Source organism: Pseudomonas sp. S3E12 (genome assembly GCF_001702295.1).
Taxonomy (GTDB): domain Bacteria; phylum Pseudomonadota; class Gammaproteobacteria; order Pseudomonadales; family Pseudomonadaceae; genus Aquipseudomonas; species Aquipseudomonas marginalis.
The window spans coordinates 1-57,165 of the sequence record NZ_MBDT01000018.1; the positions used below are offsets into that span (position 1 = coordinate 1).

At 60.6% G+C, this 57,165-nt stretch carries 53 protein-coding genes (1 of these 53 only partly in view); 22 read left to right on the forward strand and 31 right to left on the reverse strand.

The window, feature by feature from the left end; all coding sequences use genetic code 11:
* A partial coding sequence (locus tag BB029_RS14855; RefSeq protein ID WP_065939762.1) for a non-ribosomal peptide synthetase occupies positions 1-10,439 on the reverse strand: 10,439 nt, incomplete at its 3' end.
* Positions 10,440-10,649: 210 nt separating this feature from the next.
* Between BB029_RS14855 and BB029_RS14860 the strand changes: the two genes are divergently transcribed.
* Complete coding sequence (locus BB029_RS14860) at positions 10,650-10,901, forward strand: type II toxin-antitoxin system HicA family toxin (RefSeq protein ID WP_027607491.1); 252 nt, start codon at positions 10,650-10,652, stop codon at positions 10,899-10,901.
* Entirely contained in the window at positions 10,898-11,263 is a 366-nt protein-coding gene (locus tag BB029_RS14865; RefSeq protein ID WP_065939763.1) for a type II toxin-antitoxin system HicB family antitoxin, read from the forward strand. Before BB029_RS14860 ends, BB029_RS14865 begins: the two co-directional genes overlap by 4 nt.
* A gap of 22 nt (positions 11,264-11,285) precedes the next feature.
* Here BB029_RS14865 and BB029_RS14870 read toward each other — a convergent pair whose 3' ends face one another.
* Positions 11,286-12,458, reverse strand: coding sequence for an MFS transporter (locus BB029_RS14870; RefSeq protein ID WP_065939764.1), 1,173 nt, complete (start codon positions 12,456-12,458; stop codon positions 11,286-11,288).
* A 141-nt stretch (positions 12,459-12,599) separates the two neighbouring features.
* Between BB029_RS14870 and BB029_RS14875 the strand changes: the two genes are divergently transcribed.
* Entirely contained in the window at positions 12,600-13,187 is a 588-nt protein-coding gene (locus BB029_RS14875; RefSeq protein WP_065939765.1) for a TetR/AcrR family transcriptional regulator, read from the forward strand.
* Here the strand turns inward: BB029_RS14875 and BB029_RS14880 are convergent.
* From BB029_RS14880 to BB029_RS14890, 3 genes are all read right to left on the reverse strand, one after another.
* Positions 13,171-14,526 (reverse strand): MATE family efflux transporter, encoded by a 1,356-nt coding sequence (locus BB029_RS14880; protein ID WP_065939766.1) that lies wholly within the window; start codon positions 14,524-14,526, stop codon positions 13,171-13,173. The two genes, BB029_RS14875 and BB029_RS14880, sit on opposite strands and share 17 nt — an antisense overlap.
* A gap of 254 nt (positions 14,527-14,780) precedes the next feature.
* Positions 14,781-15,869: a hypothetical protein gene (locus tag BB029_RS33485; RefSeq protein WP_174557001.1), complete on the reverse strand. Its 1,089-nt coding sequence runs from the start codon at positions 15,867-15,869 to the stop codon at positions 14,781-14,783.
* Between the two features lie 267 nt (positions 15,870-16,136).
* Positions 16,137-16,967, reverse strand: a complete 831-nt coding sequence (locus BB029_RS14890; protein ID WP_065939767.1) for an IclR family transcriptional regulator — start codon at positions 16,965-16,967, stop codon at positions 16,137-16,139.
* 240 nt (positions 16,968-17,207) lie between these two features.
* On the opposite strand from BB029_RS14890, the gene BB029_RS14895 reads away from it, so the two are divergent.
* The 7 genes from BB029_RS14895 to BB029_RS14925 are packed head-to-tail and all read left to right on the forward strand — an operon-like array spanning position 17,208 to position 23,647.
* A complete protein-coding gene (locus BB029_RS14895; RefSeq protein WP_065939768.1) occupies positions 17,208-18,236 on the forward strand; it encodes an ABC transporter ATP-binding protein in 1,029 nt (342 codons plus the stop codon).
* A complete protein-coding gene (locus BB029_RS14900) occupies positions 18,233-19,078 on the forward strand; it encodes an ABC transporter permease (protein ID WP_065939769.1) in 846 nt (281 codons plus the stop codon). Before BB029_RS14895 ends, BB029_RS14900 begins: the two co-directional genes overlap by 4 nt.
* 4 nt (positions 19,079-19,082) lie before the next feature.
* A complete protein-coding gene (locus BB029_RS14905) occupies positions 19,083-19,877 on the forward strand; it encodes an ABC transporter permease (RefSeq protein ID WP_065939770.1) in 795 nt (264 codons plus the stop codon).
* The gene (locus BB029_RS14910) at positions 19,877-20,167 is read left to right on the forward strand and encodes a (2Fe-2S)-binding protein (protein WP_065939771.1); all 291 of its coding nucleotides are present in this window, start codon (positions 19,877-19,879) and stop codon (positions 20,165-20,167) included. The genes BB029_RS14905 and BB029_RS14910 overlap by 1 nt, the downstream gene beginning before the upstream one ends.
* A complete protein-coding gene (locus BB029_RS14915) occupies positions 20,164-21,507 on the forward strand; it encodes an NAD(P)/FAD-dependent oxidoreductase (protein WP_065939772.1) in 1,344 nt (447 codons plus the stop codon). The genes BB029_RS14910 and BB029_RS14915 overlap by 4 nt, the downstream gene beginning before the upstream one ends.
* Positions 21,504-22,601, forward strand: coding sequence for an FAD-binding oxidoreductase (locus BB029_RS14920; protein WP_065939773.1), 1,098 nt, complete (start codon positions 21,504-21,506; stop codon positions 22,599-22,601). Before BB029_RS14915 ends, BB029_RS14920 begins: the two co-directional genes overlap by 4 nt.
* 14 nt (positions 22,602-22,615) lie before the next feature.
* Complete coding sequence (locus BB029_RS14925; RefSeq protein WP_065939774.1) at positions 22,616-23,647, forward strand: ABC transporter substrate-binding protein; 1,032 nt, start codon at positions 22,616-22,618, stop codon at positions 23,645-23,647.
* Between the two features lie 12 nt (positions 23,648-23,659).
* Here the strand turns inward: BB029_RS14925 and nadE are convergent, their stop codons facing one another.
* Genes nadE through BB029_RS14940 form a run of 3 tightly spaced genes read right to left on the reverse strand, consistent with a single transcriptional unit; the run spans position 23,660 to position 26,344 of the window.
* Positions 23,660-24,466 carry an ammonia-dependent NAD(+) synthetase gene (nadE, locus tag BB029_RS14930; RefSeq protein WP_065939775.1) on the reverse strand — a complete coding sequence of 269 codons (807 nt, stop codon included), beginning with the start codon at positions 24,464-24,466 and terminating at the stop codon, positions 23,660-23,662.
* Position 24,467: 1 nt separating this feature from the next.
* Positions 24,468-25,685, reverse strand: coding sequence for a nicotinate phosphoribosyltransferase (pncB, locus tag BB029_RS14935; protein WP_065939776.1), 1,218 nt, complete (start codon positions 25,683-25,685; stop codon positions 24,468-24,470).
* A gap of 11 nt (positions 25,686-25,696) precedes the next feature.
* On the reverse strand, positions 25,697-26,344 hold the full coding sequence (locus BB029_RS14940) for a nicotinamidase (RefSeq protein ID WP_065939777.1): 648 nt from the start codon (positions 26,342-26,344) through the stop codon (positions 25,697-25,699).
* 146 nt (positions 26,345-26,490) lie between these two features.
* On the opposite strand from BB029_RS14940, the gene BB029_RS14945 reads away from it, so the two are divergent.
* The gene (locus BB029_RS14945; protein ID WP_065939778.1) at positions 26,491-27,183 is read left to right on the forward strand and encodes an NUDIX hydrolase; all 693 of its coding nucleotides are present in this window, start codon (positions 26,491-26,493) and stop codon (positions 27,181-27,183) included.
* Between the two features lie 138 nt (positions 27,184-27,321).
* Here the strand turns inward: BB029_RS14945 and BB029_RS14950 are convergent, their stop codons facing one another.
* Both BB029_RS14950 and BB029_RS14955 read right to left on the reverse strand, forming a co-directional pair.
* Positions 27,322-28,095: an L-iditol 2-dehydrogenase gene (locus BB029_RS14950; protein WP_065939779.1), complete on the reverse strand. Its 774-nt coding sequence runs from the start codon at positions 28,093-28,095 to the stop codon at positions 27,322-27,324.
* A gap of 21 nt (positions 28,096-28,116) precedes the next feature.
* Positions 28,117-29,427, reverse strand: coding sequence for a sugar ABC transporter substrate-binding protein (locus BB029_RS14955; protein WP_065939780.1), 1,311 nt, complete (start codon positions 29,425-29,427; stop codon positions 28,117-28,119).
* Positions 29,428-29,637: 210 nt separating this feature from the next.
* Between BB029_RS14955 and BB029_RS14960 the strand changes: the two genes are divergently transcribed.
* The 3 genes from BB029_RS14960 (at position 29,638) to BB029_RS14970 (ending at position 32,722) form a co-directional block, all read left to right on the forward strand.
* Positions 29,638-30,576 (forward strand): AraC family transcriptional regulator, encoded by a 939-nt coding sequence (locus BB029_RS14960; protein ID WP_065939781.1) that lies wholly within the window; start codon positions 29,638-29,640, stop codon positions 30,574-30,576.
* Between the two features lie 155 nt (positions 30,577-30,731).
* Positions 30,732-31,679 (forward strand): nucleoside-specific channel-forming protein Tsx, encoded by a 948-nt coding sequence (locus BB029_RS14965; RefSeq protein ID WP_027607506.1) that lies wholly within the window; start codon positions 30,732-30,734, stop codon positions 31,677-31,679.
* 14 nt (positions 31,680-31,693) lie between these two features.
* The gene (locus BB029_RS14970) at positions 31,694-32,722 is read left to right on the forward strand and encodes a purine nucleoside permease (RefSeq protein ID WP_065939782.1); all 1,029 of its coding nucleotides are present in this window, start codon (positions 31,694-31,696) and stop codon (positions 32,720-32,722) included.
* 16 nt (positions 32,723-32,738) lie between these two features.
* Here the strand turns inward: BB029_RS14970 and BB029_RS14975 are convergent, their stop codons facing one another.
* The 3 genes from BB029_RS14975 to BB029_RS14980 all read right to left on the reverse strand — a co-directional run bounded on the left by BB029_RS14975 (position 32,739) and on the right by BB029_RS14980 (position 34,748).
* The gene (locus tag BB029_RS14975) at positions 32,739-33,698 is read right to left on the reverse strand and encodes a zinc-binding alcohol dehydrogenase family protein (protein ID WP_065939783.1); all 960 of its coding nucleotides are present in this window, start codon (positions 33,696-33,698) and stop codon (positions 32,739-32,741) included.
* 30 nt (positions 33,699-33,728) lie between these two features.
* On the reverse strand, positions 33,729-33,902 hold the full coding sequence (locus tag BB029_RS32200; protein WP_081744482.1) for a DUF1427 family protein: 174 nt from the start codon (positions 33,900-33,902) through the stop codon (positions 33,729-33,731).
* Positions 33,903-33,971: 69 nt separating this feature from the next.
* The gene (locus BB029_RS14980) at positions 33,972-34,748 is read right to left on the reverse strand and encodes a helix-turn-helix domain-containing protein (RefSeq protein ID WP_065939784.1); all 777 of its coding nucleotides are present in this window, start codon (positions 34,746-34,748) and stop codon (positions 33,972-33,974) included.
* A 116-nt stretch (positions 34,749-34,864) separates the two neighbouring features.
* On the opposite strand from BB029_RS14980, the gene BB029_RS14985 reads away from it, so the two are divergent.
* Positions 34,865-35,107 (forward strand): DUF6555 family protein, encoded by a 243-nt coding sequence (locus BB029_RS14985; protein WP_065939785.1) that lies wholly within the window; start codon positions 34,865-34,867, stop codon positions 35,105-35,107.
* Positions 35,108-35,123: 16 nt separating this feature from the next.
* Complete coding sequence (locus tag BB029_RS14990) at positions 35,124-35,387, forward strand: hypothetical protein (RefSeq protein ID WP_065939786.1); 264 nt, start codon at positions 35,124-35,126, stop codon at positions 35,385-35,387.
* Positions 35,388-35,431: 44 nt separating this feature from the next.
* On the opposite strand, the gene BB029_RS32205 is transcribed toward BB029_RS14990, so the two are convergent.
* The 3 genes from BB029_RS32205 to BB029_RS15000 all read right to left on the reverse strand — a co-directional run bounded on the left by BB029_RS32205 (position 35,432) and on the right by BB029_RS15000 (position 36,636).
* Positions 35,432-35,602, reverse strand: coding sequence for a metallothionein (locus BB029_RS32205; RefSeq protein WP_074846300.1), 171 nt, complete (start codon positions 35,600-35,602; stop codon positions 35,432-35,434).
* 88 nt (positions 35,603-35,690) lie between these two features.
* On the reverse strand, positions 35,691-36,143 hold the full coding sequence (locus BB029_RS14995; RefSeq protein WP_027607512.1) for a DMT family transporter: 453 nt from the start codon (positions 36,141-36,143) through the stop codon (positions 35,691-35,693).
* Positions 36,144-36,147: 4 nt separating this feature from the next.
* The gene (locus BB029_RS15000) at positions 36,148-36,636 is read right to left on the reverse strand and encodes a DMT family transporter (RefSeq protein WP_065939787.1); all 489 of its coding nucleotides are present in this window, start codon (positions 36,634-36,636) and stop codon (positions 36,148-36,150) included.
* Between the two features lie 118 nt (positions 36,637-36,754).
* On the opposite strand from BB029_RS15000, the gene BB029_RS15005 reads away from it, so the two are divergent.
* The 3 genes from BB029_RS15005 to BB029_RS15015 all read left to right on the forward strand — a co-directional run bounded on the left by BB029_RS15005 (position 36,755) and on the right by BB029_RS15015 (position 38,537).
* Positions 36,755-37,687, forward strand: coding sequence for a LysR family transcriptional regulator (locus tag BB029_RS15005; protein WP_065939868.1), 933 nt, complete (start codon positions 36,755-36,757; stop codon positions 37,685-37,687).
* Between the two features lie 116 nt (positions 37,688-37,803).
* Complete coding sequence (locus tag BB029_RS15010) at positions 37,804-38,163, forward strand: type II toxin-antitoxin system Phd/YefM family antitoxin (protein ID WP_174557002.1); 360 nt, start codon at positions 37,804-37,806, stop codon at positions 38,161-38,163.
* Complete coding sequence (locus BB029_RS15015; RefSeq protein WP_065939788.1) at positions 38,160-38,537, forward strand: type II toxin-antitoxin system VapC family toxin; 378 nt, start codon at positions 38,160-38,162, stop codon at positions 38,535-38,537. Before BB029_RS15010 ends, BB029_RS15015 begins: the two co-directional genes overlap by 4 nt.
* Before the next feature lie 21 nt (positions 38,538-38,558).
* Here the strand turns inward: BB029_RS15015 and BB029_RS15020 are convergent, their stop codons facing one another.
* From BB029_RS15020 to BB029_RS15030, 3 genes are all read right to left on the reverse strand, one after another.
* The gene (locus BB029_RS15020; RefSeq protein WP_065939789.1) at positions 38,559-39,878 is read right to left on the reverse strand and encodes an Nramp family divalent metal transporter; all 1,320 of its coding nucleotides are present in this window, start codon (positions 39,876-39,878) and stop codon (positions 38,559-38,561) included.
* Between the two features lie 41 nt (positions 39,879-39,919).
* The gene (locus tag BB029_RS15025; protein WP_065939790.1) at positions 39,920-41,473 is read right to left on the reverse strand and encodes a DUF726 domain-containing protein; all 1,554 of its coding nucleotides are present in this window, start codon (positions 41,471-41,473) and stop codon (positions 39,920-39,922) included.
* Positions 41,474-41,566: 93 nt separating this feature from the next.
* Positions 41,567-42,349: a helix-turn-helix domain-containing protein gene (locus BB029_RS15030; RefSeq protein WP_065939791.1), complete on the reverse strand. Its 783-nt coding sequence runs from the start codon at positions 42,347-42,349 to the stop codon at positions 41,567-41,569.
* Positions 42,350-42,452: 103 nt separating this feature from the next.
* On the opposite strand from BB029_RS15030, the gene BB029_RS15035 reads away from it, so the two are divergent.
* Positions 42,453-43,334 (forward strand): EamA family transporter, encoded by an 882-nt coding sequence (locus BB029_RS15035; protein WP_065939792.1) that lies wholly within the window; start codon positions 42,453-42,455, stop codon positions 43,332-43,334.
* A 22-nt stretch (positions 43,335-43,356) separates the two neighbouring features.
* Here the strand turns inward: BB029_RS15035 and cysC are convergent, their stop codons facing one another.
* The 12 genes from cysC to BB029_RS15095 form a co-directional block, all read right to left on the reverse strand.
* A complete protein-coding gene (gene cysC / locus BB029_RS15040; RefSeq protein ID WP_065939793.1) occupies positions 43,357-43,977 on the reverse strand; it encodes an adenylyl-sulfate kinase in 621 nt (206 codons plus the stop codon).
* A 118-nt stretch (positions 43,978-44,095) separates the two neighbouring features.
* Positions 44,096-45,052, reverse strand: a complete 957-nt coding sequence (locus BB029_RS15045) for a hypothetical protein (protein WP_065939794.1) — start codon at positions 45,050-45,052, stop codon at positions 44,096-44,098.
* A 93-nt stretch (positions 45,053-45,145) separates the two neighbouring features.
* Positions 45,146-46,228: an acyltransferase gene (locus BB029_RS15050; protein WP_065939795.1), complete on the reverse strand. Its 1,083-nt coding sequence runs from the start codon at positions 46,226-46,228 to the stop codon at positions 45,146-45,148.
* 214 nt (positions 46,229-46,442) lie between these two features.
* Positions 46,443-47,135 carry a cytidylyltransferase domain-containing protein gene (locus BB029_RS15055; RefSeq protein WP_065939796.1) on the reverse strand — a complete coding sequence of 231 codons (693 nt, stop codon included), beginning with the start codon at positions 47,133-47,135 and terminating at the stop codon, positions 46,443-46,445.
* On the reverse strand, positions 47,132-47,782 hold the full coding sequence (hisH, locus tag BB029_RS15060) for an imidazole glycerol phosphate synthase subunit HisH (RefSeq protein WP_065939797.1): 651 nt from the start codon (positions 47,780-47,782) through the stop codon (positions 47,132-47,134). Before hisH ends, BB029_RS15055 begins: the two co-directional genes overlap by 4 nt.
* Positions 47,775-48,536 carry an imidazole glycerol phosphate synthase subunit HisF gene (hisF, locus tag BB029_RS15065; RefSeq protein WP_065939798.1) on the reverse strand — a complete coding sequence of 254 codons (762 nt, stop codon included), beginning with the start codon at positions 48,534-48,536 and terminating at the stop codon, positions 47,775-47,777. The genes hisH and hisF overlap by 8 nt, the downstream gene beginning before the upstream one ends.
* Positions 48,533-49,852: an N-acetyl sugar amidotransferase gene (locus BB029_RS15070; RefSeq protein ID WP_371914623.1), complete on the reverse strand. Its 1,320-nt coding sequence runs from the start codon at positions 49,850-49,852 to the stop codon at positions 48,533-48,535. The genes hisF and BB029_RS15070 overlap by 4 nt, the downstream gene beginning before the upstream one ends.
* A gap of 392 nt (positions 49,853-50,244) precedes the next feature.
* Complete coding sequence (locus BB029_RS15075; protein WP_065939800.1) at positions 50,245-50,937, reverse strand: acetyltransferase; 693 nt, start codon at positions 50,935-50,937, stop codon at positions 50,245-50,247.
* A complete protein-coding gene (neuB, locus tag BB029_RS15080; RefSeq protein WP_065939801.1) occupies positions 50,934-52,019 on the reverse strand; it encodes an N-acetylneuraminate synthase in 1,086 nt (361 codons plus the stop codon). Before neuB ends, BB029_RS15075 begins: the two co-directional genes overlap by 4 nt.
* A gap of 3 nt (positions 52,020-52,022) precedes the next feature.
* A complete protein-coding gene (gene neuC, locus BB029_RS15085) occupies positions 52,023-53,177 on the reverse strand; it encodes a UDP-N-acetylglucosamine 2-epimerase (protein WP_065939802.1) in 1,155 nt (384 codons plus the stop codon).
* On the reverse strand, positions 53,174-54,325 hold the full coding sequence (locus tag BB029_RS15090; RefSeq protein ID WP_065939803.1) for a LegC family aminotransferase: 1,152 nt from the start codon (positions 54,323-54,325) through the stop codon (positions 53,174-53,176). Before BB029_RS15090 ends, neuC begins: the two co-directional genes overlap by 4 nt.
* Positions 54,326-54,333: 8 nt before the next feature.
* Positions 54,334-55,314, reverse strand: coding sequence for an NAD-dependent 4,6-dehydratase LegB (locus tag BB029_RS15095; RefSeq protein WP_065939804.1), 981 nt, complete (start codon positions 55,312-55,314; stop codon positions 54,334-54,336).
* A gap of 701 nt (positions 55,315-56,015) precedes the next feature.
* Here BB029_RS15095 and BB029_RS15100 point away from each other — a divergent pair.
* Entirely contained in the window at positions 56,016-57,083 is a 1,068-nt protein-coding gene (locus BB029_RS15100) for a nucleotidyltransferase family protein (protein WP_065939805.1), read from the forward strand.
* Positions 57,040-57,165 carry the 5' portion of a hypothetical protein gene (locus tag BB029_RS15105; protein ID WP_141157445.1) on the forward strand. Its footprint extends 360 nt past the window's final position, so 126 of the gene's 486 nt are visible here — the first part of the coding sequence; it begins with the start codon at positions 57,040-57,042; the stop codon falls past the right edge of the window. The genes BB029_RS15100 and BB029_RS15105 overlap by 44 nt, the downstream gene beginning before the upstream one ends.

Below are 57,165 nucleotides of genomic sequence, written 5' to 3' on the forward strand. Positions count from 1 at the left end.
TCACGCAGGCGCGCTTCGATCTCCCCCAGTTCGATACGGAAACCACGGATCTTCACCTGGTGGTCGACACGCCCGAGGTAATCCACCACGCCATCCGGGCGGCCACGGGTCAGGTCGCCGCTGCGATATATGCGACTGCCCGGTTTGCCGAACGGGTCCGGCACGAAGCGTTCGGCGGTCAGCGCCGGGCGTTCCAGGTAACCACGCGCCACGCCCTCGCCGCCCAGGTACAGCTCACCGGCGACGCCGATGGGTTGCAGGTTGAGCTGAGCATCGAGTACATAGCCACTGCGGTTGCCCAGCAGCGTGCCGATTGGCGCGTAGACGGCGCCGCAGGGGTCGCCTTTGCGCGCCTTCCACAGCAACGGCGTGACCACGGTTTCGGTCGGGCCGTAGCCGTTGAACAGGTAGGTCGGTTTGAGCGCGCGCCAGGCCAGGTCGTAGCTGGCCTGGGCCACGGCATCACCACCGAAGCAGTAGACCCGCACTTTCGGTGGATTACCGTCGCGCTCGGCATGCTCAGCCAGTTGTTGCAGGTACACCGGCGGGAACACCGCCATGGTCACGTTGTGACGGTGCATCTGCGCGTAGGTGTACTCGGGCAGCCACAGGCTGTCATCACGGACCAGCACGCTGGCGCCGTTGATCAGCGGGTGCATCCAGCCTTCGTGGGAGCCGTCGAAGGCGAACGACATGAAGTGCAGTTCGCAATCGGCCGGCGATGTTTCATAACGCTCGCCGGTGGCGATGATGTGCGCCACCAACGGCCCGTGGGACACCGCTACGCCCTTGGGCAGGCCGGTGGAGCCGGAGGTGTAGATCACGTAGGCGAGGTTGTCGCCGTGCAGTTTTACCGCCGGCGCGGTGTCGCTGTAGTCGGCCCACGCCTCGGTGCGATCGATAGCCAGCGTCTGCATGCCGTCGGGAATCGGCAGTTGCTGCAAGGCACTGGAATGGGTCAGCAGCAGTTGCGCACGGCTGTCCTGCATCATGTACAGCAGGCGATCACGCGGGTATTCGATATCCAGCGGCACATACACACCGCCGGCTTTCATCACCGCGAGGAACGCCACCAGGCTCTCGGCACTGCGCGGCATGGCAATCGCCACCCGCACTTCGGGGCCGATGCCACGGGCGATCAAGGCATGGGCCAGGCGGTTGGCCTGGCGGTCCAGCTCGCCATAGCTCAGGGTTTGCGCATCGAACTTGACTGCTACCGCAGCGGGGTTTTCCCGCGCACGGTCGGCCACCAACTCATGCACCAGGCGCTCGGCGCTGAAGCCGGCGTCGGTCTGGTTCCACAGTTGAAGGATGTGCCGTTGCTCATCCTGGTCCAGCAGGTTCAGTTGGCTGACGAGCTGCTGCTGATCGGCAACCATCGCCTGCAACAGGTTCTGCCAGTGGCAGGCCATGCGCTCGATGGTGGTGGTGTCGAACAGGTCGGTGGCATAGCTCAGCGACGCGCGCAATTGCGCCTGGGTCTCCTCGATATCGAGGGTCAAATCGAACTGCGCAACCGTCTCATCCCAACTGACCGGGCTGAGTTGCAAGTGCTCGAGGCGCTGGAGATGCCCGCCTGCCAGGCTGACATGGTGGTTGAATGCGACCTGGAACAACGGGCTCAGGCTCAGGCTGCGCTCGGGCTGCAACGCCTCGACCAATTGCTCGAAAGGCAGGTCCTGATGGGCCTGGGCCTCCAGGGCACGCTGTTTGACCTGGGCCAGTAACGCGCGCACGGTGGTGTGCCCGTCAATCTCCGCCTTGAGTACCTGGGTGTTGACGAAAAAGCCGATCAGGCACTCGGTCTCGATCCGGTTGCGGTTGGCGATGGGCACGCCGACGCGAATGTCCTGCTGCCCGCTGTAGCGGTGCAACAACACCTGGTAAGACGCCAGCAACAGCATGAACAACGTCACGCCCTCACGCTGGGCGAGCGTCTTGAGTTCATCCAGCAACGGCGCCGCCAGTGGGATGTTCAAACGCGCCCCTCGATGGGTCGGTACCGCCGGGCGCTGGTGATCGAACGGCAGTTCCAGCACCGGTTGCTCGCCGCCAAGCTGACCGCGCCAGTAATCCAGCTGCCGCGCCTTCTCCCCCGCTTCCATCCAGCTGCGCTGCCAGAGGGCGTAGTCCACGTATTGGATGGGCAGGTCAGGCAATTGCAGCGGTTGGCCCTGGCTGTAGGCGGCATAGAGCTGGACCAGCTCGTCCACCATCACCTGCATCGACCAGCCGTCGGAGATGATGTGATGCTGCACCAGCACGAGCACGTGCTCATCCTCGGCCAACCGCAACAAGCTGACACGCATCAGCGGCCCCTGGCGTAGATCGAACGGCTGGGTGATCAGGGTTTCCACCAGGGCTTTCAGGCCGCCCTCGTGGGTTTGGAGCGAAGCAAGCTCGAGGCGCCCTTGTGGCTTGATCACCTGCACGGTGCGCTCGCCCTCCTGTTGCAGGTGCGTACGCAGGCTTTCGTGGCGCGCCACGAGCGTGTCGAAGGCGCGCTGCAATGCCGATGTGTCCAGGCGGCCTTTCAGACGCAATGCACTCGGCACATGGTAGGCCGCACTGTGCGGGTCCAGTTGCCAAAGGAACCACTGACGCTCCTGGGCGTAGGACAGCAACAGTGGCTGGTCACGTTGGACGCTTACCAACGCCGGCGTCGAATCACCCTCGGTACCCAGCGCCCGGACAAAATCCGCCAGCAGCGGGTGCTCGAACAACGCCTTGAGGCTGACCTCGACCCCCAGGCCATGACGTACACGGGACACCATCTGTGTGGCGAGCAACGAATGCCCGCCCATGTCGAAGAAGTAATCGTTGAGCCCTACCCGCTCGGCCCCCAGCACCTGGGCCCAGATGGCCGCGACCTGTTGCTCCAGCTCTGTGATCGGCGCGATCCAGTCAACCTGGGATTGGCTGGCGTCGGGCGCGGGCAGTGCGGCACGGTCCAGCTTGCCGTTGGGGCTCAGTGGCAGGCGGTCCAGCACCAGCAGGTGCGCCGGGACCATGTAGTCCGGCAGCTCGTCGCGCAGCGTGGCCTTGAGCTGGGTGCGCCATTGCGCTTGTTGCACTTCGGACAGTGGCCGGTTGGCGACGATGTAGCCGACCAGTTGGTTGTCGGCCGCGATCACCAACGCCTCGCGCACACTGGCCTGGGCCAGCAGGCGCGCTTCGATTTCGCCCAGCTCGATACGGAAACCACGGACTTTGACCTGGTGGTCGATACGCCCCACATACTCGATCATGCCGTCGCCGCGATAGCGCGCCAGATCACCCGTGCGGTACAGCCGGCCCGCACCGTCGGCGCAGAACGGATCAGGCACGAAGCGTTCCGCCGTCAGGTCGGGGCGGTTGAAATACCCCCGCGCCAACAGCGGCCCGCCGATCACCAGCTCGCCCGCGACCCCCACCGGTACCGGGTTGAGGTTGGCATCCAGCAGGTAAATGGCGCGGCCGTCCAGCACGCGACCGATCGGCATCATCGACGGCAAGGCTTCGCGCCCGTCGACGTACGCGGCGCAGTCCAGGGCGGTGGCGGTGACCGTGGCCTCGGTGGGGCCATAGGTATTGAGCAGGCGCACGTGGTGCAGACCGGCTTCACGCCAGGCGCTCAGGCCTTCGGGCGGCATGGCTTCGCCACCGATGTGCAACTGGCGCAAACGCCCGTAGTCGCGCGGGCCACGCTCGGCAAAGTCACGTACCAACGCCAGCCAGTAGGCGGTTGTCAGGTCGACCACGGAAATATCGTGGTCGAGCAATTGCCGGTAGAACGTGTCGCTGTCCCACAGCTCGCCACCACGCACCACCACCGCTGCACCGCAGCACAGCGCCGGGTATAGCTGCTCGACGAAACCGTCGAAGTTGAAGGTGCCGAATTGCAGCACACGATCATGGGGCTGCAGCGCGAACAGCTCGGTAAAGACTTCCACATGCCGCGCCAGGGAGGCCTGGTCGATGCCCACCCCTTTCGGGCGGCCGGTAGAGCCGGACGTAAACATCACGTAGGCCAGGTTGCTCGGCAACGCCCGTGGTGCCAAGTTTTCCCCGCTGTAGTCAGCCAGCCAGCCGGCGCCATCTTCCAGGCAGACCAACGCCAGGTCGGCGGTCAGCGGCAGTTGCTCCAGCAGCGCCTGCTGGGTCAGCAGCAGGTGCAGGCCGCTGTCCTCGATCATGCATTGCAGGCGCTCGGCGGGGTATTTCGGGTCCAGCGGCACATAGGCGCCACCGGCCTTGAGCACCGCCAGCAGGCCAACGACCATCGCCAGGGAACGGTCCACCGCGACGCCCACCAGGGTGTCGGCGGCGACGCCCAGTTCAACCAGGCGATGGGCCAGGCGGTTGGCGCGCAGGTTGAGTTCGGCATAGCTCATGCGCTGCTCGTCGAGGATCAGCGCGACGTTGTGCGGACACAGCGCCGCCTGTTGTTCGAAGCGCTGCAACACGCTCGCCTGGGCCGGGCGTGCGACATCGCGCGGGTTCCATTCCTGGAGCACACGCAGGTGTTCATGGGGCCGCAGCAAGGGCACGGCGCCCAATGCCTGCCCGGGCGCATCGGCAAACTGCTGCAGCAGCCCCTGCAGGTACGCACCAATGTGCTGTACTGCGTCGTCGTCGAAGTCTGCCCGCTGGTATTCCACGTGCAGGCTCAAGTGTTGGCCGCCGTGAATCGTGAGGGTCAGCGAGTAGTTGGTGCGTTCCTGATGGCTGACGCCACTGAAGCGCAGGCCATCCTCGCCCGACGGCTCCAGGCTCTTGGCCACCGGGAAGTTTTCGAACACCACCAGGGTGTCGAACAGCGCCTCGCCCGCCGAACCACCCCAGCGTTGAATATCGAACAGCGGCGTGTGCTCGTACTCGCGCATTTCCACATTGAGCGCCTGGACGCTACGTACCCAGTCGCCGACGCTTTGTGACGGATTCGCCGCGGCGATCAGTGGCAAGGTGTTGATAAACAAGCCGACCTGTTGCTCGACATTCGCCAGCTGCGCCGGGCGCCCTGACACGGTGACGCCGCAGGCGACGCTGGCCTGGCCGGTGTAGCGCTGCAGCAGCAGCAACCACGCCGATTGCACCAGGGTGTTGAGGGTTACTTGATGTGCACGGGCGAACGCGGCCAGATGGCGGGTTCGGGTTTCATCCCATTCCCACAGGATCTGCCCATAGCCGTCGCCGCTGTGTGGCGCTGTCCTGGCGATGCTGCGAGCCAGATGCGTGGGCGCGTCCAACTGCGCCAGGCGCTCGCGCCAGAACGCCTCGCCCAGCGCCGGATCCTGCTGTTGCAGCCAGGCAATATGCGCGGAAAACGCCGCGCCTGTCGGCGGCAATGCCAGGCCCTGGCAGGCTTGCAGCACCTCATTGAGGACCAGGGCATTGCTCCAGCCATCCATCAAGATGTGGTGGCTGGTGTAGATCAAGTGCCAGCGCTCTTCGCTGACCCGCACCAGCGCCACCCGCAGCAACGGCGGACGGGCCAATTCGAAGCCCTGGCGCTGGTGTTCGGCCGCCAGGTCGTCGAGCGCCGCGCCGGGGTCTTGATGCCCGCGCCAGTCCAATGCGTCGAACGGCAGGCTGACCTGGCGATGCACCACCTGCAGGGCCTGGCCCTGGTCGTCCTGCCAGACAAACCCGGTGCGCAGCATGTCGTGCCGCGCCAGCACCTGTGCCCAGGCACGCTGGAACAGCTGCACGTCGACGCCTTGCGCATCCGCGCGCAACTGGCTGACGTAGACGTCGTCCTCACCCTGTTGATAGAGGCTATGGAACAGCATGCCCTGCTGCATCGGCGACAACGGGTACACGTCCTGTACGTCACGGGCGGGCAGCGCGAGGTCGTCCAGTTGCGCCTGGGTCAGTTGCGCCAGGGTCACGTCGGCCGGGGTCAGGCCGCCCTGTTGCGGATCGATGCAATGGGCGATCAGCGCCAACAGCTCTTGCCGATAGTCATCCGCCAGGCGCTGCACCGTCGCCACCTCGAACATCTCGCGGCTGAAGCCCCATTGCAGGGTCAGCTCACCGCCGTACACCTGCCCTTCCACGGTCAACCAGTTGGCCAGCGGTGCCTCGGCATCCTGGGCCTGGCCGCTGCCCTGGGTAGACGGTACAAACAACGCGGATTCGTTGAACTGGCGGTCGAACTGGCCCAGGTAGTTGAAGGTAATGCGTGGCGCGGCCAGGTTCGCCAGGGCTTCGCGGGCCGCAGGCGGGCCGAGATAGCGCAGCAGACCGTAGCCGATGCCTTTGGCGGGCACGGCACGCAGTTGCTCCTTGACCGCCTTGATCGCGGCCGACAGCTCGCCATCGGCTTGCAGGCGTACCGGGAACAGGCTGGTGAACCAACCCACGGTGCGTGTCAGGTCGACATTGTCGAACAGGTCTTCGCGGCCATGGCCTTCCAGCTGGATCAGTGCGGCGGCCTGGCCGCTCCAACGGCTGACCACCCGCGCCAGGGCCGTCAGCAGCAGGTCATTGACCTGGGTGCGGTAGGCCGCTGGCGCGTCCTGGAGCAGTTGACGGGTGTGCTCGGCGTCAAGGCGGATTTCGAGCTTGCTGCCCACGCGGTTTTGCAGGCCGCCCCGGGGGTTGTCGCACGGCAAGTCCGCGTCGGCCGACTGCGCCTGCCAGTACGCCAACTGGTGGTCCAGCGTAAGGGCATGGGCTTGCAACTGTTCGGCCCACAGTTGGTAGGCACTGGTCTTGGCCGGCAACGCTGCCTGGCGGTAAGCCTGTTGCAGGTCTTCCAGGACGATGCGCCAGGACACGCCATCGACCGCCAGGTGATGGATCACCAGCAGAAGGCGCTGGCTGCCATCGGCCATGCTCACCAACGCGGCACGCAGCAGCGGGCCTTGCGCCAGGTCGAGGCTGCGCTGGGCCTCATCGCACAGCGCCGACAGCTCATCGTCGCTGCTGGCTTGTGCTTGCCACAGGCCCAGCGCGGTGACCGGCGCGGCATAGGCTTGCTGCCAGGTGTCGGCCTGTTGCACAAAACGCAGGCGCAAGGCGTCGTGATGGTTGATCACCTGGGTCAGGGCGGCTTCCAGGCGCGCCGGTTCCAACCGCTCGCGCGGGGTCAACAACAACGATTGGTTCCAGTGATGACGCGCGGGGATCGCCTGGGCGAAAAAGCTTTGCTGCACCGGGGTGAGGATCACCTCGCCGCGGGCAGGTCCCTGGTCGATCACGGTAGCGGGCTCGAAGCCGGCTACCAAGGCCAGGCTGCGCACGCTCTGGTACTGGAACAGGTCGCGCGGGCTGAGGCGAATCCCCGCCTGGCGCGCGCGGCTGACCACCTGGATGGAGATGATCGAATCGCCGCCCAGTTCGAAAAAGTTGTCGTCCAGGCCCACCTGCTCGACGCCGAGCACATCGCTCCAGATCGCCGCCAGGGCTTTTTGCAGGTCGTCTTGCGGCGCGATATAGGCCTGTTGTGGCGTTGCATCCGGTAACGGCAGGGCCTTGCGGTCGAGCTTGCCGTTGGCGGTCACCGGCAGCTTGGCCAGGGGCACCATATGGGTCGGCACCATGTATTCCGGCAGGCTGCCGAGCAGCCAGGCCTTGAGGTCGGTGGGCGCCTCGCCCTCCAGCACCAGGTAGGCCACCAGTTGTTTGCCGCCGTGTACCAGCACCACCGCCTCACGCACCGCTGTGTGTTGCATCAGGCGTGTCTCGATTTCACCCAATTCGATGCGCAAGCCACGCAGCTTGACCTGGTGGTCGAGACGGCCAAGGTAGTCGATCACACCGTCGTCACGCTGGCGCACCCGGTCGCCGGTACGGTACAGGCGCGCGCCGTCACCGAAGGGGCTGGGCACAAAACGTTCGGCGGTCAGTGCCGGACGGCGATGGTAGCTGCGCGCCAGGCCGGTGCCGCCGAGGTACAGCTCGCCGGCCACGCCGGCAGGCACCGGGTTGAGCTGCGCGTCGAGCACGTAGGTGCCGAGGTTGGCGATCGGGCGGCCGATGGGCACGGCGTCACGGCCTTCGTCGATGCAGGTCCAGTGGGTCACGTCGATGGCCGCTTCGGTCGGGCCATAGAGGTTGAACAAACCAGCCTGGGGCAGCTTGGCGAACACCTGCAGTTGCGCGTCCAGGGGCAAGGCTTCGCCACTGCACACGATACGCTTGAGGCTGGCGCAGCGCGGCACGCCCGGCTCATGGATAAACGCCTGGAGCATGGACGGCACGAAGTGCAAGGTGGTGATCCCGTGCTCGCCGATGGTCTCGATCAGGCGCGCCGGCTCGCGGTGTTCGCCAGGGGCGGCGACCACCAGGCGGGCGCCGGTCATCAGCGGCCAGAAGAACTCCCACACCGACACATCAAAGCTGAATGGGGTTTTCTGCAGCACCGCGTCACTGGCATCCAGGCCGTAGGCCTGCTGCATCCAGCACAAACGGTTGACCAGTGCGCGATGGCTGTTGCCGGCGCCCTTGGGCTTGCCGGTGGAACCGGAGGTGTAGATCACATAGGCCAGGTTCAGCGCGTGGATGTCGACGGCGGGCGCTGCGACGCTGTAAGCGTCGAGCCAGCCGGGCGCCTGGTCGAGGCGCATCACCCGAATGCCTTCGACAGGCAGCAGTGGCAGCAGGCTGTGCTGGCTGAGCAGCAGCTGGATGCCGCTGTCTTCGATCATGTAGGCCAGGCGTTCCTGGGGATACTCGGGATCGAGGGGGACGTAGGCGCCGCCGGCCTTGAGCACGGCCAGCAGGCCGATGACCATCTCGATGGAACGCTCAACGCAGATACCCACCAGCGCATCAGGACCGACCCCGTGGTCGCGCAAGGCATGGGCCAGCTGGTTGGCACGGGCGTCGAGTTGCGCGTAGGTCAGCGTGGTCGCGCCGAACACCAGCGCCGGCGCATCCGGGGTGCGCTGTACCTGGTCTTCGATCAGGTGATGAATGCCACGTTCGGTGGGATACGCTTGTGCGGTCTGGTTCCAGGCGTGCACCAGCCTCTGTTGCTCATCGACGGCCAGCATCGGCAACTCGCCGATACGCTGTTCGCCATCGGCCACCATGGCCTGCAACAGGCTGATCCAGTGGCGTGCCATCCGCGCGATGGACGGCGCGTCGAACAGGTCATTGGCGTAGGTCAGCGCGGCGTGCAAGGTGCCGGACTTTTCATAGGTGTCGAGGGTCAGGTCGAACTGGGTGGTGCGGCCTTGCCACTCCACCAGGGCCAGCTCCAAGCCGGAGGCGGTGCTGACCGAGGCGATGTCGGCCACCACCGGTTGATGGTTGTACATCACCTGGAACAGCGGCGTATGGCTGAGGCTGCGTTCGACCTTCAGGGCTTCCACCAGGCGCTCGAAGGGCAATTCCTGGTGCGCCTGGGCGCCAAGGGCGTGCTCCTTGATACCTTGCAGCAACTCGGCGACCCGGGTTTGCCCGCTCAGCTCAGTGCGCAGGACTTGCGTGTTGACGAAGAAGCCGATCAGCCCCTCGACTTCCGTACGGTTGCGGTTGGCGATCGGCACGCCGACGCGGATATCGCCCTGGCCGGTGTAGCGATGCAGCAACACATTGAAGGCGCCGAGCAGCAGCATGAACAGGGTGACGTTGTGCTGTTGCGCGCAGGTGCGCAACTGCGCGGCCAGCGCCGGCTCAATCGCGAAGGTGTGGCGGGTGCCCTGATAGCTAGGCATGGCCGGGCGCGGGCGGTCCGTCGGCAGTTCCAGCACCGGGTGCTCGTCGCCCAGGCGCGCCTGCCAGTATTCCAATTGACGGGCCTGCTCCCCGGCTTCCAGCCAGCGGCGCTGCCACAGGGCGTAGTCGCTGTACTGGATGGGCAGCGCCGGCAATGGCGGCGCTTCGTTGCGCTCATGGGCATCGTAGAAACGAATGAACTCGTCGATCAACACGTTCATCGACCAGCCATCGGAGACGATATGGTGCAGGGTCAGCAGCAGTACGTGCTCCTCGGCATCGAGCCTGAGCAGTTGCACGCGCAGCAGCGGGCCGTGTTCCAGGTCGAACGGCAGCAGCGATTGGCGGGTGGCTGCATCGTTGACGGCGTGTTCGCGTTCGGCCGCGGCCAACGCCGTCAGGTCCAGTTGCTCAATGGCCAACGACGGCTGTACGGCCACCTGCATCAGGCGTTCATCGGCCTGGCGCTGGAACACCGTGCGCAGGGTTTCATGCCGGTCCACCAGGCTGGCAAACGCCTGCTCCATGGCGCCCAGGTTCAGCGCACCCTTGAGGCGCACCGCGCCCGGCAGGTTATAGGCGCCGCTGCTCGGGTCCAGTTGCCAGAGAAACCACATGCGCTGTTGCGCATAGGACAGCGCCTGGCGGTCCTCTGCCTCCACCCCGGCCGGAATCGGAAACCGCGAAAAATCCACCCCTTCTTTCTGCAGTGCCTGCAGGAACAGCTGGCGTTTTTCCAGGGGCAACCCGATAAACCGGCGAGCAAGTTTCAAGGAGTCTTCAGCATTCATTTGTTGGAGTCCGGAGCAATAGGCAGGAAGCACAAAGGCACGTCGTCCCTATAAAACGAACCGGACAGGGAAAAATTAGCGGGGGATGGGCGGCGTAGAGCGAGCTGTCATCAAGGGTTACATCAATCCTCGGGAAACACCCACGAACCCCAGCTAGCATTGACGAACACCACTTTTTGCAACTACATTTAGTTACACGCAGGGAACGCCGTGTCCAAAAATGAAAAGCTGCTCGCCAAATTGCTCAACGAGCAGATGGCATTTACCTGGCCAGAGCTCGTCACGCTGCTGCGTCGTCTCGGCTACACACAGATTGAGGGGGCTGGAAGCCGCGTCAAGTTCGACATCGGCGATCCGAGCGCAATGATCACCTTGCACAAGCCTCATCCCGGCAACGAACTGAAACACTACATTCGACGCCAGATCATCGAACAATTGAAATCAGGAGAACTGATTCAGTGAACAACCAACTGAAACACAATGGCTACATCGGCTCTATCGAAGCCAGCCTCGAAGACAATTGCCTGTTCGGCAAGATCCTGTTCATCAAGGCACTGGTGAGTTACGAAGGCAAAACCGTCGCGGAACTGGACGCTGCATTTCGCGAAGCGGTGGACGACTACCTCGCTACCTGCCAGGCCCTTGGGCAAACACCAGAGAAACCGTGCAAAGGCTCTTTCAACGTGCGCGTCGGCCACGACCTTCATCTCGCCGCCGCCCTTGAAGCGACACGTAAAAAGGTGACCCTGAATGACCTGACGCGCCAGGCGCTGAACGAATTCCTGCAACACCACCGAGGGGATTCCTGCCCCGTGACTGGCTGACGCTTCATTGCCAGGATGACGCTCAACCCAACCGCCGATACCCCAACACCGCTGACCCCATCACCACCGCCCCCGCCGCCAGCGCGACCCAGAACCCGCTGGCTGCCCCGAAGTGATCGATCATCCAGCCGGAGCTGGCGGCACCAATGGCCACGCCGATGCTCAGGCCGGTGATCAGCCAGGTCATGCCTTCGGTCAGGCGGCTCGCGGGCACGCTCTTTTCCACCAGGGCCATGGACACGATCAGGGTGGGGGCAAAGAACAGTCCGGAAATGAAGATGGCCACTGCCAGGCCCGGAATGTGGGTGACCAGCAGCAACGGCAAGGTGGTCAACGCCGTGGCCACGCCGCAGAACAGGAACTGCCGGGGCAGCGGCGCCTTGAGCTTGAGGGTGCCAAAGGCCAGCCCCGCCAGGCACGAGCCGATGGCGTACACCGAGAGCACGATGCTTGCCGCCGCCGGCTGGCCCTGCTGCTGGGCAAAGGCCACGCTGACCACATCCACCACGCCCACGATCACCCCCATGGCCAGCAGCAGGATCATCAGGATCAGCACCGACGGTGAGGCGATCAGCCAACCCCGATGATGAGCGTGGTGTTCATGCACCGGGGGTTCGGTCGCGCGTTGCAGCACAAACGTGGTAACTCCAACCGCCAGCAACAGCGCGGCCACCAGCGGCCCAGCCTCGGGGAACAGCACCACGCTCAAGCCCACCGAAATCGGCGGACCGATGATAAAGCACACCTCATCCAGCACCGATTCCAGGGCAAAGGCGGTTTGCAGCCTGGGCTGGCCGCGGTACAGCTCGGTCCAGCGCGCCCGCACCATGGCGGACATATTCGGCATGCAGCCCGCCAGGGCAGCAAACAGGAACAGCGTCCAGGTCGGCGCCTGCAACCGCGTGCACAGCAACAGCAGCAACAGCGCCCCGCCGCCGATCAAGGCGGCAATCGGCAGCACCCGGCCCTGGCTGTACCGGTCCACCAAGCGTGACACCTGCGGCGCGCAAAACGCCGTGGCCAGGGCGAACACCGCCGCCACCGAACCGGCCAGGCCATAGCCGCCGTGCACCTGGGAAAGCATGGTGATCAAGCCAATACCGGCCATGGACACTGGCATGCGTGCCAGCATGCCGGCCAATACGAAGGCCCGCGAGCCGGGAACCTGGAACAACTCGGCGTAAGGGTTTGCCATCCTGCTCAACCTCTTCCTGATGCCCTGGAACTTGCTATCCACAGTGATCAAGGCAAAATACATACGGTGCGTATGTGGCGAATCATGCGTAACATACGCGGCGTATGTCAATCTTTCACTTGCCCATTGTGAGCCCTACCCATGAGCCGAGCCCGTGCCGAAATGATCGAAGACACCCGCGCCCGGCTGCTTGCCAGCGCACGGCAGGCCTTCGCCACGCAAGGCTATGCCAACACATCGATGGACGATTTCACGGCCCACGCCGGTCTGACGCGCGGCGCGCTGTACCATCACTTTGGTGACAAGAAGGGGCTGCTGGCCGCCGTGGTTGCTCAACTCGATCGTGAGATGGACGCATGTTTGCAGCGTATCTCAGACGAAGCCCAAGACCCATGGAGCGGTTTTTGCGAACGTTGCCGCGCTTATTTGCGCATGGCCCAGGACGGCGAAATCCAACGCGTTGTGCTGCAGGATGCGCCGGCTGTATTGGGCGATACCGGCTCCCAGCAACACTGTGTCGAGTCGTTGCGCCAACTGCTGGAAGCCCTGATGCAGGCAGGCATCGTCCCTGATGCACCGAGCCTGGCGCTGGCGCAGTTGATCAATGGCAGTCTGGTCAACACCGCCCTGTGGATCGCCCGGTCTGAACATCCGCAGGAGCGTCTGGAGCAAGGTTTGCAGGGCCTGGAACTCCTGCTGCTCGGCCTGAAACTCACACCAACCGCTTGATCTGCTTATGCCGCCACACCAGCCGGTAGTACGCGGCCTGCAACCCCAGCATCGCCAGGTACGTCACCGGGAACGCCATCCAGACGCCTTCCAGGCCGAAGTGCGCATTCAGCAGGTACGCCATCGGTAGCTCGACACACAACACGCAGAAGATCGAAATCGCCACCGGCATCAGCACCACGCCGCTGGCGCGCATGATCCCACCGATCACGGCCTGGAAGCCGAACACGAGGATGCTCCACAACATGATGTGCAGCAGGTGCTCGGCATTCACGCGCGCAGCGTCATCGGTGATGAACAACCCAAGCAACCAGTGCGACAACAGATAGCCCAGCACAATCAGGCCCCCGGTCAGGCACGTATTGATCAACAGCCCGGTACGCAGGATCGGCCCGATACGCTCCAGCCGCCCGGCGCCAATCGCCTGGGCGCCAAGGATCGACGCGGTGATGGCAATCGACAAGGCCGGAAACTGCACATAATTGACGATCTGCGTCACCGCGCCATAGGCCGCCGTGGCTTGGGACCCATGGCCATTGACCAACGCCAGGATGACCAGCTCCGAGAGCGACAACACCACCATCTGTAGGCCAGTAGGTAAGCCGATGCGTAGGACCTTTCCCAAAATCACGCGATCCAGACGCAAGGCCGCGAGCAGCTCGCGATCCGGCGCCATCACATGGTTTTTATGGCGCAGGCGCAGGATCAGAAACAGCATCGCCGAAGCATTCCCCACCAGGCCTGCGTACACCGCACTCTGGATACCCAGGGGCGGCAGGCCGATCCAGCCGCGAATCAGCGCCGGCGTCAGCAGCAGGCCGACCAGGGTCGAGACCATCAGCGCCAGCAGCGGCGAGATCGTGTCGCTGACCCCGCGCAACAGCTGGGTGTAGAGGATAAATACCAGCAGCAGCGGCATGATCAACATCATCATCTGGGCATAGCCCACGGCATCATCGAGTACATCGATCGGCGTACCCAATGCCTGCAACGCCGGGCGCGCAAACAGACTGCCCAGCACCGCTGCGATCAGGCCCACCAGCGCACCAAGGGTCAGGGTGGCGCCGGTAATCGCCTTGACCATCCCGGTTTCCTGCGCCCCCCAGGCTTGGCCGATCAGCACCGACGCGCCCGCCCCCAGGCCGATCACCAGCGCAATAAAGAAAAATATGATCGGGAACATCCCCGACACCGCCGCCAGTGCCTGGGTGCCGAGCATTTGCCCGACATAAATGCCGTTGAGGGTGCCGGAAAAACTTTGCAGGAAATTGGACAGCACCATCGGTGCCAGAAAGATCAGGTAAATCTGCCACAGCGGGCGTTGCAAAGGGCTTTGCATGAAAAACGGGGCCTCGGAGAACTAAAGCGTCCGAGGGTTATACCGTACTTGGATCCCATCTTCCCGTGCTTTATCCGGTTGCAGGCCCGTGACCTGGCAAGCCATCAGGCGATACGCTTGCCGGTCGCACCTGATCTGTTCCGATAGATCGTACCGGCGGCCATCCCGATGGACGTGACGCGTGGGAAACGCACCATAAAAAGGTTTTCGCCCATCCGTTTTTGCATGGCCCTGTAAGTCAAACCTTATCCGGTCTACTTAGTATTCCTGAGCATATAGTCAAGGTTGTGTATATCAAACCGACCGTCCTCAACCCCGCGCCCAGAGTCGCTAATGCCAATATCCAACTCCCGTAGAAGTCCTGGACGCAGCAGCATCTCAGCCGCCGCTTCACGCGCGTCGGGGTTGAATGTTCGATCCGACGGAATCACGCCTGCGGCTTCTTTCAACTCATTGACATTAACGTAGCCGTCGTTAGCGCCAGCGGTGTACTGCCTGAAATTATCTTTTATGACTTGAACAAGATCGTGATCGCTGACAGCCCTGAATTTGTTCGATGCGTCACCTAGAGCATCCCTGGAAAACGCACCGTCCAACTTTCCGCTACGGCCTTGGTCCAGTTGTTTGAATTGATCGCCCCGTGACAGCATTTCCTGAGCAATCTCCATCTCATCTTGAGTAGCTGGCCGACCATCCAGGTGATATCCGCCCGCGACTGAACTCAGGGACTTGTCAGTGATGAATCCTGGCTTATTCGGATCTTCCAGCGAGCCGAAACGGGCCAGTACTTTATTGGAAAAGTCTTCCTTGCTGTCGTTGGCATAGGGTCTGAATTCAGACCTCGGAGCCTGACCGCCGTAGGCGCCCCCTGTGTAAGAAGGCTGCGGCGCAAAGTAATCTTGATTCATGGGTAGTTGGCGCATACCGCCGGACATGCCACCCAGGCCGGTTTGCATGCCCCGCGAGTTGGAGAACACATTTTGCGCGGCATACAGAGCCATGGTCTCTTGCACGTCCCCTGGGCTGATAAGGCCATCTTGCTCGCCGCCGTTGGTGATACCGTCCAGCACGTTAGCCATTTCAGGATTACGGGTGATCTCCCGGGCGAGCATTGTCATCCGATCATGGTAGGTATCTCCGCTCATTGGACGATTGCCCGCGTGCTCAAGCGAGTCACGGGAAACGAAGGGAGATCCTGGCGTTCTGAAGTAATCGAAGTTGTTTGCAAACTCTCCCAAAATACGCGCGGGAGGCAAGCCTGCACCACTATGTGCAGGCTGACCTGCGCCACGCCATTGGCCATTGCTGACTGACATAGGGGAAAAGGCAGGTTCATTTTTCATGCAATTTTGCGCAGGCGGACAAAACGTGCTCATACTCATAGTAGTACCTCGGTAATGGAATCCTTCACTGCCAGCCCAGGACACCCCCGCCCTGGATCAACGCTCCATGTGTGGCGGCCTGCAACTTAACGGTTCCCATGATCCGGGATAAAAGGACAATCGACTGCACGAACATGATATTTCCATGTTCAGACCAAGCCCCGTACCACTTAGAGAAAAACCCTCACGACCAAGTAGGCATCGCCTTCTGGTTCAACGCCGCCCAGGTCAATCGCCAAAAGCCATCGAAGGCCGGCGCAAGGTCGGGTCAAATGGATTGATGCGCGGCCCGATCGCCGTCGCTTCGCGCTTGAGCAACTCCACCACCATCGGCAACCGGCTTGGCCCCAATCGATCACTGATGGTCGCCACACTCAACGCCGCCACTGCATGCCCATCGCGATTGAGGATCGGCACCGCCAACCCCGCCATGCCTTCCAGCACCCCGGTATTGCGCGCCGCGTAGCCCAGGCTGCGTACGTTCTCGACCTCCGAGCGCAGCAGCACTTCGTCGTACAGGTGAAAGTCCTTGAGCCGTGGCAGGTTGTAGCGGATCACCGTCTCGCGCTCTTCCTCCGGCAAAAACGCCAGGATCGCCAGGCTGCCCTGCCCCACGCCCAGCGCGACGCGGCCGCCGATATCGCCGGTGAAGGTGCGGATCGGGTACGGGCCTTCGCTGCGATCCAGGCAGATCGCATCGAAGCCGCTGCGCGCCAGCAGGAACAACGAATCCCCCAGTGAAGCGCTCAGGCGCAACAGGCTTGGCCGCACCAGGTCGCGCAGGTTGCCGGTCTTGCCCGCGTTGGCCGCCAGGGCGAAGAACTCCAGGCTCAGGCGGTAGCGTTTGCTGCGCGCGTCCTGCTCGACCATGCCTTCATCCATGAGGCTGCGCAGGAGGCGGTGGGTGGTCGGCTGGGACAAACCGACCTGTTGCGCGAGCTGGGTCACGCGCTCGCCGCCCTCGGGCACTTCACCCAAGGCCCGCAGCAGCGCAAACAGCCGAGACACCCCGCCAGCGCCGACTTCCTTATGGGTTTCATTCCGCTCAGTGGAATCCATAACACTCAATCTCACTTCTAATTCTGATGAATGAATAAAACTGAAAATAGTAGTCCGCCCAGTGAAATTCTATCTTCCGCCCATCCTAGTCTTCGTCCTAATCTGCGTCCACAGGGGCGAAATGAACAACTAACGGCAGCCGACCCAGATCGAGCGCCAACGCACCCGCAATACCCTTTTCGCATCTGCCCAAAACAAAAAAGCGCGTTTCGACGCGACTCAAAAAGGTGGAACGCAGACATGGCATTTCTCCAACTCAACGCCTTGAGCAAACGCTACGGCGCCGTCGACGCGGTGGTCGCCACCGACCTTGCGGTGGAAAAAGGCGAGTTCGTTTCCCTGCTCGGCCCCTCGGGCTGCGGCAAGACCACCACCCTGCAAATGATCGCCGGCTTCGTCGACGTGAGCGGCGGGCAAATCCTGCTCGACGGCCGCGACATCACCCACGCCAAGCCCGCCAGCCGTGGCCTGGGCGTGGTGTTCCAAAGCTATGCACTGTTCCCGCACATGAGCGTGCGCGACAACGTCGCCTTCGGCCTGAAGATGCGCAAAGTGCCGGCCGTGGAGATCGCCGCCAAGGTCAAGACCGTGCTCGACCTGGTGCGACTTGCCCCCCACGCAGAGCGCTACCCACGGGAGTTGTCCGGTGGCCAACGCCAGCGCGTGGCCCTGGCTCGCGCCTTGGTGATCGAACCGCCGGTACTGCTGCTGGATGAACCGCTGTCGAACCTGGACGCCAACCTGCGCGAAGAGATGCAGTTCGAGATCCGCCGCATCCAGTGCGCCGTGGGCATCACCACCTTGATGGTCACCCACGACCAGGCCGAAGCACTGTCCATCAGCGACCGTGTGGTGGTGATGCAGGCCGGGCGCGTGACCCAGATCGATGCGCCGTACACGCTCTACGAACATCCGCGCACCCGTTTTATCTCGGACTTCGTCGGCAAGGCCAACCTGCTGCCGGGCGACTACGACCAACTGGGCACGCCGCAAGTCCGCCACGAAAGCGGCCACGGCGAGCTGACGCTGAGCCTGCGCCCGGAAAAAATCAGCCTGGTAGACGCAGGTTCGGGTCGCCTGCAAGGCACAGTGCTCGACCGCTACTTCTTCGGCAGCCAATGGCTGTACCGCGTCCACACCCCTCTCGGCGAAATCACCGTGGTGCGCAGCAACGATGGCAGCGCACCAATGGGCAACGGCACAGCGGTCGGCCTGGACTGGCAAGCCGGGCTGCTGCGGGTGCTGGCAGCGGATGAGGTGCACCCATGAGCCGGGGTTACTGGCTCTCGCTGCCGGCACTGCTGCTGTTTGCCGGCCTGTTGCTCCTGCCGCTGGGCCTGACCCTGGTGCTGTCGTTCAACGTGTTCGACTACCAGGTGGGCATAAAGGGAGATGAGTGGACTCTGGCCCATTACCTGGCGTTGTTCAGCGACTCATACTTTTACGAGATCTTCTGGCGCACCTTCTGGATCAGCGCGCTGGTGACCCTGCTGTGCGTGGTGATCGGCGTGCCTGAGGCCTACATCCTCAGCCGCATGGGCACGCCGTGGCGCTCTATCTTCCTGATCCTGATCCTCACGCCGCTGCTGATTTCGGTGGTGGTGCGCGCCTTCGGCTGGAGCCTGCTGCTCGGCGCCGACGGCCTGGTGAACCAGGTGATCCAGGCACTCGGCGGGCGCCCGGTGAAGCTGCTGTACACCCCGTTCGCAGTGATTATCGCGCTGGTGCATGTGATGCTGCCGTTCATGATCATTCCGGTGTGGACCTCCCTGCAAAAGCTTGACCCATCGGCCGAACAGGCAGCCTTGTCGCTGGGGGCGAGCCAGGCCACGGTGATGCGAAAAATCGTGTTGCCCCAGGTCATGCCGGGGGTGTTGTCCGGCACCCTGATCGTGTTCGGCCTGGCCGCCAGCTCGTTTGCGATCCCCGGCCTGCTGGGCGGGCGGCGCCTGAAAATGGTCGCCACCGTGGTGTACGACCAATACCTCTCGGAACTCAACTGGCCCATGGGGGCGACCATCGCGGTGGTGCTGCTGTTGGTCAACCTGCTGATCATGCTGAGCTGGAACCGCATGCTCGAAAGCCGCTACAAAAAATCCCTGGGGGTTTAAGCGCATGTCCAGAAACGGTCCTTTGGCCCTTGGTTTCCACAGTTTGGTGGTGCTGTTCATGATGGCGCCGCTGGTGGTGGTGTGCCTGGTGGCGTTCACGCCAGAGAACACCTTGAGCCTGCCCACCTCGGGCTTCTCGTTGCGCTGGTTTCGCGCGGTGTTCGAGCGCGCCGATTTTATCCAGGCGTTCTACAACAGCCTGGTCCTGGCGTTTACCGCCGCCACGCTGGCGACGCTGATTGCGGTGCCGGCGGCGTTGGCGATCAGTCGCTATCAGTTCCTCGGCCGCAACTTTTTCAGCGCGCTGTTCCTGTCGCCGATCATCATCCCGCACCTGGTGCTGGGGGTGGCAATGCTGCGCCTGTTTGCACTGATGGGGGTCAACGGCAGTTTTACCTGGTTGATGCTCGCGCATGTGGTGATCATCACGCCGTATGTGCTGCGCCTGGTATTGGCGGCGGCCATCGGCATTGATCGCAGCGCCGAGCAGGCTGCCGAATCCCTCGGCGCCGGGCGTTTTACGCTGTTTCGCCAGATCACCCTGCCGATGATTCTGCCCGGCGTGGCCGGGGGCTGGTTGCTGGCGTTCATCAACAGTTTCGACGAAGTGACGCTGTCGATCTTTGTCAGCTCGCCAGCCACCCAAACCCTACCGGTGCGCATGTATGTGTACGCCACCGAGTCCATCGATCCGATGATGGCGGCGGTGTCGGCGCTGGTGATCGCGCTGACGGCGGCGACCATGATTCTGCTCGACCGCGTCTACGGCCTGGACCGCGTGCTGGTGGGGAAACATTGATGGCCTTGTTCAAACGATTAGCCGAAACCGAGCGCCCTGCCCTGGCCTTCACCCTCGACGGGCAAGCGGCCACCGGCTTGCTCGGCGACACCCTGCTGACCGCCGTACTGACCTGCGCCGAGCACCTGCGCGGCAGCGATTTCAGCGCCGAGCGCCGCGCCGGTTTCTGCCTGATGGGCGCCTGCCAGGATTGCTGGGTGCGGCTGGCGGATGGGCGCCGTGTGCGCGCCTGTTCGACGCTGCTCGAAGAAGGCCTGGCGATCAGCCGCGAACCGGGGCGCCAAGCATGAAGCCGGTCGTGATCGTGGGCGCCGGTCCAGCGGGAATCAGCGCGGCGCGCACCCTGCTCGACCACGGCATCCAGGCGTGCCTGGTGGATGAGAGCCTGCGCGGTGGTGGGCAGATCTATCGGCGTCAACCCCTGGGATTCCAGCGTACGGCCAAGCAGGTATACGGTTTTGAGGCGAGCAAGGCTGAAGCCGTCCACCGCACCCTGGACGAGTTGGCGCCGTTGATCGACTACCGGCCGGAAACCCTGGTGTGGAATGCCGAGGATGATCGTCTGGATATGCTCAATAACGGCCGTGCCGAACGCGTCGAGTATTCGCGGATTATCGTCGCCACCGGCGCCACCGACCGCATCCTGCCGGTGCCGGGTTGGACCCTGCCCGGCGTCTACAGCCTGGGCGCGGCGCAGATCGCCTTGAAGTATCAGGGCTGCGCCATCGGCGAGCGCGTTGCGTTTTGTGGCAGCGGGCCGTTGCTGTACCTGGTGGCCTATCAATACGCGAAGGCCGGGGCCAAGGTGGTGGCGGTGCTCGACAGCGCGCCGTTCAGTGCACAGTGCCGCGCGTTGCCGGCGCTGCTCGGGCAACCGGCGACCTTGGCCAAGGGCATGTATTACCGCGCCTGGCTGAGCGCCCATGGGGTGCCGGTGCATCAGGGCGCGACGCTGCAGCAGATCGACGGTGAGCAACGGGTCAACGGTATTCGTTGGGATACGCAGGGGCTGGCCTGTGACGCCGTGGCCTTCGCCCATGCCCTGCGCAGCGAAACCCAGCTGGCGGATCTGCTCGGCTGTGAATTTGAATGGAATGCCTTGAACCGTGCCTGGTTGCCGCGACGGGACAGTGCTGGGCGCAGCAGCCGCGAAGGCGTGTACCTGGCAGGCGACGGCGCCGGGATCATGGGCGCGGATGCCGCACAGATGGCCGGCGAGCGGGCGGCGCTGGCGGTGCTGGAAGATGCGGGCGTGGCCATCGATCATCGCCGCCCCGCTGTGCTGGAGCAGCAACTGGCAGGCATCCAGCGCTTTCGCCAGGGTTTGGAAACGGCGTTCCCCTTCCCCGAAGACTGGGCGACGCAGGCACCGGATGAATTGATTGTGTGCCGCTGTGAAGAAGTCAGTGTCGGCGATATACGCGCCGTGGTGGATGAGGGTCACTGGGAGATCAACCGGGTCAAGGCCCATTGCCGGGTCGGCATGGGCCGCTGCCAGGGCCGCATGTGCGGGCTGGCGGCGGCGGAAATAGTCGCCGAGCGCAGTGGTCGCGGGATTGAAAACGTCGGCCGCTTGCGTGGCCAGGCACCGATCAAGCCGCTGCCGTTTGGCGTGGAGGTGCTGCCATGATCGATGTCATCGTGTTGGGCGGCGGGATCGTCGGTGCTTCAGCGGCCTTGATGCTGGCGCAGAAAGGCCAGCGCGTGGCCCTGGTGGAGCGCGACTTTTGTGGCTCGCATTCCAGCGGGGTGAACTACGGCGGCGTCAGGCGCCAGGGTCGGCCGTTGCATCAGTTGCCGTTGTCGCAGCGCGCCCATCAGCTGTGGGCCGACTTGCCGAGGTTGATCGGTATCGATGGCGAATACGTGCGTTCCGGCCATTTGAAACTGGCGCGCAGCCATGGGGATTTCGCCGCGTTGCAGGCGTATGCCGAGCACACCCGAGGCTTTGGCCTGGGCTTGCAGTTGCTCGATCACGCCGAACTGCGCGCACGTTTCCCCTGGGTCGGCGATATCGCGGTGGGCGCCTCACTGTGCCCCGAAGACGGCCACGCCAACCCGCGCCTGGTATCGCCTGCCTTCGCCCGCGCCGCGCAACGCCTTGGCGCATCGGTATACGAGCAGGCCGACGTGGTGCGGATCGAACATGACAGCCGTCATTTCCACGTGCACTGCGCCAACGGCCTGCACCTGCAGGCCCCCTGGTTATTGAACTGCACCGGCGCCTGGGCCGGCACCCTGGCCGCGCAATTTGGCGAGCCAGTGCCGATCATGTCGGCGCACCCGGCCATGTTGGTCACCGAACCGCTGCCGGTGGTAATGAACGTCAGCACCGGTGTTGAAGGCGGCGGGATTTATGCGCGGCAGGTGGCCCGGGGCAATTGCATACTCGGCGGCGGTCGCGGCTTTGCCCTCGGGCCTAAACAGGCGCGTCCGGGGCAAGCGGCGGTGCTGGAGATCCTGCGCAATGCCGGCGAGCTGTACCCGTTCCTCCAGGGTGCCCAGGCGATTCGCACCTGGAGCGGCACCGAAGGTTATCTACCCGATCATGAACCGGTGATCGGCCCCAGCAGCACCCAACCGGGCTTGCTCCACGGTTTCGGCTTTGCCGGCGCCGGGTTCCAGCTCGGTCCTGCGGTCGGTGAAGCCTTGGCAGAGATCGTCTGCAACGGGGCCAGCCGCCAACCCATCGAAGCGTTTTCCATCCGTCGTTTCCAAGCCTGAGAGGAAAAACATCCATGAACCCACGTATCGCGCTGTCCTGCTTGTCCCTCACGTTGCTCGCCTCCACCGCCCACGCTGCACCGACGCTGTACCTGGGCATGAACGGCGGCACCATGGAACGGGTGTACGCCGACAAGGTGTTGCCCGCGTTCGAGAAGGCCAATAACGTCAAGGTGGTGATCGTCCCCGGCACCTCGTCGGACATCCTCGCCAAGGTCCAGGCCAACAAAGACAACCCACAGATGCATGTGATGTTCCTCGACGACGGCATCATGTACCGCGCCATCTCCATGGGCCTATGCGACAAACTGGCGCCAAGCCCGACCCTGGCGCAGATCCCGGACAAGGCGAAGATCAAGGACCAAGCCGTGGCCGTGACCCTGGGCGTCACCGGCCTGGGCTACAACGCCCGCATGTTCAAGGAAAAAGGCTGGGCCGCGCCGACCTCATGGATGGACCTGGCCGACCCACGCTTCAAGGAAAAAGTGGTGTTCCAATCCCTGGCCTCCTCCACCTTCGGCCTGCACGGTTTCCTGATGTTCAACCGCCTGCTGGGCGGCGACGAAACCAACGTGGAGCCCGGCTTCAAGGCCTGGCCAAAAACCGTCGGCCCCAACGTGCTGGAATACATCGCCAGCTCGGCGAAGATCTCCGAGATGGTGCAGACCGACGAAGCCGCGATCTTCCCCCTCACCCCAACCCAGGTCGCCACCCAGAAACTGCTCGGCGTGCCGATGGAATATGCACAGCCCAAGGAAGGCGCGGTGGTGCTCAACGTCGCCGAATGCGTGATTGCGCGCAATGACCAGCCGGAACTGGCGCAGAAACTCGCCGCCTTCCTGCTGACCGCCGAGGCCCAGGCCCCGGCACTGGAAGAAGGCGACCAGATCCCGTCGAACCCAACCACACCGACCACCGACAAGACCCGTGCACGGGTGGAAGCGATGCAGGGGTATTTGCAGACGGCGATTTCGATTGATTGGGACCAGGTGAACCAGGCGCGGCCGGAGTGGAATGCGCGGTGGAGTCGGTCGATTGAGCGTTGAGCATAGAAACGATCATGGGACGATGGGTTGCGCGCGTTTGTGGGCGGTCTTCAGGTAGGCGCGTTCCACGATGTCCCTCACCCGCTCACTCACCGGCTCACCCATCAGGTACGCATCGATCTCCTCATACGTGCAGCCATAGGCATGCTCATCCAGCTTGCCCGGTGCGAGCTCTTCGAGGTCGGCCGTGGGTTGCTTGTGCACCAGGTTCGCCGGTGCGCCGAGGGCACTGGCGAGCAGGCGCACCTGGGTCTTGGTCAAGCCCGACAGTGGCGCCAGGTCGCAGGCGCCGTCGCCGAATTTGGTGAAGAAGCCCATCAATGCTTCGGCGCCATGGTCGGTGCCGACCACCAGGCCGTTGTGCAGGTTGGCCACGGCGTACTGGGCGATCATGCGGGTGCGGGCCTTGACGTTGCCCTTGATGAAATCCACCTGCGAGGCACTGGCTTCGGGGGCGCCGAGGCTGGCCATCAAGCCATCGACGCTGGCGGCGATGTTCAGGGTGTCGATATGGTCCGGGGTGATGAAATCCAGCGAGGCCTGGGCGTCGCGTTCATCGGCCTGGGTCTTGTAAGGCAGGCGCATGGCGATAAAGCGCGCGGCGTAGCCCTCGGTGCGCAATTGCTCCACCGCGAGCTGGCACAGGCGGCCGGCGGTGAGGGAATCGACGCCGCCGCTGATGCCCAGCACCAGGGCCTTGCAGCCTGACTGGCGCAAGGTGGTCTTGATGAAGTCGAGGCGCCGTTGGATTTCCTGGGCTTCACCGCCCTTCACCAATGTGCGATCGATATTGAGTTCCTGCGCGATACGTTCCTGCATGTCACACCTCCACGTTGCCGACATTGAATACCTTCGCCGCGTACTGCAAAAACGAGGGGTCTTCGCAGACGTTCTTCACCGGGTCATCGGAGAACTTCACCACCGGTTCGCCGTGCACGCGCACCAGTTTCATGACGATGCTCAGCGGCTCGACGCCTTCCACATCGCAAGCCAGGCTGGTGCCCATGCCGAAACCGAACTTGGCCTTGCCACGCACGTGCCGCAGGATCGGCAGGCATTTTTCGAAGTTCAGGCCGTCGGAGAACATCAGGTCCTTGGTCATCGGGTCGATGCCCAGCTGTTTGTAGCGGGCCAGCACCTTGTCGGCCCAGGCGATAGGGTCACCGGAGTCCTGGCGCAGGCCGTCGTAGAGCTTGGCGAAATACAGGTCGAAATCCTTGAGGAAAAAGTCGGTGCTGATGGTGTCGGTCAGGGCAATACCCAGGCGGCCGCGGTATTCACGCACCCAGTTTTCCAGGCCGGCGTTCTGGCTTTCGCGCAACCGCCCCAGTTGCTGGTGCACCATCATCCACTGGTGAGCCATGGTGCCGATCAGTGGCAGGTCGAATTCGTAGGCCAGGTGCGCATTGCTGGTGCCGACGAACTGGCCGGGGAAGTCGCGGCGCATGATGTCCACTACTTCGCGCTGGGCCTTGAACGACAGGCGCCGGCGCGTGGAAAAATCGGAGACGCGCAGGTCGGCCAACTCGTCGCGGCTGAGGTTTTTCTCCAGCCAGTCGAACTTCTGGTAGAGCTTGCGGGTGACGTCTTCCAGGGTCACGTCGGGGTATTTGGCGCGGTTGCGCAGTTCGCTGACCAGCGCCAGTAGCGGTTGTTCGAACATGATGCAGTGCAGCATCGGCCCGACCACACGGATGTTCAGTTGGCCGTCGACTTCGCTGACGTGGATATAGCGCAGGTTGAAGCGGAACAGGCCGAGGAAGCGTTCGTAGTCGGGGGTCAGGTATTCGCGAAAGCGTGGGTTGAACAGAAAGCGCAACTCGCCCTCGCGCATCTGCAGGCCGGCCATTTTTTCAAGCTCGGCGCGCAACTCGGGGATCAGGTGGCCGAGCTTTTCCTTGGCGCGCACGATGAAGTTGTATTCCACATCGACATTCGGGTGCTGGTGCAACACCGCCTGCATCATGGTGAAGGTGTAGTAGTCGGTGTCGAGCAAGCCCTGGATCACCGGGGCTTCGTAGTCGTAGGCACTTTCCATGGTGTATCTCCTTAACGCGTGGCCATCGCGGCCAGTTCTTCGCGGGTGCTGCTGATGACGGCACCGGCCTTGAGCAACTCATTGATAGCCTGTACACCGCCCTCCTCGCTGATCCCCCGGCACGCCGGCAGGTGCAGGACCACCTCCAGGCCGGCCTTGAGCAGTTGCAAGGCGGTAGTCTTGACGCAGTAGTCCAGGGCCAGGCCGCCGACGATCACGCGGCTTACGCCCTGGGCCCTGAGGTACTCGATCACGCCGGTGGAGAGTTTGTCGTGCAGGTCGTGGTAGCAGGCGCCATAGGGGTGCAGGTCGGGTTCGACGCCCTTCCAGATGAAGTAGTCGTAGTCATAGGGCGTGGGCAACTCGTCGAGCAAGGTAAAGCCTTCGGTGCCCGGCACGCAGTGGCTGACCCAGGTCACATCGGCGTGTACCAGGCCGGTGGGCTGGAGCATCTCGCTGTGCTGCGTGACCACCCAGGGTGCATGGGGGGTGTGGGCGTCCTTGCTGCCGACGCGGTAGCCGGCGAGGCTGGCCATGTAGTTGAGTTCGGCACCGATCCGGTCACCGCCGGCCACCGGCAACTCGTTGGGGCACAACGGCGTGAAGCTCTTCTGGGCATCGACGTCGAATGAAGCAATGGCAGTTTTCGCAAGGGTCATGGCGGTTCTCCTGAGGCCTGGAAACAAAAGTACACGTCATGTACTTTCATTGCAAGAAACATTTTTTTATCTATCCTGACGCAGGTACATGACATATCTGTTCGATCCGTTAGACTGTGCCCCACCGCTGTTCAGAAGGACGTCACATGCCCCTTAGCCCCTACCTCCATACCGTCGACCTGTGCGTGCTGTGCTACTGCCGCGCCGCCGGGGAACTCCAGTTGTTGCTGAACAAGCGCGAAGCCGAGCCCTTCACCGGGCATTGGGCGTTGCCGGGGGTGGTGGTGAATGGCGACGTGCAAGATCTGAGCCTCCAGGATGCGGTGGAACGCTTGCGCGCCAGCAGCAAGGTCGGCCTGGAGCTGGCCTGGAGCGAGCAAGTGGGCACGGTAGGCGATGCGTTTCGCGATCCGCGTTGCTGGTCCTCGTCCACGTACTACCTGGCGATCGTCGCGGATGAGGTGGCGCCGAGTGAGCATCAAGGCTGGTTCGCGCTGAAGGCGGTGGCTGATGGCAGCATCAAGTTGCCGTTCGATCACAACAGCATCGTCGCGGCCGTGCAGGAACGGCTGTTTTCCAAGTCGCTGTACAGCAACTTGCCGCTGATGTTCCTGGGCAATGAATTCAGCGCGCCGGAGGCGACCACGATCTTTTCCCTGGTGCTGGAGCGGCCGGTGCTCAAGACCAGTATTCGCCAGCGCCTGTTGAAGCTGACGGAGGCGGGATATTTGCGCGAGACGGGGCGCAAGAAGCAGGGTGAAGGCGGCAGGCCCCAGGCGACGGTGGAGAACCTGAGGCCTGGGGCGGTTTACTTCTTTGATCGCAGTTTTGCCGATTAGGCACCCTTTTCAAGAACGATGACCTTCAAATGTGGGAGGGGGCTTGCTCCCGATAGCGGTGTGACAGTCAGCAAATAGAGTGACTGATCCACCGCCATCGGGGGCAAGCCCCCTCCCACATTTTGAGCGGTGTATGGCTTAGTTCATCCAATTACCGCCATCCACGTTATAGGTTTGCGCCACTACGTAGTCAGCCTCTTTGGACGCCAGGAAGATCGCCATCCCGGTCAAATCCTCGGCCGTCCCCATCCGCCCAAACGGCACCTCGGCCCCTACCCGCCGCTTCTTCTCGCCAGGTGCCAGCCCTTCATGCCTGGCGAACAGCGCATCCACCCCGTCCCAATGCTCGCCATCCACCACACCCGGGGCGATGGCGTTGACGTTGATGCCCTGCTTGATCAGGTTGAGCCCCGCCGATTGCGTGAGGCTGATCACTGCCGCCTTGGTCGCGCAGTAGATAGCCACCAACGGCTCGCCACGTCGCCCGGCCTGGCTGGCCATGTTGATGATCTTGCCGCCATGGCCCTGGCGGATCATCTGCCGGGCGGCGGCTTGCAGGGTGAACAGCGTGCCGGCGACGTTAATCGAGAACAGCCGATCAAAGCTGTCGCGGGTGATGTCGACGATGGGCGCCAGGTCGAACAGCGCCGCGTTGTTGACCAGGATGTCGAGCTTGCCGGCCTGGGCGACCACGGCGGCAATCGCGCTGTCGATGGAGGCCTGGTCGGTGACGTCCATCGCCACCGCGTAGGCCTGTGGGCCAAGCTCGGCGGCGGTGGCCTGGGCCCGTTGCAGGTTGATGTCGGCGATGGCGACGGTCGCGCCTTCATGGATATAGGCCTGGGCAAACGCGCGGCCAATCCCGCGCGCCGATCCGGTGATCAGCGCGCTCTTACCTTCGAGTCGTTTCATAAGGCATCTGTCCTTTGAACATTATTTGGGATAGCCGGCGCGTTTCATTTCGCGCTCGGTGGTGGACTGCGCCTGGAGCAACGCCTGCTCGACCGCCATGCCCCCCGTCAGCGCCGCCGAGAACAGCTTGCCGACGGACGTGCCGATGGCCTGGAACTCGGGAATGGTCACGTACTGGATGCCCACGTACGGCACGGGTTTGGCCGACGGGTGCGCGGGGTCGGCGTGCCGCATCATCTCCAGGGTCACCTGGGCAAACGGTGCGGCCTGGAGGTACGCCGCGTTGTAGGTGGACTGGCGGGTGCCAGGCGGTGCGTTGGTGATGCCTTCTTTATCGGCGACCAGCTGGATGTAGTCCTTGGACGTGGCCCAGGCGATAAAGGCCTTGGCGGCGTCCTTGTGCTTGGACGTGGCCGGGATGGCCAGCGACCAGGCGTACAGCCAGGAGGAGCCTTTGTCGGTGACTTCGGTGGGGGCTGCGGCGAAGCCTACGCTGTCGGCGACTTTGCTCTGGCTCTTGTCGGTGGTGAAGGAGCCGGCGACGCTGGCATCGACCCAGATCGCGCACTTGCCGCTGTTGAACAGCGCCAGGGTTTCGTTGAAGCCGTTGCTGGACACGCCGGGCGGGCCGTATTGCTTGAGGGTGTTGACGTAGAAGTTGGCGGCGGCGGTCCACTCGGGGCTGGTCAATTCCGGCTTCCACTGCTCATCGAACCAGCGCGCACCGAAGGCGTTGGCCATGGTACTCAGCAGCGCAATGTTCTCGCCCCAACCGGCCTTGCCGCGCAGGCACATGCCGTATTGGCCTTTGTCCTTGGCGGTGAGCTGGGCGGCGAAGTCACCGAGCTGGGTCCAGGTCGGGTGCGTGGGCATGCTCAGGCCTGCCTGCTTGAACAGGTCGGTGCGGTAGTAGGTGACTGTGCTTTCACCGTAGAGCGGCAAGGCATACAAGGTGCCGTTGACCGACAGGCCCTGGCGGACCGAGGGGAAGATATCGTCGGCGTCGTAATCGGCCGGCAATTGGGTCAGCGGTTCCAGCCAGTGCTTGGCGCCCCACAGCGGGGTTTCGTAGGTGCCGATGGTGAGCACATCGAACTGGCCGCCCTGGGTGGCGATATCGGTGGTGAGGCGCTGGCGCAGCACGTTTTCTTCCAGCACCACCCAGTTGAGCCGGATGTCCGGGTGCTGCTGCTCGAACACCTTGGAGAGGCGCTGCATGCGGATCATGTCGCTGTTATTGACCGTGGCGATGGTCACGGTATCGGCAGCCTGGCTCGGCATGGCCAAGGCCAGGCCGGAAAGCAGGAACAACGCTTGCGGAATCTTGGACATAGCGGTTTCCACCTGTTGTTTTTGTTGTTGAGGGCCGATTACAGCAGCTTGGGCCAGGCCCTCACAAACGCCTGACGCATGCCTGGCTGATACTTTTTTAACCGCTGAATAGGGCGCAAAAAAGTATCAGTGCCGGGCGAAACCGGGGGTAGCGCAGGTAGTGCCACCCGCGTATTTTGAGGCGACTGCACCCATAGAAGAGGCAGCACCATGCCCGTCAGCCGCGCCAAGCTGTTCGAACATCGCCCCGCCGAGCTTGAGGTGATCCTGCCCGAGCCGCAGCACTGCTTTCGCTGGTTCGAACATGACTACCCCTACGATCTGGCACGCTGGAATCACCATCCCGAATTTGAAATCCACCTGATCCGCCAAGGCAGCGGCAAGTTGGTGGCGGGCGATTATATCGGTGCGTTCGACGCCGGGCATGTGGCGCTGATCGGCCCGGACCTGCCCCACGACTGGATCGGCGAACTGGCCCCCGGCGAACACTTGAGCGGGCGCGACGTGGTGCTGCAATTCGACGGCGCCGCCCTGCTCGCCCTGCGCAAGACCCTGCCGGAACTCGGCGACCTGCAACCGTTGTTCGAACAAGCCCGACGTGGCCTGGAGTTCAGCGGCGACACCGCAGTGCAGGCCGCACGCTTGATGGAGGCCATCGGCAACGCCCACGGCCTGCAACGGCTGACCCTGTTCCTGCAACTGCTCGACGGCCTGAAAAACGCCCCGGCCCAGCAAGTAAAGGCCCTGGCCAGCCCCTGTTACGCCCCGACCCTGGACGCCCGCAGCGCCGAGCGCATCAACAAGGCCTTCGACTACCTGATGCGCGAACTCACCGGCGACGTGCGCCTCTCGGTCATCGCCCAACAGTTGGACATGAGCGAACCGGGCTTCTCACGTTTCTTCAAGCGCAACACCGGACATGGGTTTATCGACCTGATGCGCAAATTCCGCGTGCAACGCGCCTGTCGGTTACTGCTGCAAAGCGAGATGTCGGTGGCGGATATTTGTTTTGAAGTGGGCTACGCCAACCTGTCCAACTTCAACCGGCACTTCCGGATCGAGATGCACCAGACGCCCAGTGAATATCGCCGCGAACCGCCGATACACCTGTTCAACCCCTTCGAGAAAATGACACCCAGTCATTTCTGATCAAAAGGTCGAGTAATTCTGCTTTTTTCCATGGCATTCAATCCATTAAGCAAAGTTGGTACAGCCTGTGCAACCGTTTGCGGTACGAACTTGGCAACCAAGTTCACCACGACCCGAAGAATCGGGTTCAAACCGCGTACGAATAGGGACTTTCAATGCACCCCACCTCAAGGCCCCGTGCCTGCTTTGGTGTTTCCTTGCTACTGGCCGCCGTAACGGGAGTACTCAGCGCACCCATTTTGGCGCAGGAAAAACCCGTGGATGACTCAGCACAGGGCGAAACCCTGAGCCCTGAGGCCAGCCCGGCGAAAAAAGGTGTCTATCTGTCGGAATGGTTCAACCAGGATCTGACACTGATCGGCAGTAAAGACATCAGCTTCGGCCCCAAGCCCCAGGATGATGTCTACCTGGAATACGAGTACTTCGGCCGCAAGGGGCCCTTCGAGTTGTACGGCTACATCGACGTGCCAAAGATCCTCGGTATCGGCAACAGTAACGACAAAGGCGCGTGGGACCATGGCTCGCCGGTGTTCATGGAGCACGAGCCGCGTATCTCCATCGACTACCTGGCCGGACGCAGCCTGGCCATCGGCCCGTTCAAGGAATGGTATGTGGCGTTCGACTGGATCTACGACCACGGCAGCAACAAAGCCAACCGTGCCAACACCCTGTACAGCGGCCTCGGTACGGACATCGACACCCACTCGCGAGTCAATTTGTCGGCGAACTTCTACGGGCGTTACCAGTGGGAAAACTACGGCGCCAGCAATGAGTATTCCTGGGACGGCTACCGCGCGCAGATGAAATACATCGTGCCCATCGGCAAGTTCGATAACGGTGCGTCGCTGACCTATATCGGTTTCACCAACTACGATTTCGGCTCGGACCTGCACAAGGACAACCCGGCGCGCACCGCCAACGCCCTGGTGGCGACCAACGTGCTGCTGTATTCCTTCACCCACCTGCGCTTCACCCTGGTCGGTCGTTACTTTCATAACGGCGGCAACTGGGAAGACGGCAGTGAGTTGAACTTCGGCGAGGGTAACTTCCGCGCCCGCTCCGACGGCTGGGGTTATTACGCCGGCGTGGGCTACCAATTCTGATCAAGGAGTATTAGATGAATACGTTTACCCGTCTCTCCATGGCCGTCGGCCTGGCGCTGCTGCCCCATGTGGTGCTGGCTGATTCTGCTGCCCCCATCAAGCCCAAGGTGATGCTGATCACCATGTTCGCCCCCGAGGCGCAAACCTGGATCGACCGCCTGGAACTCAAGCAGGAAGTGCGCGTGCCCGGCCTGTCTGCCGAATACCCAGTGATCCGTTGCAACACCCGGCACGTGTGCCTGCTGGTGACCGGCATGGGCCAGACCAACGCCGCCGCGTCCACCCTGGCCCTGGCGTTGTCGCCCAAGTTCGACCTGCGCCAGAGCTATTTCCTGATCGCCGGGATTGCCGGGATCAGCCCGAAACACGGCACCATCGGCACTGCCGCCTGGGCCCACTACCTGGTGGAGTTCGGCACCCAGTGGGAGCTGGATTCGCGGGATGCGCCCAAGGATTGGCCGACCGGCTACCTTGGCATCAACACCAAGGGGCCCAACGAAAAGCCGCCGCTGGACTACAAGACCGAAGTGTTTGAGCTGAACCCCAAGCTGCAGGCCAAGGCGTTCGCCCTGTCACACACAGTCGAACTTACGGAAAGCAAAGAGTCCGCCGCCTGGCGCAAACACTACCCCGCCGCCCCCGCCAACCAGCCGCCGCAAGTCACCCGCTGCGACACCCTGGCGGGCAATACCTGGTTCTCCGGTACGCGCCTGAGCGAACGCGCCGAGGTGTGGACCAAGTTGCTCACGGATAACAAAGGCGAGTACTGCACCACCCAACAGGAAGACAACTCCACGTACGAAGCCTTGCTGCGCGCCAGCCGCGAGGGGTTGGTGGACATCCAGCGCCTGGCCGTCGTACGTGCCGGTTCGGACTTCGACCGCCCATACCCCGGCTACAGCGAAGTCGACAACCTGCTCAAATACGCCGACCAGGGCGGGTTCGTACCAGCGCTGGAAAACCTGTACCGCACGGGGAACCCGCTGGTACAGGCGATCCTCAACAACTGGTCGGCCTGGGAAAAAGGCGTTCCAGAAGCCTAGTGCAGCCCGAAAAGTGTCAAGGCAGGAAGATGATTTTGTCCGCACTGCCTTGGTTCACCTCCCCATAGCACTGCACCCCATCGGCCAGCGCCACCTCGCGCAGGCCGGTGGGCAGCGGCAACAAGCCCTCGTCGAAAAAACGTCCGAACTGCTCCAGCATCACCGCGCACTGCTCACAGTTGTAGAGCAATGAATTGATCCCCACCACCGATCCGCCCTTGCGATACAGGGCCAGGGCCGGCAGTTGTACGTGACCGTCCACCGGCGCGGCAATGATCGCGATGCGACCGAACGGCGCCAGGCCTGCCACGGCCGCCGGCAGCCAGAAACCGGTGGTGTCGAAGATCACATCGGCGCCACCCTTGAACACCGCATTCACCTGCGCGCCCAGCGCTTCGGGCTTGCCCAACGCAATCGCGTCGTACCCTTGCGCCTGTAATACCTTGACCTGGTCAACCTTGCGCACCGCCGCCAACACCTGGGCACCCAGGACTCTTCCCAAGGCTAATGCCGCACCGCCCACCGCCCCATTGGCGCCGATCACCAGCAAGCGCGTGCCTTTGCCCACGCCACTGCGCTGCAGCGCATCCCAGGCCGTGGTGTAGGGCACACCCAGGCTGGCGGCCTGGGCAAAACTCAGGTGGGCAGGTTTATGCGCCACGCCTTTGGCCGACACGGTGAGGTATTGGGCGTGGGAACCGTCGGCGAAAAAGCCCAGGTCGCGACCGGTGCCCCAGACCTCCTGCCCCACCAGCGCCTGCGGACCTTGCACCACCACGCCTGCGAAGTCGCGGCCAGGTATGCGCGGCACGGTGGTGTAGGGAAAACGCCCGAGTACGTTCTTCACGTCACTGGGGTTGAGGCCCGCCGCCTTGATCCGTACCAGCACTTCATCGGCGGCCGGTACCGGCGTGGCGACGTCGACGAAGCTCAGGGCGCCGAGGTCGCCAGTGGCGGAAAATTGCAGTGCTTTCATTGCCAGTATCCATCGAAGGGAGAAAAGGAATCAGGACCACCAACCGCTGAGCAACTGCCGCCCCATGGGCCAGAGTTTTTCGCCGAGCAGCATGCCCATCAGCCCTACCAGCGCAATGGCGGGCGGTGCGGGCGAGCGGAAGTCCAGGGCGCCGTAGATCACGCCGACAAAAAGGCCAATGCCAAGGGAGATCAGGTAACTCATGGGGGCGACGCCTGTTGGGTTGATGGGCTTAGTGTAGGGAGCCCATCCCGGCAGCATCGGCCAAGGGCTTCAGGATTTCGGCCAACTCACGTACTGGGAAGGCGCCATCCCCAGTTCACGCCGGAACATGTCGCTGAAACTGCTCGGCGAATAGCCCAGGGAACGCGCGACAGCACTGACCGACTGGCCCTGGATCAGCTCGGCCACCGCCGTGGCCAATTGCACCTGGCGGCGCCATTCGGCAAAGCCCATGCCCAGGTGGTACTGGAACAGTCGCGCCAAGGTGCGCACGCTGGCACCGGCCGCTTCGGCATGCTGCTCGAAAGGAATCTCCAGGGACGGCGCCGCCATGACCGCCTGGCACGCGCTGATCAGCCGGCGGTCAGCCTCCACCGGCATGGCGATACGAATCTGCGAGCGCCGCGCCCGTTGCAACTCCAGCAGGGCCAGGCCGACCAAGGCGGCGTAATACCCCGCGTCACCGCTGTCGCCCTGTTCCACCAGCGTGACGATCAACTCACGCAGCAGCCCACCGACTTCAATCACCTGCACCTGGCTGTCCAATGTCGCCGCCAGGGCCGGACGCAAGTAGATGTTGCGCATCTGCAAATCCGACACCACCCGAATGCCGTGCTCCACGCCCGGCGGCAGCCAGACCGCGCGCTGGGGCGGCACCACCAGGGCTTCACGAGGCGTCTCGACCCACATCACGCCGCTCATGGCATAGAGCAATTGGCCCCAGTCGTGGCGATGGGGCTCCACGTACAGGCCACGCGGGTAGGTGCGCGCCAAGGGTTGCACGGGGACGGCGTGATCACTGAGGTCGGGGGGTGCAGCCAGGGCCATGGGGAGCACATCTATCGGGAGTCAGCCGCCATGGTAAAGACCACCGTCCGACAATCCGAGTGAATTTTTACCGCCGAGGGCGATCACTTGCTTACACCACCAGGGTTGAGGGGCCAATGAATAACGCAAAACTGTTTGTGATCGACTACACCCTTCATGGCGAAGCCAAGTCATTCATCATTCGTCTGGAAAAGCTCGATACCTTGGAGGCCTGGCATTGGGCAAGCTGTGACGCCGGCGTGGGCCGTATCGGCCGGTTTGCCCGCGAGCGGGTGAAGAAAACCAGCCAGGAACAGGCCGAGAAATTCGGCATAAAAAACGTGCAATGGCGCCGCTCGGATGTGCGCGCCCAGGCTTGATCAGGGAGAGATAACCATGGATTCAATCAACGGCAAGGCGCGCATTGATTACACGCGCGACACCTTGTTCGGGCCGCTGGCCAGGCATGTCGAGTGCCAGGTCAGCTTGCAGCGCAAACCCGGCTGGCTGGTGCTGAAGGTCTTCCAGCCGCTGCCGGACGATTTGCATGATGCGCAGACCCTGGTGCTGGCCTTCGAAGGTCGACGAACCAGCGGCGTGGTAAAAGACAGCCGGCGCTTGTCTGACCACAGCCTGCGCCTGGAGCTGGAACCCCAGTAAGCGATACGCAGGGAGCGCGCTATTGACGCTCCCTGCGAACGTATTCAGCCTTTAGCCGACTTGGCGCACTCGCACCCCGTCGCCGCCGCACAAGGCTCGCCATGGGCATGGTGCTCGGCACAGCCCTGGCAGCAATAGCCCTTACCGTCCTTCATTACCGCATCGACGCCCAGCACACACTTGCAATGCGGGCAGGCACAGGTTTGATCAGGCATGGCCAGACTCCTTCTTCATGGTCGTCCGGTGCGGCGGTTGCCGGCACCTTAAGCAGTGACTGCCAGGCGTCGGCGATGGTTCAAACCATCAGTCCGTGCGTGTATTGCTGCGGTACATGAACACCAGGGCCAGAGCCAGGCACACCATCGCCAGGATGCGGCTGCTCGACAGTTCGACGGCCGGGTTGCCCAGCCACCCGAAGTTATCGATCAGCATGCCCATGCCCAATTGCCCGGTGATCACGGCCACGGTTGCCACCGCAGTACCGACCACCGGCACGGCCCCGACCATCACCATCATGTACACCACGCCGAACAGGGCGCCGGTCAATTGCCATTTGGGTACGTCGAGCAAGCTCACGGACTGGGCCGGCTCGAAGAAGAAAATCAGCAGCGCGGTGGTCAGCGCGCCCACCGCAAACGTCAGCAGACTGCTGCGCAACACGCCCACCGCCTGGCCGAGGCGACCATTGATTGCAGCCTGCACACTCAGCACCGCACCGGCAGCAATCACCAGCACCAATAACAGAATCAGATTCATCGCCTTACCCTCGTGCAATCAGAACAAGTGCCGCCACAATCAACGCCAGGGCTATCCAGCGCTCGCCATTGACCCGTTTGCGTGCAGTGCCGAACCAGCCGAAATGGTCGATCAGCACGCTCTTGCCCACCTGGCCGGACAAAATCGCGATCATGGTCATGGCAATACCGATGTGCGGCGTAGCCAGGGTCAGCACCACTACATACATCGGCCCCAGGAACCCACCGATCAGTTGCCAGCGCGGCAACTCGGACAACGCCGGGCCCTTTTGCGGGCCGCTGAACAGCAGCAGCAAAAACAGAATCGCCGAGCCGACGCCGAAGATGCTCAAGGTTGCCCAGAGGTGTCCCACTTGCACGCCCAGCGGCCCGAGCAATCCCGCCTCGACCGACAAGCCCATGCCGGCCAGGATCACCAGCGGCAACAACAGCAGCCGTAGAAGGTTTTTCTTCGGCGTGGCTTGCGCCACAGCCTCGATGGAACTTGCTTGCATACATCACCTGCACGTCAACAAAGGATTGGATGACGCGCATTATCCGGTGGCCGTCCTGTGCGATAAATGGGAGCATGCCGACAACACCTTTGCGCAATACGCACAACCTGGAGGCCTGATGCAGGGCTTGAATGAATTGAGTTTCAAGGCACTGCGCCTGTTTGTCGCGGTGCTGGACCACGGCAGCTTTTCCGAAGTAGCTCGCCGCGAAGGCCTGGCGCCCTCCTCCATCTCCCGGCAGATCCAGCTGATGGAACAGGCCCTCGGCCAGCAGTTGCTCTACCGCCACACCCGCGCGGTGAGCCCCACCGAGGCCGGGCGCCTGCTGGGGCGACACGCACGCTTGATGCTCGAACAGCTGGAAGCCGCCGGCCAGGCCCTGCAGGAACAGGAAAGCGAACCCAGCGGCCTGGTGCGCATCAACGCGCCGATGGTGTTCGGCCAGCGTCACCTGTCACCGTGGCTGGGAGAGTTATGCCGGCGCTACCCGAAGCTGCAACTGGACATCCAGCAAACCGATACATACGTCGACCCGCTGCAAGACGGCACCGACCTGCTGTTCCGTATCGGCGTACTCAACGACTCCAGCATGCAGGCGCGCATCTTCGCCCCCCAGCGTTTTCGCCTTGCCGCCAGCCCCGCCTACCTGGCCCGCCAGGGCACGCCCCAGCACCCCGAGGAACTGCTCCATCACCAGTGCCTGGCCTACAAGGGCATCACCGGCCAGCAACGCTGGTTCTTCCGCAAAGGCCAGGGCGACTGGACGCCCTACAGCGTCAAGGGCCCGATCACCGGCAACCACGCCGACACCCTCACCCACGCCGCCGAACAAGGCCTGGGCCTGGTGGTGTTTCCGTCCTGGCTGATCGGCGAAGGCCTGCGCGCTGGCACCCTGCAAGCGGTACTGACGGAATATGAAGTGGCGACCACGCTGGAGCCGCAGCAGATCGCGGCGCTATGGCCGGGGAGCCGCAGGCTGTCGCTGAAGGTGCGCACGGTGATCGATTATTTTGTGGAGTGTTTTGGGACGGTGCCGTATTGGGATCGATGAGCGGTTGAGGAATTTTCCGAGTAGTAAAAGTAGGCTCGGTCTGATTTAACGGGCCACTCTATTTTGGACAGGGTGCATTGGGGCAGACTTTGGCGATGTCTTTTTGGAGAGATGCCATGGTTTTCATGTACCCAAAGCCGTCGCGGGCTGAACGTGCGGCGGCAACCAGCGGTCGGCTCGTCTTGGATAGCTCACCCAGTTTTGGCTATATTTGGCCAAAATACGCGGAGCACCTCATGATTACCGTACCCTTGGGCGAAGCAAAGAATAACCTGTCAAAACTGGTGGATGACGCCGCCGCCGGCAAAATTATCACCATTGCCAAGCATGGACGTGCGATGGCACAACTCGTTCCCGTGGGGAAATCCAAAGGTCAGCGAATTGGCGCGATGAAAGGAAAGCTCGTTGTCCCCGAGGACTTTGATGCGCCCCTGCCAGGCGACCTGCTGGATGCGTTTGAGGGCAGCCATCCATGAGAGTGCTGCTGGATACCCATGTTCTGCTCTGGGCACTGACTGACGACCCGAAGCTATCCAGCAAAGCCCGACGACTGATCGAGAATGCCGTAGAGATTTACGTCAGCGCGGCAACCTTCTGGGAAATGGCGATCAAGGTCGGCCTTGGAAAACTCGATGCAGACCTGGACGAAATCCGGGGATATTGCCTTGAAAGCGGTTTCGTCGAACTGCCCATCACCTCGGAACACGCGATTGCCGTAAAGGATCTTGAGCCTCATCACAAAGACCCTTTTGATCGGCTTATCGTAGCGACAGCCATCAGTGAACCGATGAGGCTATTGACCGCCGACACGCAGATTGCCCAGTACACATCCTTGGCAATCCTGGTATAGCCCGCACCCACGGCCTGGAACTCAGAACACCCACTGCCCGATCAACCACGCATTGGCCCCACTGATCAGCGCAAACAGAAACCACGCCAGCACCCGGGTGTGCAGGCGATTGACGAACGGCCCCATCAGCTGCTTGTCGCCGGTCATGCGGATCAACGGGTACAAGGCAAACGGCAGTTGCAGGCTGAGCACCACCTGGCTGAGGATCAGCAGCTTGCCAATGGCCTGGTCGCCCATCAGCCACACCCCGAGAAACGCCGGGATCAGCGCCAGCCCACGGGTGATCAGGCGGCGTTGCCAGCAGGGAATGCGCAGGTTGAGATACCCCTCCATGATCACTTGCCCGGCGATGGTGCCGGTAAAGGTCGAGCTTTGCCCGGACGCCAGCAAGGCGATGCCGAACAGGATGCTGGCGAAGGCGCCGCCCACCAACGGGTCGAGCAAGCGGTAGGCGTCCTGGATCTCCACCACCTCAGTGTGCCCGGTCTTGTAGAAGGCGGAGGCGGCGAGTATCAGGATCGCAGCGTTGACCAGCAGGGCCAGGGCCAGGGAGCCGATGGTGTCGATCCGGGCCAGCTTGATCGCATCCTGTTTGCTGGCGAGGTCTTTGCCGATCAGACGGGTTTGCACGACCGAGCTGTGCAGGTAGAGGTTATGGGGCATCACCGTGGCGCCGAGAATACCGATGGCCAGGTACAACGGCGCGGCATCGCTGATGGCCGACAGTGATGGGGTAAAGCCGCTGAGCACATCCGGCCAATACGGTTTGATCAGCACCAGCTCAATGAAGAAACACACACCGATGGTCGCCACCAGCGCCAGCATGATCGCTTCCAGGCGGCGAAAACCACGGTTCTGCAGGGCCAGCACCAACAGCGTATCGAAGGCGGTGATGACAATGCCGGTGGTCAGGGAAACGCCCAGCAGCAGGTGAAACGCCAGGGCGCAGCCGAGCACTTCGGCGAGGTCGGTGGCGATGATGGAGATTTCCGCCAGCACCCACTGGGTGCGTGCGGAGCGTTTGCTGTAGCGCTCACGGCACAGTTGCGCCAAGTCCTTGCCGGTAGCGATACCCAAGCGCGAGCACAGGCACTGCACCGCCATCCCCGCCAGGCTGGCCAGCAGCACCACGAACAACAGGCTGTAGCCGTAGCGCGATCCGGCTTCGATAGCCGTGGCCCAGTTACCCGGGTCCATGTAGCCGATGGAGATCAGCAGGCCGGGCCCGGCGAACATCAGGATGCGTTTGAAGAACGACGCCTTGGGGTCAACGGCAACGGAGCCGGCCACTTCCGGCGGGCAGAATGGAGCGGTAGCGATTTTAGGCAGGCTGAATTTCACACGGTATCCCAGGCAAACACACTCGACAGGGGCTCAGCTTATCAGTCGGACGCAACCGTGCGCATCACCGTCTCCCGAGGCAGGTCAAACGCCTCCACGACCTGCACCACCAGGTCCATCTCCTGGTTCAAGGCTTCACGCTCCATGCGCTGGCGAATCACCCCGATCACCAGCACGGCCAGGGTGGTGATCGAGTACGCCGGGCCGGAAAACGCCCGTACCCCGCTCACCAGCAACATCGCCGCCGCCAACGCCTGGCCGACCACAGGGATCGCGGAGGCCGCACCACGACGCAGGATAAACCCGGTCAACCCGGCCAGCGCCGTGCCGCTCAACGCCGTAGTGGCTGTTCGGCCGACATCGAAACGGCTGAACAGACCCTGCTCCTTTTGCGCGGCCGCCTTGAGTTCAGCATCGAATACCTGGCGGTCGGCGTAGCTGAGTTTGTCCTTGTACTGCTCGAGCAGTTTTTCCGCGACCTGGGCTTCGAGACCAGCCAGTGCCACCGTTTCAACGGGCTCGGCAAACTTGATTCCCAGTCGCTGCGCCACCTCTTCGGCAATCTGGCGATAACTCACGCCGTGGCCACGGGCCAGGTTCATAAAGCTATCGCCGCCCATGCGCTGCAACTCGATGGCCAGCTTGAGTGGCTCGCGTACCGTGGCGTCAATCGATGCACTGCGCTTTTGCGCCATCAATTCGGCCAGGAACGCCAGCTCCTCCGGCCGCGCCTGCACCAGGGCCGCCAACAAGTCGGTGTCCTCTTCGGCAAAGCGTACCTCGCTGCTGCGCTGGTCGGCGCGGATCAGGCCGCGCCGCTCATGCAACAGGTCGGTGTACTGCACCACGGTCTGCAACTGCGGCCAATAAGCGGCGTGATCGAAGGTGGCCAGGTGCACATTGGTAACCTTGGCCTTGAGCGCCGGCGTCACCGGGATCGCATACCGGCCGATGCACCGCTCGGTGTCCGGCTTCATGGCCAGGGCCCAGTCCTTGCTGGAATGGCAATTGATCACCTGCCCCTTGAGCGGCGCGCACACCTCATCCCAAGGGCTGGACGTACAGATCGCCCCGCCCATCAACAGCAGGTTGTCCAACGGCAGTTCCCGTGCAGTTTCAGGGCTGGCCAGCAGGCTCTTGACCAGAATCCGCGCCCCCAGGGAATGCCCGATCAGGTTGATACGCCGCACCTCCAGCGCCTCGCAATGCAGGTAGCTGGCCAGCTCCGGCAGCAAGCTCCTGGCCACTTCGTCCACCCGCGCCTCGACGCTTTTGTAGTGGTCGAGAAAATAGGCAATCGCCTTGCCCACGCCTACGGTCGCGGCACCGATGCTGCCACCACCCAGCATCGCGGCGATCACCTCCTTGAAGGGCGCAAACAGGTTTTCCAGGAAATGCCCCGCCGGCCAGAACAGCATCAGGTTGGTCGAACCCTCGATACCCGCCAGCTGCTGCTTGAAATTGCCCAGCTGTTGCCGGTTAAAGAACGCCGAGTAACCGTGAACATAGAGATTGAGCACATCGCCCTGAGGCTCGCCGCACAATACGAACGTGGGCTTGCGGGTGCGGTGCATTTCATCCCACTGGTGCTGCATGGGCCGATGACTCCTGGTGACGAGGGACGGCGATAATAACAAAGGGAGGCCCGTAGAACGGCGAATCCTGACCGGCGTGGCGGTCGCGAAGGATCAGAACTGCGACGCAGCCTTTGTTCTGGCCAGGTAGCGCGCCGGCGAATCCCCCAGGTTGCGCCGGAACACGGAGGTGAATGCACTGGAACTGCTGAACCCCAATTCGAACGCAACATCGGTGATGGTCGCGCCCTGGCTTAGCCGTGCGGTGGCCTCCAACAGGCACACCTGCTGGCGCCAGGACACGAACGTCATCCCCGTGCCCTCGTAGAAATGGCGAGTGAAGGTGCGTCGGCTCATGTTCGACCAATGAGCCATCTCGTCGAGGGTGATTTTTTGCGTGGGTGCATCCAGGAAACGCTGACAGGCTCGTGCCAGCCGTGGCTCGCCAGGCAATGGCGCGCTGAGGGGCAGCTCGGGCATGGCTGCGATTTCATCAATCAACAGCGTCAGCACGCAGTGATGCCTCACGCTGGGTAATGCCGAGGAGTCGATAGCCAGCGCCGCCTCCAGTAAATGCCTGAGCAGGGGCGACACTTCAAACACCTGGCAGCGCTCCTGCAACCGCGCCCGCTTAGCGGCATCGGCGTCCAGATAGGTATTGAGCATCACCACATCCCCGCGCATCTGCATTTCATGGGGCACACCACCCGGCACCCAGATCGCCCGCTGCGGCGGTACCACCCAATTGCCGAGATCGGTGAACATTTTCAGCGCGCCGGTGGAGGCATAGGCGAACTGGCCACGTGAATGGGTGTGCCGCTCAAAGACGGTACCGCTGGGGTATTCGCGCAGCGTTACCACGGCTTCTGGACTGGCGGAATCAAAGGTCGGAATCATGGCCCGATTTTGTCAAAATTTGGCCCTGCATGGCAAGCGGGCCAATCACTCACTCCCTAACATTCACTGTCTTAGAAAAGTGTAATGACCAAGGGAATACTCCATGCTGAAAAAACACCTGGCGTTAGCTGTGCTCGTCACCCTGGTGTGGGGGTTGAATTTCCCTATCACCAAATTGGGCCTGCGCACGGTTGACCCGTTTATTCTCACGGGTATTCGCTTTGCCCTCGCCGCCCTGCCGCTGGTGTTCTTCATCAAGCGGCCCGCCATCAAGTTCAGCTACGTGGCCGCCTACGGCTTTATCTTCGGGCTGGGTATGTGGGGCGTGATCAACTATGGAATCGAGAGGGGTGTGAGCCCCGGCATCGCGTCATTGATCATTCAACTCAGCGTGTTTTTCACCATGGGCTGGGGTTGTGTGTTGTTCAATGAGCGAATCCGAGGTCCGCAGATAGCCGGCGCGGTCCTCGCGTTGGCCGGCCTGCTCGGGATTATCTCGACTCAAACCGGCGACCACGCGCTGTTGGGTGTCCTGCTGATCGTGCTCAGTGCCCTGGCCTGGAGCATCGGCAACGTCATCATCAAGCAATCGGGCGTCAAAGAGATCTTTTCGTTCATGGTGTGGGCCAGCCTGTTTCCACCGATTCCACTGTTCCTCATGGCTTGGTGGATGCACGGTGGCGCGCCATTCGAACACTTAACCGCTAGTCTCGACCTGAGGGCCACCGGGTCCATCCTTTTTCAGGTCTACCTGGCCACACATTTTGCCTATTGGGGCTGGAACTCGTTGCTCAGGCTGTATCCCGTGTCTACGGTGGCGCCGCTGTCATTGCTGATTCCGGTATTCGGAATCGCCGGTTCAATGCTGATCACCGGCGAGCACCTCTCCACTACGAACCTGATCTGCATTGCGGTGATCATCGCGGGCTTGGCAGTGGGATTAGTGCCTGGCTACAGACCGAGCCTGGGAAAAAACCCAAAATAATCTTCGAGCAAAAAGTCGCCGTTCAGCGATCAGTTCTGGTTGGGATGTGCTCAACAACATATTCAACCAGTTGACTCAGGCTTTGCTCGAACGTCTGGTTAGCCGTATCAATGACCAGGTCCGGGTTCAAGGGCGGCTGGTACGGTGCATCTATACCAGTGAAATCGAGAATTTCCCCGGCCCGAGCCTTGCGATACAAGCCCTTGGGGTCACGCAGCTCACACGTTGCCAGGTCTGCTGCGATATAGATTTCGTGGAAAGACGTGTTGCTGGCAGCGGCGCGGGCACGAGCGCGTCCTTCACGATAGGGGGAGATGAATGCCGTGATGCAAATCATGCCTGCATCGGCGAACAGTGCGGCTACCTCACTGACCCGGCGGATGTTCTCTGTTCTATCGTCTTCTGAAAATCCGAGGTTGGCATTAAGCCCTTTGCGAACATTGTCTCCGTCCAGCGTGTAGCACGCATAACCGGACCTTAACAGATGCGCTTCCAAGGCCATCGCCAAACTCGACTTTCCGGACGCAGAAAGGCCCGTAAACCAAAGTACAGCACCTTGTGCCCCCATATAATGGGCGCGCTCAGCCTGGGTCACATGGTGGCTGACAGACGTCAAGTTAGGGGTATTGAAAGGCGACTTCATAAGTTAGATCCAGCATCTCTCAACGCATGAGTTAGACGGTGCGGAGCATTCTACTCAACACCGTTCGATTATGGCCAATCGTCTTGGGCACTTCAGACATGAGTATATCAAGAGACGATCACCTCCCAACTTCTGCCAGGTAGGTGGATAAATATTCACGGGGAAAGGCGTACTGTTCCAATCCGCTCAAACCGCAAACAATTGCCTCACGCCATTTTTCAAGAAATACCGTCGAGACCTTGCGCTTATCAACACTAACTCCGGCCGTGTGCAGCAACCGTCGGCTTCGCCGCTTGGAGTTCGGGTCGTTTTCAATGTAATACGATAGGAAACTGCGCTTTATCGAGTTCAAGTGAGGTAGCAGGAACTGCTCGGGTTTCCCCCGTTGATCGGCTGACAGTACTTTCAGCATTCGATTCAGCACTCTCATAGCCTGCAGCTCATGGCCGGTCAGAGAGCGGTTGTGCTGAATGCTCTGCGGAGAGCGAGGCCTCAAGGTAAAGCCTGCGTGCCCCTCAATCATATTGTAGAAACGATCGGGGTCGTCACGTAGTAACTCTACGGGAATAACCAGCACATTTGAGGCACCAAACAGTGAAGCGTACAGACTGCACAACCTTGTGTAATTCAGAAGTTCGAGCAACATCGCATGCCAGCGCTCGGCAAACACGCGAGGATTTTCAGAGGCGCCTTCCTTTACCGCCTGATTGTAATAGCTGTCCAAAAACGACAACGGACTTCTTGTCACAATCAATACTTTCGCGTCGGATAACTCGTGTTTCAGCGCAGCCGCTACCAGGCCTTGGTAGGTTTGAATTTCATCTGTCGTTACCGGCCTCGGCGCCCAACCGCAGAGTTCTTCACTGCTCACAAAAACAGGGGTGTCGGCCAGTGGAACATGTGGCGCTATCGTCGATTCCCCCGGCCCGCTCAGATAAGCGCCCAGCGAAGCACCCTGAACTATATTTTGTGCGTAGTTGTGCCACTGCAACACCTGCACGTCGCCCCGTTGCTGTGCCGCGGCCTGTATGTAGGTCGACGCTGACTTGGGCAGGCCAATATGAATAAGCTTCATTAAATATCCTGTTGGAGGTCCCCCGAAAACAATCGGCGCCACCCCATGAGTAAATTCAACGCCCTGCAGTTGCGGCAGGCTTTCGCGATCAGCCTAGGTCAGTTTCGTCGCCTGAACCTTGGCCACCCCATCCTTGGGGGCGATCAACTTTCCTTTCAGCCAGACACGTAGATTGACGTGCTTATCTTCCAGCAACCACGCGAGCAAGGTTGCGAACAGTATGCATATAAACACCGACAGCCAAGCATTAGGTACGCGCGATGAATCTATATATTGCCCCACCAGGACGCGAATAGGTTCATGTGTCAGGTACAGCGCATAGGACACAAAAGCGCCCTTCGCAGCCACCCACTTGAGCGGCGAGGGAATATGAAGATCTTTGCATGCCAGTATCACCAGCATCAGTCCTGCACCTGAAAAGATCAACAGTTGCAAGTCATACATATTTACTTGACTGGCAAGCGAGAGTTTCTGGAATCGCCAGAGGATCCCGGCCACAACAGCCATCAGGGGAATAACAACCTGCCGCCAACCGATCTGGGGCGCATAAACAAATATAGTCGCGCAGGCAGCCCCCACAAACCACTCCCATGCCACCGACTCCCACACGGTGAAATACCCAACCACGAACGTCGCAGGACCTGCCAGCAGCATTGCAAACGCTTTCTCAATTTTTCCCATCGATCGCCAAAAAAAGGCAATGCCGAAAAAGACGTAAAGCCACCACTCAATGGCGATTGTCCAAAGAACACTGTTGCCCCCATAAATCCTTATAGGCGGCACGCCCTCTATCATCCTGGCAAAAGGCGTGTGCTGAAGCTGAAAAAGATGCCCGACAGAATCCCAGGCCGTTGGCGGCGCCCGACCCAATAAAACAATACAAACCAGAAAGGTGATTATCAGCCCCGGAACATATAAAACATATATCCGGCTAAAGCGATCAATCATGTATTCGCCAAAGCTGTACTTGGCTTTACTCAGGCATTGATAGGCAATAAGAAAACCTGAAAGCCAGAAAAACACAACAACCGCCAGGCTTTGAAATGGCATTACATTGCCGAACCAACTGTCAGGTACCACCACTGAAAAGGTATGCCCCACCAGCACCACAAACGCTGCCAGCGCGCGTATTGCGTCGAGCATGGTCGACTGGCCGATGGATAATCTATTAGTCACGAATATATCCCTTATTCATTATTCTTCGAAAAAAACATCTATATTCAACGGAGTTGACATGCAGAGATAAACGCGTCTCCGCCATATAATCGTGCAACCATCAGCGGATGGCACTGACGCACAAAGAACACCACACCGCGCAAAAAACAAAAAACCGTCATTCAAACGAGAATGACGGTTTGTTCAAGATTGGCCGTTTCAGGCGGACGTCCGCTCATGTCGATGCCCGCTCCAGCAGACGTACCGCGATGTCCCAATCCTCTGGCGTATCAATATCCAGCGACTCGCGACTGTCCGTCATGACTAACGGCACCGTACCGGGGCCTACAAAACGCTTCTGCTCACGAAGCACGTCTGGCGCCAGCAGGTAAATCGAACCGTCCAGCGTGTAGGCCGGTTCCAGATCCTGAGACCGCCTCGACAGGCTCTCCCAGCCGAGGAATGGCGTCATCGTGTCCCCATCCAGCCTGAAACACCAAGCAGGATGGGAACTGGCAGCAGTCACACTGACCACGGAGCGGGAGACGTCTTGCTGGAACTGCACTACCGCGCGCCGAATGGATTCTGCCGAACGAAAGGGCGACGTCGGCTGAAGCAACATGACAGCCTCTACCGCGCCATGAACCGCTTCATACTCATCCAGCACCTGCACCACCACATCAAAACTGCCAGCAGTATCAGTGGCCAGATGCGCGGGCCTCATACTGAGAACATTGCCACCAAAGGCGCGGGCAACGTCTGCAATAGCCAGGTCGTCCGTGGAAATCACCACATCGGTAACAACGCCACTTTGCAGCGCAGCTTCAATTGTCCATGCAATCAACGGCCGCCCACCCAGAACCTTGATGTTCTTTCCGGGCAGCCGCTTGGATCCGCCCCTTGCGGGTACGATTGCAAGGATTTTCATTTCAGCGCCACAAAGTCGCTCAACATCGACAATCCGACCTTGCCACTTTTTTCAGGATGGAATTGAGCGCCCCACACATTGTCGCGTCCGATGACAGCCGCCACCGCAGTATCGCCGTACAAGCAATCCGCAACGCGATGAGCACCATCGTCAGGCACAGCCATGTAAGAGTGCACAAAATAGACCGCGCTGTTATGCGGTTCTATCGAGGCCAGCAATGTCCCGTCCCAGGATTCGCGCCCTGCGGCACACACCAGGTTGGACCAACCGATATGCGGGATTTTCAGACGAGCACCGCTGCTATCAACGGCAGGTATGGGTTCTACCGTACCCGGGATCAACCCCAACCCGTTGATAAGGCCAAACTCGTGACTGCAATCGAGCAACAACTGCATGCCCAGGCAAATACCGAAAAGTGGCGCACCTGATGACGCGTACTCTTTGATTGCCTGATCCATTCCGTTTGCCGACAACATCGTCATTGCATTGGAAAATGCGCCCACACCCGGCAATAGAACCTTGGTGGCGTCTTTCAACGCATCGGGATCGGAAACCAGGTTTACCGTCGCACCACAGTGTTCGAGCGCCCGGCGGACGCTGAACAGGTTACCTACGCCATAATCGATAACAGTAACTACATTACTCATAGGTTCGAACCCGGATCCCGCCAGCAGATGCTTCTGTTCGGATGTCAGCCAACGATGCTCGCTTAAAGTGAAGAATGTCAGCCATGGCGACCGCATCCGCGCCCTTCCTGACCACCTCGACCGCATCCTGGGCTTTACCCATGCCGCCGCTGGCTATAACAGGAATATTGACTGACTCGCTCACCGCTTGAACAAGCGCCAGATCGAAACCTTTGCGAGTTCCTTCGCGGTCGACTGAAGTCAGCAAAATTTCTCCGGCCCCCAGCGCTGCAGCCTGTTTTGCCCAGTCAACGACGTCAATGCCCGTGCTTTCACGGCCATTGTCGGTGAAAACCTCCCAACGTTCCGGCGAGACGCTTTTTGCCTCAATAGACAAAACCATGCATTGGCTGCCAAAACGTCGAGCGATCTCGGTGATCAACTGCGGGTTGCTTACGGCAGCGGTATTGACCGCCACCTTATCAGCGCCACATCTCAACAAATGAGCAACATCGTCGGCCGATCGCACACCTCCGCCGACGGTCAGGGGAATGAAGACATTCTCTGCCGCCTGCTTGATCAGCTCGCTCAGGCTGTTGCGCCCGTACAGACTCGCGACGCAATCCATATAGATCAATTCATCAATGCCCTGCTCGTAGTAACGCAGGGCATGTTCGTTAGGGGAGCCGACAACGCGGAGCCCCTCAAGATGAATGCCTTTAATGAGATTGGCACCTTTCACATCAAGGCGAGCAATCAGTCGCGTGTTGCTCATTCAGCGTTAACCTGAGGATTCCAGGGCGTGTAACGCAGCTTCCACTCGCCATCCACCACATGCCAAAGGTGCGGGGAGCGGAAACGATCGCACGTTTCCAGGAACTCTTCACGGGTCATGCTGATGTAGTCGAGGAATTCCTTTTCGTAGCGCGATGGATATTCACCCTCATAACGCTGCATCAACGCAATTGCTTCGTCCTTGTCGATGTGGTGGTTACGAATTTCCTGAGCGGAGTCCATCATCGAGCGGCCTACGCCGAACTTGATCCAACGGGTGAAGTAGAAGAAACCGTCGACCTTGTCATCGAGGCTGTTGTACTTGGAGTACGTCCCCTCAGTGCGAACAGGGTTGGCTTCGAAGCCGGTATTCTCTACGGCGTAGTAGTAGGCTTCCTGCGGTACCCATTTCTTGTAGTAACCCAGGTATTTGAAATCGATACCCTTGCGCTCAAGCACTTCGGCGGGCATTGGCAGGTAGCTTTTCAAGTCAACCAGAGGAACGCCTTCATCCAGGTATTCGCCGATTTTCTTGCCGCCCAGATAAACGTCGCGTACGTCTTTGCCACCGAAATAATCCAGCGAAAAACCCTCGCTTTCCGCTACTTCGTTGGCTGCCGCGTAGCTGGAGGTTTTATGGGAAATCTTTTCGCCATATTCGCCGGGCATTTCTCCGTAGAAGATCAACGGAATATTCAGTTGTGCTGCCATTTTGGCAACGAACGTCTTCTGCCCCAGGATGAATGGCTGGAACGGGTGCAGCAGGTTGATTGTTGCATTGCGGGTCAGCAGGCGGTGAATCTTGCCATTGGGGGTATACAGATAGTTATCGAAGCCACCCACATGCAGCCACTGCTGGAAGTTTTTCCAACCGATATCGGTATACAGATGCGGCGACCAGGTCACGGTCAGAGGGTTCATGCCGTATTTGTATTTCAGCAGGTGAGACTGCATCGCGCTGTCCTTACCACCGCTACCACCGACGATGCAGTCATAGGTGCCGTCGGTCTTGCGATGTTGATTGCACAACTCGACGAGTTCACGCTCGCGCTCATCCCAATCGATTTCGCCGTCTTCCTTGAGAATGTTGAAACGGCAAGCGTGACATACACCCTCCTCGTCGAAACTCAAGGTTGTCTTGGTCGAGCCATTGCTGTGCGCGTATTCATTACTCGACATCGGCTGCTGGTTCGACATGTTGCATTTTTTGCAGAACTTAACGTCGCGCGGCAACCCGTAATAAACTTCCAGTTCACTTTTTGGCTTGCTGAACCTTGAAAGATCTATAGATGAACCCGGGGCAATTTTCAAAACCAATCTCCAATCACGAAATTATTTATTGAACAGTGTACTTGTACGTGCCAACAGCGGATCGTTGGGCCTGCATCGCTACCGCCCCGCGTGCTGCACGCGCTCGAACAACATTGGTATATCGCTCTGCCCCCCAATAGACGAATTCATCGAGTACCTCGGGGCCCACACGTAGATACCAGCGCTTACGTGTATTCGGTTTATCAGCCGCTCATTGAGGCCGACATTCCTTGTCGCTTCAGTCGGATAACGTTTTTTCCTTCAGTACTGCCTGACATCATCTGAAAACTGAGTTCTATTGACGCGCTCAGACGCACAAGCCTTGCGCAGTCCCATTTCATGGATTGCGACCAAGGGCCTGACAGGCGCATTTTTTAAGGGGCATCGTTCAACTGAGCTCATGATCTTTTGGACTGAACTTTAAATTTCGACTCACGGATCCGCATTGGAGAGCTCACCACCAAATGCCCCGCCTGCAGGTCCCTGACCAACGTACTTCCCGCTGCCACTATGGCACTCTCGCCAATGCTGAGGCCTTGTAGCGTAGTTGAACCTGCACCCACAAATGCGCGAGTCGCCACTTTTACTCCACCGCATAGAACTGCCGCGGGAGCAATGTGTACATGGCTTGCGATTATACAGTCGTGATCGATTCTGGCCCCGGTATTTATTATCGTGTTGGCGCCTATGACGGAGTCGGGCTGAATCACTGCCCCCGCCATGACTTGGGCACCCGCCTCCAGCACCACAGTGGAGTCGATCCAAGCTGCCGAATGCACAAGCGGCGCAAAGGTAAAGCCCTTGGCCGTCAATTCCAGAAATACCTGCATCCTGCGATCGCTGCCGATGACCTGTCCCAGGCCATTGACCAATGACACTTGGGTTGGATCCAGCCCATCAAGTGCCTCATCCCCCCCCAGCACCCTTACGCCACGCCAGCATTCGATACCGCTCTGCGCCAGGCCAGGATCGCAGACCCCCTTCACTACCGCCCCCATCGACTGAAGCAGCGCCAATAACACTTTCGCATGCCCCCCAGCGCCGAGAATGACAAATGGCAGCAGGGAAACGTCGCGACCTGACCCAGTCATTCGATGATCTCGCCGGCACGATAGTTACGAGAAGCTATCGCTCCAACGCGCTGCCACAACTGCGTCGCAGGCAAGCCGCTGCCCGAGCGCGCGGTGGTGAGGTCGGCGCGGGCGAACGGCTGCCCCGACGTGATTTCGCGGGCTGCCACTACCTGCTGACGAGCAGCCTTGCGAGTGTCCCACTCACTGGGTTGTGGGGATTTTCCCGGTTTTCCAAGAGCCAATTCCAGCGCTCTTATCTGCCTCACCATGTCAGCCAATTCCGACGGTTCCAACGAGGCCTTGTGATCGGGGCCAGGCATGGAGCGATCCAACGTAAAATGTTTTTCGATCACAGTCGCGCCACGGGCAACCGCGGCAACAGGCACCAATAATCCTTCCGTATGGTCCGAGTACCCTACTTCAAGTCCGAATGCTTCTTTCAACGTATCCATGGCCCGAAGGTTTACTTCCGCCATCGGCGTAGGGTATTGCGACGTACAGTGCAACAAGGTGACATGACCAGCCAAACGGCCTCTTGCCTCATCATCACTCCAGCACCGCCAAACCTCGTCCATATGTGCCGGTTCGGCGTCATTGCACAGTGCGTGCGCAACAATAGCCAGACCTTGCTCGACCTCACTCAGCGTGGCCATGCCCGTCGACAGGATGAGCGCCTTCCCGGTCTTGGCAAACTGCCAAAGCAGCGGCCCATTGGTCAATTCCCCAGAAGGAACCTTGAAGAACGGAATACCCAGCGAACAGAGAAAGTCCAGGCTATCGCTATCAAAAGCCGTGCTAATAAATTCAATGCCACGGGCTTTGGCATGGCGTTGCAAATCGGCGTGCCAGGCACGAGGCAGCTCAAGCTTCTGCAGCATCGCTAACTGACTTTCAGCCGCGTCGGTAGTTTCCTGCTGATACAAGGCCTTGGGCGCGCTTGCGGAAGCCAATTTACGGGCATCAAAAGTCTGGAACTTTACCGCATCCGCTCCGGCGCTCGCGGCCATGTCGACCAGTTCGAACGCCAACTCGCGCTCACCATTATGGTTTACACCGGCCTCAGCAATAACGTACACCGCATCTTTTTTGGGTAGTTTCATACGTCAACTCAAATCATGAAATGTTTTGTGACTCGATAGGTCACAAGTTTCAAGAACGGCCACGATAGCCTCGGCGACTTCGCCCTGCCCGTACGGGTTGGTTGTGTCCCTGCAAGATTGGGCAAATGGCGCACTCAGTGCCAACGCAAGCGCCGCGACGATGGCGTCTTTATCCGGCGGGCAGGCTAATACAGAGTCCGCACAAAGCCGGCCAGCCTGACGCATACCAATATTGACGGTTGGCACGCCAAGTGACGGCACTTCGATGATCCCACTGGAAGAGTTGCCGACAACCGCTGAGGAGCGTGCTACGACACTGAGATAACGCCGAAAACCCAACGAAGGGATCGCCAATACCCGATCAGCGTGACGGGCAGCAAAATCCTCAAGCAGCGGAATGATAGCGCGACCACCATTGTCGGCGTTCGGGTAGGTCAGAATGACACGATAATCCGCGAACTCCTCCAAGGCCAGCAACAGGGCGCTGAAGCTCTGCACCGGGTCCTCGGCCAGTGCCGTGACCGGGTGGTAAGTGACCAGGATGAGCGGTGCATCCACGGCAAACTGCAGGCTCTCGCTCAACTCCTGTGCCGACATAAGCGGCGTGCGCCTGATGTGATCAAGCCCCACCGCTCCGACATTGAAGACCCGCTCGGGGCTTTCACCCATCTGAATGACACGCTGCCGATAGGGCTCGGCCGCCACGAAATGCAGATAAGCCATTTTCGTGATTGCATGGCGAATGGCGTCATCGTAGGCACCTTCCGTCAGCTCCCCACCATGCAAATGAACCACAGGAATGCGCATGACCAACGCAGCCTGAACAATGCTCAGCGCCTCGAATCGATCCCCCAGCACCACCAGCATCTGCGGACGCAACCGATCCAGAGCATCAGCGAATCCCAGCGTCCCCAACCCCATGGACTTGGCTACGCCGACGTCGGTATTGGAAGACAGCAGCATCTCGACCTTGGCGTCGATGGCAAAACCATCGAGCTCGATTTGTCGCCAAGTCTCTCCAAACTCAGGAGAAAGGTGCATGCAACTGACGATGGTTTGCAGCTCAAGCAGCTCGCTGGCCTGAATGCCTTTCATCAGCCAATACAGCAAGCCGTACTCAGCCCGAGTACCGGTAAAGACGGCGACGCGACGTTTCATGAGCGTCCCGCAGGCGGCACGCTGCTTGGCAGGTTGACGATACGCGCCTCCAACCAATGCGAGTTACTGAGATCACCCTTCAAGCAATGCTCGTAAGCCGGCAAATGGTTCATCAATTTCCAGATGGGGCGAGTCATGACTCCACTGTCGTTGGTCGCTTTCAGGAGTTCGTCACGCTGCGTCTTGTCATTGCAAATGACTGCGTTCAACCAGTAGTTGGATTTGCCATGCGCCGGCTCGGTAAAAAACTGCAAGTCGGTTTGTGCCAACTCATGCTTGTAATTCATCGCAAGCTGTCGCTTGGATACCAGGAACGAATCCAACTGTTCCAGCTGCGCACAACCCAGGGCCGCATTGAGGTTCGGCAACCGGTAGTTATACCCCACTTCGTCATGTACATATTCGTAGGCATGAGGCTGTTTGGCAGTAGTCGTCAGATGCTTGGCTTTAACGCCCAGTACCTCGTTGGTCAGCAGCATGCCGCCACCGCCAGTGGTAATGATCTTGTTGCCATTGAAACTGAGGGTGCCAATCAGCCCGAAGGTGCCGGTATGACGCTCTTTGTAAGTACTGCCTAGAGACTCGGCAGCATCTTCCACCAACGCCAGCCCCCAGCGAGTACAGACCTCCATGAGCGCATCAAGCGCTACGGGATGGCCAAATGTATGCATTGGCAGGCAGACCCTGACCACACGGTCGTCACTTCGCAAGCGGCAAAGGCCATCGGCGTCGATAAACGCTTCGGACTCAAGCCATGCATCCAGGGCTGACGGCGAAAGGCCCAAGGTCTCGCGATCGACATCGACGAAAACAGGTTGAGCGCCACAGTAGGCAATGGCATTGCATGTAGCGACAAAAGTCAGGGACTGAGTAATGACCAGGTCACCCGGTTTCACTCCCGCCAACAAAAGCGCTACGTGCAACGCAGCAGTACCGTTTACGGTAGCGACTGCGCGTTCACTGCCCGTGTAAACCTGCATGTCCCGCTCGAAACGATCTACAAAGGCACCCACACTGGAGACGAAGGTCGATTCGATCGTATCTGCTACATACTTTTTCTCGTTACCGGAGAACACGGGGGCATGCAACGGAATGAACTCATTTGTTCCATATTGATCGCGTACAAACCGAACCAGGGCATCAAACATTTCGAGCCTCAAACGTTATAAATATTGGCTTTATATTTGCTGAGATTTTGAGGCTGGGAGAACCACTCAACCGTTTTTTCCAAGCCTTGGCGAATCGAATACTCAGGTTCGAAACCGGTAAGACCGTGGATCTTTGAGTTATCACACCACAAGCGGAAAACTTCTGACTTCTCGGGACGCAGACGCTGATCGTCTGTCAGAAACTCAACATCGCTATTCATCAACTCGCGAATAAGATTGAGCGTATCACCTACCGAAATTTCAAAATTCGAACCGATGTTTACTGTTTCACCGATGGCTTGCTCGCAGCGGGCCAACTCTAGGAAGCCACGGCAGGTATCGGCGACATAGTTGAAGTCGCGAGTCGGGGTTACATCACCCAACTTGATCTGTTTCTGCCCGGCGGCGATCTGGCTGATAATCGTCGGGATAACTGCGCGAGCAGACTGGCGAGGGCCATAGGTGTTAAACGGCCGGGCAATCGTCAATGGCAGATCAAATGCGTTGAAAAAACTCATCGCCATTGCATCAGCGCCAATTTTTGAAGCGCTGTACGGTGATTGTGCCTGAAGCGGGTGCTTCTCATCGATAGGCACATACTGGGCAGTGCCGTACACCTCACTGGTGGATGTATGGATAATGCGCTTTACGCCGTTTTCCAAGGCGGCCTGACAAATATTCAAAGTGCCTTTGACATTGGTGTCCACATAACTGTCTGGCGCGACATACGAATAAGGAATGGCAATCAGCGCTGCCAAGTGAAAAACGATATCGACGCCTTTAGTGATGTGCTTGCAATAGTGCGGGTCACGCACATCGCCATTGAGCACCTCGATTCGCGACAGGCAATCGACGTCCTCAAGCCATCCCCAATAGTTGAAGGAGTTATACTGAGACAGCGCCTTGACATTATAACCTTCACGCACGAGCAGCTCGGTCAAATGCGAGCCAATGAACCCATCCGCACCGGTCACTAAAACTGTAGTCATCGTTCAACCCTTAACGTACTTGCCCCGAAGCTCCAGAGCCCAAGACACAAAAATCCAGTTACGCAAGAGTCCTACAAACGGATCCTGCTTTAAAAATTGCGATACGCGCCAAAAGACGCACATCCCTCATTGCACCAGGCTGCACATAGATAACCTGATTGGCAAAGCACAAGGCAAGGCCATCCGCAGGCACATATCTTGCACCGAACAGCCCGGCTGGCGCCATCAGCTTGCCCACCAGTAACCCTGGGGCAGCGACGACGACATGGCACGGCCCGCCATCCAGCGAAACCAAAGGTGTTGAAAATCAAACAGGGAGGGATGCTCCCGTCACTTTACGTCAAGGGAGCTTTGCCAGGATCAATTGCGAGCCGCCTGAGAGGCGCCTGGCAAAAAATCGGTGAGAATGCATCCCTGCACAAAATAGGCGCCGATCATAGCAGCTCAAAGAGCGTCGAAAAACATCCCCAGGCCACTCTTGGTGCAAAAACCGGTCTAAGTCGTTGATCCTCCACATGCCCAAGCCGCCCATCAATCACTTTTGTTGACTTACCAGACCTCTCGTGTACGCTTGGTGCGCCCCTGTTTATCAGCTGCGGCTGCACAACAGTTCGGCTGTTCAAAAGATTCGGAGCGTTATAAAGAAGTAAATAGGGAAGCTCTGCTTCGAAGTACTCCAGTCAGATTAGGAAGTCGATAAAGTGAAGGATTGGAGAGATACCGTAGTCTCGCCGAACACTCCGTTGCGCGAAGCGATTGTCCGCATCGACGCCTGTGGGATGCAAATGGCGCTGGTGTTGGATGATGAGGAAAAACTGGTCGGACTACTCAGCGACGGTGACGTGCGCCGGGCAATCCTCAAGGAAGTCCACTTGGAAACGCCTGTTGCCGAGGTGATGAATCATGCGCCGCAAACTGCGCACGCGACATCTTCCAGTAACGAACAATTGAACCTGATGCGCCGTGGGGTTCTGCACCACCTGCCACTTCTGGATGACGAACAGCGCGTCGTCGGCTTAGCCACTCTCGATGCCCTGACGGGCATACTTGAACGCCCAAACTGGGTGGTATTGATGGCTGGCGGCCTGGGACAACGGCTGCGCCCCCTGACAGAACACTGTCCAAAACCGATGCTGATGATTGCCGGAAAGCCCATATTGGAGTGCATTCTGGAGAGTTTCATCGAGCAAGGGTTTCGCAACTTCTTCCTCTCCGTTAACTACCTCGCCGAAGTAGTACGCAATCACTTCGGGGATGGCAGCAAATGGGGTGTGCGAATTCGCTATCTGGAAGAAAACAAACGGCTAGGCACAGCAGGCGCGTTGTCGCTACTGCCCAAACGCCCGGATCACCCTATTCTGGTAATGAATGGCGATCTCTTGACCCATGCACGCTTCGACGATTTGCTGCAGTTTCATGAAGATCACAACGCCGAAGCCACGATGACAGTACGCGAGTACGACTTTCAGGTGCCCTACGGGGTAGTGAAGGTCGATGGCTCGACCATTACCGGCATTGATGAAAAACCGATACACAGCTTTTATGTCAACGCGGGCATCTACGCCATTTCGCCTTCAGTGCTCGACCAGATTCCTTCTGGCACTTTTTACGACATGCCGACAATGTTCGAGGACTTGATCGCGGCCAAAAGAGCCACGACGGCATTTCCTCTGCGCGAGTACTGGCTTGACATTGGTCGCATCGAAGAATTCGAACGAGCACAACATGAATGGTCTGCGCAAAAAACCGAAAGGCAGCCTGCAAACTAACGCCAAACAGCACAGTGAATTTTCCATGAAAAAAATGCTTTTGCTTCTGACTATTTTGACCGCTACCGCTGGCAGCATTGCT

Excerpts from the sequence above, each read along its gene's own strand:
- BB029_RS33485 (WP_174557001.1), bottom strand. The coding sequence starts at position 15,869 with ATGAAAAATGAACCTGCCTTTTCCCCTATGTCAGTCAGCAATGGCCAA.
- neuB (WP_065939801.1), bottom strand. The coding sequence starts at position 52,019 with ATGAAACTACCCAAAAAAGATGCGGTGTACGTTATTGCTGAGGCCGGT.
- BB029_RS14960 (WP_065939781.1), top strand. The coding sequence starts at position 29,638 with ATGCCCGTCAGCCGCGCCAAGCTGTTCGAACATCGCCCCGCCGAGCTT.
- neuC (WP_065939802.1), bottom strand. The coding sequence starts at position 53,177 with ATGAAACGTCGCGTCGCCGTCTTTACCGGTACTCGGGCTGAGTACGGC.
- BB029_RS15090 (WP_065939803.1), bottom strand. The coding sequence starts at position 54,325 with ATGTTTGATGCCCTGGTTCGGTTTGTACGCGATCAATATGGAACAAAT.
- BB029_RS14870 (WP_065939764.1), bottom strand. The coding sequence starts at position 12,458 with ATGGCAAACCCTTACGCCGAGTTGTTCCAGGTTCCCGGCTCGCGGGCC.
- BB029_RS14975 (WP_065939783.1), bottom strand. The coding sequence starts at position 33,698 with ATGAAAGCACTGCAATTTTCCGCCACTGGCGACCTCGGCGCCCTGAGC.
- BB029_RS15075 (WP_065939800.1), bottom strand. The coding sequence starts at position 50,937 with ATGACTGGGTCAGGTCGCGACGTTTCCCTGCTGCCATTTGTCATTCTC.
- BB029_RS14905 (WP_065939770.1), top strand. The coding sequence starts at position 19,083 with ATGTCCAGAAACGGTCCTTTGGCCCTTGGTTTCCACAGTTTGGTGGTG.
- BB029_RS14950 (WP_065939779.1), bottom strand. The coding sequence starts at position 28,095 with ATGAAACGACTCGAAGGTAAGAGCGCGCTGATCACCGGATCGGCGCGC.
- BB029_RS14940 (WP_065939777.1), bottom strand. The coding sequence starts at position 26,344 with ATGACCCTTGCGAAAACTGCCATTGCTTCATTCGACGTCGATGCCCAG.
- BB029_RS14995 (WP_027607512.1), bottom strand. The coding sequence starts at position 36,143 with ATGAATCTGATTCTGTTATTGGTGCTGGTGATTGCTGCCGGTGCGGTG.
- BB029_RS15055 (WP_065939796.1), bottom strand. The coding sequence starts at position 47,135 with ATGAAAATCCTTGCAATCGTACCCGCAAGGGGCGGATCCAAGCGGCTG.
- nadE (WP_065939775.1), bottom strand. The coding sequence starts at position 24,466 with ATGCAGGAACGTATCGCGCAGGAACTCAATATCGATCGCACATTGGTG.
- BB029_RS14890 (WP_065939767.1), bottom strand. The coding sequence starts at position 16,967 with ATGGATTCCACTGAGCGGAATGAAACCCATAAGGAAGTCGGCGCTGGC.
- BB029_RS14970 (WP_065939782.1), top strand. The coding sequence starts at position 31,694 with ATGAATACGTTTACCCGTCTCTCCATGGCCGTCGGCCTGGCGCTGCTG.
- hisF (WP_065939798.1), bottom strand. The coding sequence starts at position 48,536 with ATGAGCAACACGCGACTGATTGCTCGCCTTGATGTGAAAGGTGCCAAT.
- BB029_RS15045 (WP_065939794.1), bottom strand. The coding sequence starts at position 45,052 with ATGAAGCTTATTCATATTGGCCTGCCCAAGTCAGCGTCGACCTACATA.
- BB029_RS14915 (WP_065939772.1), top strand. The coding sequence starts at position 20,164 with ATGAAGCCGGTCGTGATCGTGGGCGCCGGTCCAGCGGGAATCAGCGCG.
- BB029_RS15035 (WP_065939792.1), top strand. The coding sequence starts at position 42,453 with ATGCTGAAAAAACACCTGGCGTTAGCTGTGCTCGTCACCCTGGTGTGG.
- BB029_RS15015 (WP_065939788.1), top strand. The coding sequence starts at position 38,160 with ATGAGAGTGCTGCTGGATACCCATGTTCTGCTCTGGGCACTGACTGAC.
- BB029_RS15095 (WP_065939804.1), bottom strand. The coding sequence starts at position 55,314 with ATGACTACAGTTTTAGTGACCGGTGCGGATGGGTTCATTGGCTCGCAT.
- BB029_RS14920 (WP_065939773.1), top strand. The coding sequence starts at position 21,504 with ATGATCGATGTCATCGTGTTGGGCGGCGGGATCGTCGGTGCTTCAGCG.
- BB029_RS14985 (WP_065939785.1), top strand. The coding sequence starts at position 34,865 with ATGAATAACGCAAAACTGTTTGTGATCGACTACACCCTTCATGGCGAA.
- BB029_RS15005 (WP_065939868.1), top strand. The coding sequence starts at position 36,755 with ATGCAGGGCTTGAATGAATTGAGTTTCAAGGCACTGCGCCTGTTTGTC.
- BB029_RS14925 (WP_065939774.1), top strand. The coding sequence starts at position 22,616 with ATGAACCCACGTATCGCGCTGTCCTGCTTGTCCCTCACGTTGCTCGCC.
- BB029_RS15025 (WP_065939790.1), bottom strand. The coding sequence starts at position 41,473 with ATGCAGCACCAGTGGGATGAAATGCACCGCACCCGCAAGCCCACGTTC.
- BB029_RS14880 (WP_065939766.1), bottom strand. The coding sequence starts at position 14,526 with ATGCAAAGCCCTTTGCAACGCCCGCTGTGGCAGATTTACCTGATCTTT.
- BB029_RS14875 (WP_065939765.1), top strand. The coding sequence starts at position 12,600 with ATGAGCCGAGCCCGTGCCGAAATGATCGAAGACACCCGCGCCCGGCTG.
- BB029_RS14965 (WP_027607506.1), top strand. The coding sequence starts at position 30,732 with ATGCACCCCACCTCAAGGCCCCGTGCCTGCTTTGGTGTTTCCTTGCTA.
- BB029_RS15000 (WP_065939787.1), bottom strand. The coding sequence starts at position 36,636 with ATGCAAGCAAGTTCCATCGAGGCTGTGGCGCAAGCCACGCCGAAGAAA.
- cysC (WP_065939793.1), bottom strand. The coding sequence starts at position 43,977 with ATGAAGTCGCCTTTCAATACCCCTAACTTGACGTCTGTCAGCCACCAT.
- BB029_RS32200 (WP_081744482.1), bottom strand. The coding sequence starts at position 33,902 with ATGAGTTACCTGATCTCCCTTGGCATTGGCCTTTTTGTCGGCGTGATC.
- BB029_RS14945 (WP_065939778.1), top strand. The coding sequence starts at position 26,491 with ATGCCCCTTAGCCCCTACCTCCATACCGTCGACCTGTGCGTGCTGTGC.
- BB029_RS15010 (WP_174557002.1), top strand. The coding sequence starts at position 37,804 with ATGGTTTTCATGTACCCAAAGCCGTCGCGGGCTGAACGTGCGGCGGCA.
- BB029_RS14990 (WP_065939786.1), top strand. The coding sequence starts at position 35,124 with ATGGATTCAATCAACGGCAAGGCGCGCATTGATTACACGCGCGACACC.
- BB029_RS14910 (WP_065939771.1), top strand. The coding sequence starts at position 19,877 with ATGGCCTTGTTCAAACGATTAGCCGAAACCGAGCGCCCTGCCCTGGCC.
- BB029_RS15030 (WP_065939791.1), bottom strand. The coding sequence starts at position 42,349 with ATGATTCCGACCTTTGATTCCGCCAGTCCAGAAGCCGTGGTAACGCTG.
- hisH (WP_065939797.1), bottom strand. The coding sequence starts at position 47,782 with ATGAGTAATGTAGTTACTGTTATCGATTATGGCGTAGGTAACCTGTTC.
- pncB (WP_065939776.1), bottom strand. The coding sequence starts at position 25,685 with ATGGAAAGTGCCTACGACTACGAAGCCCCGGTGATCCAGGGCTTGCTC.
- BB029_RS14955 (WP_065939780.1), bottom strand. The coding sequence starts at position 29,427 with ATGTCCAAGATTCCGCAAGCGTTGTTCCTGCTTTCCGGCCTGGCCTTG.
- BB029_RS14895 (WP_065939768.1), top strand. The coding sequence starts at position 17,208 with ATGGCATTTCTCCAACTCAACGCCTTGAGCAAACGCTACGGCGCCGTC.
- BB029_RS14980 (WP_065939784.1), bottom strand. The coding sequence starts at position 34,748 with ATGGCCCTGGCTGCACCCCCCGACCTCAGTGATCACGCCGTCCCCGTG.
- BB029_RS14900 (WP_065939769.1), top strand. The coding sequence starts at position 18,233 with ATGAGCCGGGGTTACTGGCTCTCGCTGCCGGCACTGCTGCTGTTTGCC.
- BB029_RS32205 (WP_074846300.1), bottom strand. The coding sequence starts at position 35,602 with ATGCCTGATCAAACCTGTGCCTGCCCGCATTGCAAGTGTGTGCTGGGC.